This window comes from Haloplanus vescus (genome assembly GCF_900107665.1).
Classification (GTDB): Archaea; Halobacteriota; Halobacteria; order Halobacteriales; family Haloferacaceae; genus Haloplanus; species Haloplanus vescus.
In genome coordinates, this window is sequence record NZ_FNQT01000004.1 from 115,344 (window position 1) to 173,014 (window position 57,671).

49 protein-coding genes and 1 pseudogene (1 of these 50 only partly in view) are annotated in these 57,671 nt (G+C 57.5%); 14 read left to right on the forward strand and 36 right to left on the reverse strand.

What is annotated here, in order from left to right; all coding sequences use genetic code 11:
- Nucleotides 1-191 precede the first annotated feature (191 nt).
- The gene (locus tag BLU18_RS12370) at nt 192-1,220 is read left to right on the forward strand and encodes a Cdc6/Cdc18 family protein (RefSeq protein ID WP_092635360.1); all 1,029 of its coding nucleotides are present in this window, start codon (nt 192-194) and stop codon (nt 1,218-1,220) included.
- An 18-nt stretch (nt 1,221-1,238) separates the two neighbouring features.
- On the opposite strand, the gene BLU18_RS12375 is transcribed toward BLU18_RS12370, so the two are convergent.
- The gene (locus BLU18_RS12375) at nt 1,239-1,925 is read right to left on the reverse strand and encodes an SOS response-associated peptidase (protein WP_092635502.1); all 687 of its coding nucleotides are present in this window, start codon (nt 1,923-1,925) and stop codon (nt 1,239-1,241) included.
- Nucleotides 1,926-2,239: 314 nt separating this feature from the next.
- Nucleotides 2,240-3,556, reverse strand: coding sequence for an RNA-guided endonuclease InsQ/TnpB family protein (locus BLU18_RS12380; protein ID WP_176791240.1), 1,317 nt, complete (start codon nt 3,554-3,556; stop codon nt 2,240-2,242).
- A gap of 38 nt (nt 3,557-3,594) precedes the next feature.
- On the opposite strand from BLU18_RS12380, the gene BLU18_RS14945 reads away from it, so the two are divergent.
- The 5 genes from BLU18_RS14945 to BLU18_RS12400 all read left to right on the forward strand — a co-directional run bounded on the left by BLU18_RS14945 (nt 3,595) and on the right by BLU18_RS12400 (nt 9,849).
- Complete coding sequence (locus BLU18_RS14945; RefSeq protein WP_176791241.1) at nt 3,595-3,738, forward strand: hypothetical protein; 144 nt, start codon at nt 3,595-3,597, stop codon at nt 3,736-3,738.
- Between the two features lie 337 nt (nt 3,739-4,075).
- A complete protein-coding gene (locus BLU18_RS12385) occupies nt 4,076-4,912 on the forward strand; it encodes a hypothetical protein (protein WP_092635364.1) in 837 nt (278 codons plus the stop codon).
- 2 nt (nt 4,913-4,914) lie between these two features.
- A complete protein-coding gene (locus tag BLU18_RS12390) occupies nt 4,915-5,220 on the forward strand; it encodes a DUF8156 family protein (protein ID WP_092635366.1) in 306 nt (101 codons plus the stop codon).
- A 2-nt stretch (nt 5,221-5,222) separates the two neighbouring features.
- Complete coding sequence (locus BLU18_RS12395; protein WP_176791242.1) at nt 5,223-7,388, forward strand: type B DNA-directed DNA polymerase; 2,166 nt, start codon at nt 5,223-5,225, stop codon at nt 7,386-7,388.
- A gap of 1,183 nt (nt 7,389-8,571) precedes the next feature.
- Nucleotides 8,572-9,849: a Cdc6/Cdc18 family protein gene (locus BLU18_RS12400; RefSeq protein WP_092635370.1), complete on the forward strand. Its 1,278-nt coding sequence runs from the start codon at nt 8,572-8,574 to the stop codon at nt 9,847-9,849.
- 363 nt (nt 9,850-10,212) lie between these two features.
- Here the strand turns inward: BLU18_RS12400 and BLU18_RS12405 are convergent, their stop codons facing one another.
- A complete protein-coding gene (locus tag BLU18_RS12405; RefSeq protein ID WP_092635372.1) occupies nt 10,213-10,536 on the reverse strand; it encodes a DUF6788 family protein in 324 nt (107 codons plus the stop codon).
- Nucleotides 10,537-10,747: 211 nt separating this feature from the next.
- Between BLU18_RS12405 and BLU18_RS12410 the strand changes: the two genes are divergently transcribed.
- Complete coding sequence (locus BLU18_RS12410) at nt 10,748-13,900, forward strand: DEAD/DEAH box helicase (protein WP_218124098.1); 3,153 nt, start codon at nt 10,748-10,750, stop codon at nt 13,898-13,900.
- A 113-nt stretch (nt 13,901-14,013) separates the two neighbouring features.
- Nucleotides 14,014-14,895: a helix-hairpin-helix domain-containing protein gene (locus BLU18_RS12415; protein ID WP_176791243.1), complete on the forward strand. Its 882-nt coding sequence runs from the start codon at nt 14,014-14,016 to the stop codon at nt 14,893-14,895.
- A 345-nt stretch (nt 14,896-15,240) separates the two neighbouring features.
- Here BLU18_RS12415 and BLU18_RS12420 read toward each other — a convergent pair whose 3' ends face one another.
- The 10 genes from BLU18_RS12420 to BLU18_RS12465 all read right to left on the reverse strand — a co-directional run bounded on the left by BLU18_RS12420 (nt 15,241) and on the right by BLU18_RS12465 (nt 24,144).
- Entirely contained in the window at nt 15,241-15,654 is a 414-nt protein-coding gene (locus BLU18_RS12420) for a helix-turn-helix domain-containing protein (RefSeq protein WP_092635378.1), read from the reverse strand.
- 85 nt (nt 15,655-15,739) lie between these two features.
- Nucleotides 15,740-16,558: a hypothetical protein gene (locus tag BLU18_RS12425; protein ID WP_092635380.1), complete on the reverse strand. Its 819-nt coding sequence runs from the start codon at nt 16,556-16,558 to the stop codon at nt 15,740-15,742.
- Between the two features lie 149 nt (nt 16,559-16,707).
- Nucleotides 16,708-17,511, reverse strand: coding sequence for a nucleotidyl transferase AbiEii/AbiGii toxin family protein (locus BLU18_RS12430; protein ID WP_092635382.1), 804 nt, complete (start codon nt 17,509-17,511; stop codon nt 16,708-16,710).
- Between the two features lie 5 nt (nt 17,512-17,516).
- The gene (locus tag BLU18_RS12435; protein WP_092635384.1) at nt 17,517-18,347 is read right to left on the reverse strand and encodes a type IV toxin-antitoxin system AbiEi family antitoxin domain-containing protein; all 831 of its coding nucleotides are present in this window, start codon (nt 18,345-18,347) and stop codon (nt 17,517-17,519) included.
- 124 nt (nt 18,348-18,471) lie between these two features.
- On the reverse strand, nt 18,472-19,404 hold the full coding sequence (locus BLU18_RS12440) for an ArdC-like ssDNA-binding domain-containing protein (protein WP_092635386.1): 933 nt from the start codon (nt 19,402-19,404) through the stop codon (nt 18,472-18,474).
- A gap of 87 nt (nt 19,405-19,491) precedes the next feature.
- On the reverse strand, nt 19,492-19,839 hold the full coding sequence (locus BLU18_RS12445; protein ID WP_092635388.1) for a DUF8013 domain-containing protein: 348 nt from the start codon (nt 19,837-19,839) through the stop codon (nt 19,492-19,494).
- A 71-nt stretch (nt 19,840-19,910) separates the two neighbouring features.
- Nucleotides 19,911-20,912 (reverse strand): DUF6610 family protein, encoded by a 1,002-nt coding sequence (locus BLU18_RS12450; RefSeq protein WP_092635390.1) that lies wholly within the window; start codon nt 20,910-20,912, stop codon nt 19,911-19,913.
- Nucleotides 20,913-21,037: 125 nt separating this feature from the next.
- The gene (locus tag BLU18_RS12455) at nt 21,038-21,259 is read right to left on the reverse strand and encodes a DUF8129 domain-containing protein (RefSeq protein ID WP_092635392.1); all 222 of its coding nucleotides are present in this window, start codon (nt 21,257-21,259) and stop codon (nt 21,038-21,040) included.
- 66 nt (nt 21,260-21,325) lie between these two features.
- On the reverse strand, nt 21,326-22,486 hold the full coding sequence (locus tag BLU18_RS12460; RefSeq protein ID WP_394327340.1) for a hypothetical protein: 1,161 nt from the start codon (nt 22,484-22,486) through the stop codon (nt 21,326-21,328).
- 242 nt (nt 22,487-22,728) lie between these two features.
- The gene (locus tag BLU18_RS12465) at nt 22,729-24,144 is read right to left on the reverse strand and encodes a class I SAM-dependent methyltransferase (RefSeq protein ID WP_092635394.1); all 1,416 of its coding nucleotides are present in this window, start codon (nt 24,142-24,144) and stop codon (nt 22,729-22,731) included.
- Nucleotides 24,145-24,679: 535 nt separating this feature from the next.
- Here BLU18_RS12465 and BLU18_RS12475 point away from each other — a divergent pair.
- On the forward strand, nt 24,680-25,465 hold the full coding sequence (locus tag BLU18_RS12475; RefSeq protein ID WP_092635396.1) for a hypothetical protein: 786 nt from the start codon (nt 24,680-24,682) through the stop codon (nt 25,463-25,465).
- A 43-nt stretch (nt 25,466-25,508) separates the two neighbouring features.
- Here the strand turns inward: BLU18_RS12475 and BLU18_RS12480 are convergent, their stop codons facing one another.
- On the reverse strand, nt 25,509-25,955 hold the full coding sequence (locus BLU18_RS12480; RefSeq protein WP_092635398.1) for a hypothetical protein: 447 nt from the start codon (nt 25,953-25,955) through the stop codon (nt 25,509-25,511).
- A 134-nt stretch (nt 25,956-26,089) separates the two neighbouring features.
- Here BLU18_RS12480 and BLU18_RS12485 point away from each other — a divergent pair, with 134 nt between their 5' ends.
- Nucleotides 26,090-27,454: a restriction endonuclease gene (locus BLU18_RS12485; protein WP_092635400.1), complete on the forward strand. Its 1,365-nt coding sequence runs from the start codon at nt 26,090-26,092 to the stop codon at nt 27,452-27,454.
- Nucleotides 27,455-27,490: 36 nt separating this feature from the next.
- Here the strand turns inward: BLU18_RS12485 and BLU18_RS12490 are convergent, their stop codons facing one another.
- From BLU18_RS12490 to BLU18_RS12530, 9 genes are all read right to left on the reverse strand, one after another.
- Entirely contained in the window at nt 27,491-28,441 is a 951-nt protein-coding gene (locus tag BLU18_RS12490; RefSeq protein WP_092635402.1) for a MarR family winged helix-turn-helix transcriptional regulator, read from the reverse strand.
- Nucleotides 28,442-28,485: 44 nt separating this feature from the next.
- A complete protein-coding gene (locus BLU18_RS12495; RefSeq protein WP_092635404.1) occupies nt 28,486-29,070 on the reverse strand; it encodes a hypothetical protein in 585 nt (194 codons plus the stop codon).
- An 82-nt stretch (nt 29,071-29,152) separates the two neighbouring features.
- On the reverse strand, nt 29,153-29,548 hold the full coding sequence (locus BLU18_RS12500) for a DUF7567 family protein (protein WP_092635406.1): 396 nt from the start codon (nt 29,546-29,548) through the stop codon (nt 29,153-29,155).
- A gap of 72 nt (nt 29,549-29,620) precedes the next feature.
- On the reverse strand, nt 29,621-29,986 hold the full coding sequence (locus BLU18_RS12505) for a DUF7568 family protein (protein WP_092635408.1): 366 nt from the start codon (nt 29,984-29,986) through the stop codon (nt 29,621-29,623).
- 6 nt (nt 29,987-29,992) lie between these two features.
- Nucleotides 29,993-30,493, reverse strand: coding sequence for a DUF7995 family protein (locus BLU18_RS12510; RefSeq protein WP_092635410.1), 501 nt, complete (start codon nt 30,491-30,493; stop codon nt 29,993-29,995).
- Nucleotides 30,494-30,602: 109 nt separating this feature from the next.
- Nucleotides 30,603-31,025: a DUF8025 family protein gene (locus tag BLU18_RS12515; RefSeq protein ID WP_092635411.1), complete on the reverse strand. Its 423-nt coding sequence runs from the start codon at nt 31,023-31,025 to the stop codon at nt 30,603-30,605.
- A 74-nt stretch (nt 31,026-31,099) separates the two neighbouring features.
- Entirely contained in the window at nt 31,100-31,762 is a 663-nt protein-coding gene (locus BLU18_RS12520; protein ID WP_092635413.1) for a DUF6735 family protein, read from the reverse strand.
- Between the two features lie 69 nt (nt 31,763-31,831).
- The gene (locus tag BLU18_RS12525) at nt 31,832-32,212 is read right to left on the reverse strand and encodes a hypothetical protein (RefSeq protein WP_092635414.1); all 381 of its coding nucleotides are present in this window, start codon (nt 32,210-32,212) and stop codon (nt 31,832-31,834) included.
- Nucleotides 32,213-32,298: 86 nt separating this feature from the next.
- Complete coding sequence (locus tag BLU18_RS12530; protein ID WP_092635416.1) at nt 32,299-32,487, reverse strand: DUF8012 family protein; 189 nt, start codon at nt 32,485-32,487, stop codon at nt 32,299-32,301.
- 337 nt (nt 32,488-32,824) lie between these two features.
- Here BLU18_RS12530 and BLU18_RS12535 point away from each other — a divergent pair, with 337 nt between their 5' ends.
- On the forward strand, nt 32,825-33,376 hold the full coding sequence (locus BLU18_RS12535; RefSeq protein WP_092635506.1) for a DUF7342 family protein: 552 nt from the start codon (nt 32,825-32,827) through the stop codon (nt 33,374-33,376).
- A gap of 17 nt (nt 33,377-33,393) precedes the next feature.
- Nucleotides 33,394-33,882 (forward strand): hypothetical protein, encoded by a 489-nt coding sequence (locus BLU18_RS12540; protein ID WP_092635418.1) that lies wholly within the window; start codon nt 33,394-33,396, stop codon nt 33,880-33,882.
- A gap of 250 nt (nt 33,883-34,132) precedes the next feature.
- Here BLU18_RS12540 and BLU18_RS12545 read toward each other — a convergent pair whose 3' ends face one another.
- The 3 genes and pseudogenes from BLU18_RS12545 to BLU18_RS15275 all read right to left on the reverse strand — a co-directional run.
- Nucleotides 34,133-35,002 (reverse strand): biosurfactant protein 1, encoded by an 870-nt coding sequence (locus BLU18_RS12545; RefSeq protein WP_092635420.1) that lies wholly within the window; start codon nt 35,000-35,002, stop codon nt 34,133-34,135.
- A gap of 260 nt (nt 35,003-35,262) precedes the next feature.
- A complete protein-coding gene (locus BLU18_RS12550; RefSeq protein WP_394327341.1) occupies nt 35,263-35,862 on the reverse strand; it encodes a transcription initiation factor IIB in 600 nt (199 codons plus the stop codon).
- Between the two features lie 195 nt (nt 35,863-36,057).
- Nucleotides 36,058-36,183, reverse strand: a pseudogene (locus tag BLU18_RS15275) (transcription initiation factor IIB family protein); the annotation flags it as partial.
- A gap of 196 nt (nt 36,184-36,379) precedes the next feature.
- On the opposite strand from BLU18_RS15275, the gene BLU18_RS12555 reads away from it, so the two are divergent.
- Nucleotides 36,380-40,417, forward strand: coding sequence for a winged helix-turn-helix domain-containing protein (locus tag BLU18_RS12555; protein WP_143025267.1), 4,038 nt, complete (start codon nt 36,380-36,382; stop codon nt 40,415-40,417).
- Nucleotides 40,418-40,714: 297 nt separating this feature from the next.
- On the opposite strand, the gene BLU18_RS12560 is transcribed toward BLU18_RS12555, so the two are convergent.
- From BLU18_RS12560 to BLU18_RS12605, 8 genes are all read right to left on the reverse strand, one after another.
- Entirely contained in the window at nt 40,715-43,243 is a 2,529-nt protein-coding gene (locus BLU18_RS12560) for a hypothetical protein (protein WP_143025268.1), read from the reverse strand.
- 311 nt (nt 43,244-43,554) lie between these two features.
- Nucleotides 43,555-44,415 carry a DNA-binding protein gene (locus tag BLU18_RS12565; RefSeq protein ID WP_092635428.1) on the reverse strand — a complete coding sequence of 287 codons (861 nt, stop codon included), beginning with the start codon at nt 44,413-44,415 and terminating at the stop codon, nt 43,555-43,557.
- Between the two features lie 587 nt (nt 44,416-45,002).
- The gene (locus tag BLU18_RS12580; RefSeq protein WP_092635433.1) at nt 45,003-45,260 is read right to left on the reverse strand and encodes a HalOD1 output domain-containing protein; all 258 of its coding nucleotides are present in this window, start codon (nt 45,258-45,260) and stop codon (nt 45,003-45,005) included.
- Nucleotides 45,261-45,344: 84 nt separating this feature from the next.
- A complete protein-coding gene (locus BLU18_RS12585; RefSeq protein WP_092635435.1) occupies nt 45,345-45,674 on the reverse strand; it encodes a DUF8158 family protein in 330 nt (109 codons plus the stop codon).
- Nucleotides 45,675-45,680: 6 nt separating this feature from the next.
- Entirely contained in the window at nt 45,681-46,031 is a 351-nt protein-coding gene (locus BLU18_RS12590) for a DUF8105 family protein (RefSeq protein WP_092635437.1), read from the reverse strand.
- Nucleotides 46,032-46,186: 155 nt separating this feature from the next.
- Complete coding sequence (locus BLU18_RS12595) at nt 46,187-46,513, reverse strand: DUF7558 family protein (RefSeq protein WP_092635439.1); 327 nt, start codon at nt 46,511-46,513, stop codon at nt 46,187-46,189.
- Complete coding sequence (locus BLU18_RS12600) at nt 46,513-46,803, reverse strand: DUF8069 family protein (protein ID WP_092635441.1); 291 nt, start codon at nt 46,801-46,803, stop codon at nt 46,513-46,515. Before BLU18_RS12600 ends, BLU18_RS12595 begins: the two co-directional genes overlap by 1 nt.
- Nucleotides 46,804-47,332: 529 nt before the next feature.
- On the reverse strand, nt 47,333-53,848 hold the full coding sequence (locus BLU18_RS12605; RefSeq protein WP_143025269.1) for a sacsin N-terminal ATP-binding-like domain-containing protein: 6,516 nt from the start codon (nt 53,846-53,848) through the stop codon (nt 47,333-47,335).
- 283 nt (nt 53,849-54,131) lie between these two features.
- On the opposite strand from BLU18_RS12605, the gene BLU18_RS12610 reads away from it, so the two are divergent.
- The gene (locus BLU18_RS12610; protein WP_092635445.1) at nt 54,132-54,629 is read left to right on the forward strand and encodes a hypothetical protein; all 498 of its coding nucleotides are present in this window, start codon (nt 54,132-54,134) and stop codon (nt 54,627-54,629) included.
- Between the two features lie 123 nt (nt 54,630-54,752).
- On the opposite strand, the gene BLU18_RS12615 is transcribed toward BLU18_RS12610, so the two are convergent.
- Together BLU18_RS12615 and BLU18_RS12620 are read right to left on the reverse strand one after the other, a co-directional pair.
- The gene (locus tag BLU18_RS12615; protein ID WP_092635447.1) at nt 54,753-56,765 is read right to left on the reverse strand and encodes a cell division protein ZapB; all 2,013 of its coding nucleotides are present in this window, start codon (nt 56,763-56,765) and stop codon (nt 54,753-54,755) included.
- 39 nt (nt 56,766-56,804) lie between these two features.
- On the reverse strand, nt 56,805-57,671 hold the 3' portion of the coding sequence (locus BLU18_RS12620) for a primase-like DNA-binding domain-containing protein (RefSeq protein ID WP_092635449.1). Its footprint extends 3,498 nt past the window's final position; only the last 867 of its 4,365 coding nucleotides appear in the window; its start codon lies off the right edge, out of view; it ends in the stop codon at nt 56,805-56,807.

The window sequence follows — 57,671 nt, forward strand, 5'->3', positions numbered from 1 at the left end:
GACGTGGCATTGCCTTGCCAAACGCCACATTACGTTCGACCTCAGGTGTTTCCGGAAATGCTTGGTTTCCTCAAAACGAACCGCATCACAGCGTGGTCAAACTCGGATTGAACTGAGATTGAATAGTACTTTCCGGAAACACCCCGGTCACGTTTTTAGTACTAGCCAGAAAACCAGTCTATCAATCAAAGATGATCCGCGATGCTCGCGTTCTCCGCGCCGGGTTCGTCCCTCGGGAAGTTGAGCATCGCGACGCCGAAGTTAACCACCTCTCCAGCGTTCTTGAGCCCATCACGAACGGGGAACCCGCCGACACAGCCATCGTCACTGGACCCAGCGGCGCCGGCAAGACCTGCATCTCGCAGTTCGTCACCGAACGACTCCGGGAAGAGGTCCTCGACGTCGAGACCACCTACGTCAACTGCTGGCGCAACTACACGCGGTTCCGCACGCTCTACCAGATCCTCGACGACCTCGGCGCGACCATCGACATCCACCGACAATCGACGCCGCACGACGAACTCGTCGACCGCCTCCAGCAGCACGACGGCCCGCGAACCGTCGTCATTCTCGACGAGGTCGACCAACTGGAGGACCCCAGCGTCATCTACGACCTCCACAGCCTCCCGCAGTTTGCGATCATCTGCATCGCGAACAAGGAGGAGGAGCTGTTCAGCCGCGTCGACGACCGGCTCGTGAGTCGGCTCCGTTCGAGTGAACACGTCCGGATGGACAAGTACCACGACGAGCAGCTGTACGACATTCTGAGTGCGCGGGCGAAGTGGGGCCTCGATGAGGACGTCATCACCGACGACCAGCTCTACCGGATCGCCGACGCGGCCGCCGGCGACGCCCGCCTCGCAATCGGCATCCTCCGAACAGCCGCCGGCAAGGCCGATCGTGAGAACCACGAGCGCATCACCGACGATATTCTCCTGGACGCCGCCGAGGATGCTCGGGCCCAGATCAAGCAGAAGAGCCTCGACTCGCTCACGCCGCACCAGCGCGTCGTCTACGACATCGTTCGCGAGCACGGCCCGGTCGGGCCGAGCGAGATTCACGAGCGCTATACCGAGGACGTCGATGACCCACGGACGAAGCGGACTATCCGCACGTATCTCTCGAAGATGGAGCAGTACAACCTCCTCGAGGCGGAAGGCACGAGTCGGGATCGAGAGTACTCGCTCGTCGATTCGGCAGCTGCATCGCCGATGCAGTGACCGTGACGCCGTCAGCTATCAGGAACTGAACTCGCCGAGGCCCGATTGCTCGTGGTCCAGCGGCTCGATGACCTGGGGATCGTCGTTGCCAGGGTTGTTGACTCGCGTCGAGATCTCATAAGCGTCTAGGTCGTCCTTCGGGTACGGCTGGCACAGTTCCTTGCGGGTGTCCGGGTCTGCGGCGAGCCAGTCGGACTCGGCGTCCTGCGGGAGGACGACCGGCATCCGGTCGTGGATTGAGTTCATCAGGTCGTTCGGCTCCGTCGTGAGAATCGTGACGCACGAGATCGTCTCGTCGTCGCCCTCCCAGACGTCCCAGAGCCCAGCCATCGCGAATGCGGGGTCGTCCTCCCGGTAAATCCGGTAGGGCTGCTTCGACCCGCCGTTCGGCGATTTCCATTCGTAGAACCCTGACGAGGGGACGAGGCAGGGACGTGATTTCCACGCCCGCTCGAAGACGCGTTTCTCGTCGGCAGTCTCGGAGCGAGCGTTGATGATGCCCTCCTCGGGCTCGTCCGCCCAGAACGGAATCAACCCCCAGTGGTAGGCGTCAATCTCGTCGGAGGCCTCGTTCGTGATGATGTGGAGGTCGTCGCCAGGCGCGATGTTGTATCGGGGTGTGTACCCGCCGTCCGCGACGACCTCGGCATCGAAGCGGGCCTCGAGGTCTGCTTGGTCGATGAAGAGCGAGTTTCGGCCACACATACCGAGGAGTTCGGAGGGTAGCATCTTCAACGTAATCGCACAGGAACTTCGCGTCAGCGCCGATGTTCTTAACCAACAAACAGCCCCGGAAGATCCGGTGTGTTGGTTAACTGAGCAGCAGCGGAAATAGTCAATCGTCCGCAAAACACGACGACCGAGATTGGGCTGCCATCTATCTCGTGGCTTTCCTGAAACGCGGAAGCGCCACGGCGAAGCGTATCGGGACTGTGGACAACTAGTAAACTCGCCCAGATCGCGCCCATTGACATCCTCCCATCCTTAGGGGAATGGGATTCCTCCGGTGGGGATATTGGCTATGCCGCACCCACGGAGGCAAGTTTCCCCGTGCGAGTACTCCGGTTTGTGCGCTCCTCGTTGGGACTGGCCCTCTCGGGAGAGCGTGAGAACTCCGACCAAATGTGGTCGTCCCACTTGAGGCGCACAGGCCGTGCCATCGACCCGACGTCCAGATTTACGCCAGCCTGTCGTTCGAGGAATGTCCGTGACGCACCGAGGTCGGCGTGCCCCTCGTAGCCACACGAACAGCGGAACACGTTGCCGTCCCGCTCCGTCTTCTCTCGTTCGCCACACACTGGACACTCCGCCGTCGTGTATGCTTCTGAGCGGACTTCGACCGTGATACCGTACTCCTCGGCGGTCGTGGCGAGACGATCGATGAACGAGCGATACGCCCAGAACTGGTGGGTTTTCTCGTTCACTTCCGCGCTCCAGTAGTCCACCAGCACGTCCGTAAGGTCGCCGACGTACACCGTATCGACACCTTCGTCGTATAGTCGCTCGATCAAATTCCGCACGAGAGCGTCTTGGGCGTGGTCGCGGCGGCGCGTTCGCTTGCGGTACAGGGATCGAATCCGCTGACTGCTGTTTCGGCCCTCTTGGAGTTTCGATTGGAGCCTCGCGATTTCTTCGGTGGTTTCACGGAAGCGGGCGAACAGGTCGCGTCCCTCGTAGAGATACTGCTGGCCGGTGGTGGTGGTACAAGCGACGAGGTTGTTCGCGCCTACATCCAGAGCAGCCGATTCGTCGGCTAGTGGTGAATCCTGTCGAGAATCCGGGACAGTGACAGGCTGAATGGCTCTGAACGTGTCGTCGATCTCGTCGAAGTACAGTTCCAATCGGCCCTGTTCGCCGTCCCACTTGGGAGCGCCGCAGACTTCGAGCCGTAGGCGGTCGTAGTAGCCAAGTCCGTACTCATCTTTCAGGTCTTGGCCGACCGGGATTTCGAGGCGACTCCGTTCACCAGTTTCGATGGTGTAGGAGTCATTACGGATGTACGTCCGCAACTCTCTACCGGCCTCCTCGTTGCCCCAGTAACCGGGCGGGGCGGCGTCCTCGCCATCTTCGCAGGCGGCGAAGAACGACCGCCACGCCTCGCTGTTCTTACGGATGACTTGTTGGGCAGTAGCGGAGCCGAGGACACCGACGTACTGTTTTCGGTAGTCGGCAGTATCCCATACGGAGTCGCCGTCGAAGAAGTTCTGACGGCGCTCGTAGTTCAGTTCGTTCCACAGGCTGGCGGAGGCGTCCAACAACTCGCGGAGCAGTTGCTCATCCTGCTCGGAGAGCGGTCGCACCGCGAACGTATTGGTTCGCCTCACGACAACAGACATTTGTTTCTGAATGTCTAAATGTCTTTTGGACACAAACGATGCGACCGAACATCGACATCTCGCACACACTGAATGGGCGGGTGAAAGACTACGCCGAACAAGAGGACAAGCACCTCGAAGAAGCCTATCAAGAGATTATCGAAGCCGGTCTAGAGGCGGTGGAAAATCCAGACAAGCCGTAGCACCTGGATTGTGGGGCCGTGTTGTCGCTCAGACCCAGCCTGAAAGGATGGGCCCACTCGCTACGAACCATCCGAACCAAGGTCATTCTGGAAGCCTTCTCGGAAACCTTCGGACGGTCGCCAAAATCCAGCGCCTGAGTCCGATTTACCGCATTACTCAGTCATTCCTTGGAAATGCGGAAGCGACACGCCGCGGCTTATCTGGTACGTGGCCATCTATTGGAGTATGCCCGACCGCTCCACATCGACGTCGAACCGATTGGCGGTAGACCAGCCAACACGGAGCGCTGACCGCAACCAGAATCTGGCTAATCAAGCCGACCCCGCGACGGACGGAATGCTGCTTCCCTCCCTTGAGGACGGTATAACTCTCCTTGATGTCGAAGGTGATCGGGGTGTACCGATTCTTCAGTCATTGGTACTCGATCATCTCCTCTTACATGACGGGCCCGCTTTCTGGATTGACGCAAACGGCCATGCGACGACGGCCACGCTGACGCAGATAGCCCCCAGTCAACGGTTGCTCAACCGAATCCACGTGGCACGCGGATTTACCGCCTACCAGCACTACGGTGCCAGCTGTGATCTCCCGACGGCAGTGAACAAGTCGATCCAGATGTCCACCACCGACGCCGGCCCGGCCGGTCGACAACCGAGTCGCGACGAGGACACGTCGTCCCACACGCCCGCTCTCATCGTCGCGCCGGCCGTCGACGCCCAGTACCGCGCCGACGATACCCTCGGCGAGACTCACGCGAAAACCCTCCAGGCCCGAACCCTCGCCCGGCTAGTGACCTACGCCGAGGGGTATGACATCCCGGTGCTCGTTACGCGAAACGAACGAAACGAATTCACCGAATCAATCGCGACGGTCGCCGACCACCACCTGGAGTGCGAGCAAACCCGGATGGGGCCGCGGGTCGTCGGCGAGGACTTCGAGACGCTCGTCTATCCCGTCGACGACGGCGCGTACTACCAGACGACGTTCGCGTACTGGCGGCAGCTGCTCGCGGCACGCGCCACGCAGGTCGGCGTGGAACCGACGACGCCGGCGCCGTCGACGCCGACTCCCAAAGGCGTCGGGACGGGCGTCACAGCTGACGGTGAGACGGTGTCGGCTACCGCGAATCCCCTGCTCGATGCGTGGACCGCGACCGGAACAGGAGGTCGATAGCGATGGGGCGCACAAACCCGACGTACCGAGATGCGCTGCGGGCCATCGAAGAGCGCTGGACGGAGTTCCGCCGGGCACTGCGGCGTCGCGACCAGCCGCGCTTCGACCGACTATTCGAGTACGCCCGCGAGCACGCCGACGCGAGCGGGCTGTTGAACCACCAGAACCCGCTGCTGCCGGCGCTACTCAGCATCGATCTCGAACAGGAGGCCCGCCTCGACGACCACGAGGAACGCCTCGAGGAGCTCGAAGCCGCGGTCGCAGCACGCGATGACCAGGAGAGTGCCCCACCGGACGCGAACCCGTGACGATGTCGTTCAGTATCGACTTTCTGGACGACGGCCGCGTCCTGGAGTGGGAGGCAACTGCCGACAGCGCCGTGGCGACCGAGCGCCAAGACTACACCCCACGCTTCTACGTCGCCGCTCGCGACCCTGATGCCGACCTCGACCTCACGACACTCCAGTCGGTGTACGACCAGCACCCGGACGTCGTCGCGACCGAGATGGTTGCGCGACGCCCCGGCTTTCGACGAGACGAGGAGGCCGTTCTCGCAGTCGACGTTGCCCACATCGATCGCGTCACTCCACTCGCCCGGCAGGCACGCCAGCTGTCGGACTATCCAATCGGGGATCTCGCCTGTTTCAACGTCGACTTCTCGCGAGAGTTCCGGTACTGTCTGGAGACCGGCGCCGATCCGACGCCGGCGAGCGAGCTCTCGACGCTCCGTCTCAGCGTCCCGGTGACCGAAACGAGCAACGACGTCTATGGGGAACTGTCTGTCGCCGGCGACACCGTCACCGGCTCGCCGACGGATATCCTGACCGCCGTCCAGGAGGTGCTCGAAGCACACGATCCGGACGTCCTGGTCTGCTCAACCAGCGAGATCGTCCCGACGCTGTACAAGATGGCGACGGACGCCGGCGTCGGCGACTTCTCGCTGAGTCGGTGGCCGGACGTCGACTACCAGCAGCTTGCGAGCCGGTCGACGTACTCGAGCTACGGTCGCGTCGGTCACTCACCGGCGCGGTACAACGTGCCCGGACGGGCGATCATCGACGAGTCGAACACGTTCTTCTACGGGGAGACGAACCTCGAGGGCGTCATCGACCTCGTGTCGCGCTCGAAAAAGCCCGTCCAGGAGCTCGCGTGGGCGTCAATCGGGAACGTGCTGACGGCGATCCAGATCTGCGAGGCCCACGACCGCGGTGTCCTCGTCCCGTGGAACTCCTGGCGCCACGAGTTCTTCAAGCCGATGGGGACGCTCCACGACGCCGACCGTGGCGGCTTCATCTTCGCGCCCGAGGTCGGGCTTCACGAGAACGTCCACGAACTCGACTTCTCCTCGTTGTACCCGAACATCATCTGTACGCGGAACGTCTCACCGGACGTCATCCGGTGTGACTGCCACAGCGACCGCGACGACGTCCCCGGCCTCGGGTACTCGATCTGCGACGACCGGGGCTACCTTGTCGACGTGCTACAGCCGATCATCGACGCGCGCGACGAGATCAAGGCGGCCATTCGTCGCGAGAAGGAACGGAACAACCCCGACGAGGACCGGCTGGTGGAACTCGAGGGACGGTCGGGAGCGCTGAAGTGGATCCTCGTCGCCTGCTTCGGCTATCAGGGATTCAGCAACGCGAAGTTCGGCCGCATTGAGTGCCACGAGGCGATTAACGCATTCGCTCGCGAAATTCTGCTGACGGCAAAACAGCAACTGGAAGCCGGCGGCTGGCGGGTCGTCCACGGCATCGTTGACTCCATCTGGGTGACCCCGGACCCTGACGTCGACGACGAGAACCGCGAAGACCTCAAAGCACTCGCGACGGCAATCACGGAAGAGGTCGAGATCCGGCTCGAACACGAAGCCCACTACGACTGGGTGGCGTTCGTGCCGCAGCGCGAGAGCGACGCCGGCGCGTTGACGAAGTACTTCGGGAAGGTCGCCGGCGACGACGATTTCAAGATACGCGGTATCGAAGCCCGGCAGCGCTCAACCCCACCGTTCATCGAGGACGTCCAGCGGGACTGTCTCGAACGGCTCGGTGCGACTAAATCTCCGGACACCGTACTCGACTGTCTTCAGGACGCGATCAAGCGCCTCCACGCTGGAACGGTGCCGGTCGAGCAGCTCGTCGAACGGAATCGTGTCTCCAAGCCGCTGGAAGGGTACACGCAGAATACGCAGAACGTGGCGGCGCTGAAGCGGGCTCGGGACCAGGACCTCGCCATCCACCCAGGACAGGACATCGAGTACGTGGTCGTCGACGACGAGAAGAGCTCGCGAGAGCGGGTCGCGTTAGCCCACGAAGAGATAGAGTCGTACGATGCGTCGTACTACGAGACGCAACTCGTCAGAGCTGTCGAGAGTGTGCTGGCACCACTTGGCTGGGATCGGATGGAGATTCAACGCGAGATCGCGGAAACTCGGGAAACGGACTTGGACGCCTTCACCGAGATTGAGAGTGGTTAACCAACACTATCGAGGTATCGGGAGGTTTGTTGGTTAATACTGAGTGAAGACACGGAAGGGAGCTGGAGAGAATACCTCGCCCACACACCCCTCGTCCAGAGTGAAAACCAATCGGAGAGTGGGGTGAGGTCCACGGGAAACGGGGGTTCTTGTGGGGAGAAAGCAACAGGAATCGCGGAAAGACTGCTTGAGACGGGAGAACACGGAGGAAATGGAACAGCGAACACGAGCAGCGGTTCGAAACCACCCGGACGAATGCCGCCTTCGTCCTCCTTCTTGTGCTGAATGCACTTGGGGAGTGGTAGGAGGTAGGTAGTAATAAAACCTCTAGGTAATACTATGGAGATTGGTATGTTTAGAGGATCTTCGACTGTGTGACGACTGCTGTTCGAGGGATACTCGTCTCACGTCTTGTGATTTCGGTACTTTCCAGCCGACTCGTCGTGTGGTTTCCGCCGGGTCAACCGAGGGACTCTCGTAGCGTTTCACTCTGGACGAGGGGTGTGGGGGTTAGATTTCATCGTCCGCGTATTATGAGACGTTGAAGGAAAATCGTCATTCTGACTATTCGCCAACCAGCGAACCGGCATCAAAGCCGAAATCGGGATTGGTATCTCCCGATCTCCCTCATCACTCGGAATCAAGATACCCGATCCCGACAGTTCCGATTGTACCCTGCTTTGCTTCGGCTGGAGATCTGACCTGTGTCTTCACTCTTGATTGGGGGTGCCGACGAACGCTCGTCAGCATCACTCGAGGTTCACACTTCACTCCTGCTCGTCACACCTACGCTTTCACTCTGGACGAGGGGTGTCTGCCGTGCGTCAGACGTCCAGGGTCGATGTGTCCTCTCATAGAAATGATTGATTACCAGGTTCGGGAGATACACTCTGGACGGGGGGTGTCGTCTCAACCAAGTACGCTGCTCCCGTATGGAGGGCTATTCACTCTTGACCAGGGGTGTGTCAAACCCGCTCCAGTCTGGCGTTTTCACTCTGGATTGGGGGTGCCCGTCTGCGGCGGTAACTCTCGCTCCGAATCCGATTTCACTCGGGACCGACTCGACCCTTTGTGAGGATGATACGCCAGCGACAAAACATCAGAAGACGACCATAGCCCGATTTACACTCTGGTCGAGGTAGCCAAATCATTAAGTAGGTCCCATCCGCGATATCTGATATTGATGGCTGAGGAACCGTCCCAACTCTCTGACTTCGACGGCCGCTACGAGGATCCCGCTGACGATCCCCTCTTTGACTTTGATGAAGACGACCCCGACCGAGCCAACATTTTCGCTCGAAAGGAACTGCTGAAGGTTGGCCACGTCCCTGAAAGCGGCCGTATCGTCGGCCGAGATGGCGAGATCAAGGCCGTTGCTGCTGAACTCAGGCCGATCGTTCGTGGCGATCCGCCCAACAACGTGATTATTTACGGGAAAACGGGTACGGGGAAGTCGCTCGTTGCCCGTCACGTCACAGAACGAGCCCGCCGAGCCGCGGAGTCGAACGGTGTGTCCGTCGGCACGGTCTACGTCGACTGCGCGCAGCACAACACACAGACACGCGTCGCGAGGACGGTGACTCGTTCACTCAACGAAACGGACGAGACTGACTTCGATATTCCACGCGCAGGGATTGGCAGCGGGGAATACTACGACTATCTCTGGGAGATTCTGGATACTGCCTACGAGTCAGTCATCATCATTCTCGACGAGGTGGACCGACTCGATGACGATGATATTCTTATGCAGCTCTCGCGGGCTCGCGAATCGGGGAAAGCGGATTGCCACCTGGGCGTCATCGCAGTCAGCAACAAGATCGAGTATCGCGACCAGCTGAACGAACGCGTCAAGTCCAGTCTTCGCGAGGAGGAGTTCGTCTTCCAACCCTACGACGCGAATCAGCTGCGCGAGATTATGAAGCACCGACGGGACGCGTTCCACGATGGCGTTCTCTCTGATGATGTGATCCCGCTGACGGCGGCACTAGCTGCCCAAGAACACGGTGACGCCAGAAAGGCCATCGAAATTCTTCGTCACGCCGGCGAACTGGCCGAACGAGAAAACGTCGAGACGGTCGTCGAGGAACACGTTCGCGATGCCCAGGAGTGGGCTGAAATCGATCGCTTCGAGGAGCTGCTACGCGGGTCGACGACACAGGTCAAATTCATCCTCTATTCGCTCGCGCTGCTCACCGAAGAGAATCCGAACGAGGATGGATTCTCTACCAACCGAATTTACGAACGGTATCAAGCGACGACAGAGAAGGCCGATGCGAAGACTCTCAGCGAGCACCGCGTCTACGAGCTGTTGAAAGAGCAGGCGTTCCTCGGTGTCGTTGAATCTACTCGGACCGGGGGTGGCCGGGGTGAAGGCAGTTATCTCGAGCACCGGTTGGTTCAGGATACCGGCATCGTGCTGAAATCTGTCCTCCGGGATAGCCGGCTGGAAGACCTGGCCTAGCTCCCGTTTCGGTCGCTGACCACACCCCTGATCACGAGTGTATCTCTCGATACGTCGGAAACGTGGGGTGGGGGATCCGAGGTCGTCTTCTACTCCCAATAATCGACTTTGGCCGGGTGACGAAACGACGGAAACGTGGGGGGTGTGATCCCCTCGATCGTGGCTGCGTTCCCTCCACCGACCTCCAGTTACGACGGAAACGTGGGGTGGGTATTTTTTCTCCGAGTGTTACCTGTTTGGACTGACCGGACCCATTCACACTGAGGGGTGTGGGGTGGGTTGAACCCATTCACACTCTGGGGGGTGTCCTCTGCGACGCTACTAATTGCGCTTGACAAACCTCCGGCTACGGTTCACCACCGTCTACTCGTCGGGACTGACGGGGCCTTTATACTGGGAACGAACTTTTTCGCCTTCTCGCCACTGCCAGTAGTAGTAGCGGTTGTCGTTAATCTCCTTGATCGTGATCGTGGCCTTCGCCGGGACGTCGTCCGGCAGATCGTCGGGACGTTCTTCAATTTCGCTTTCATCTGAATCCTCTTCGAGACGTGCCTCGCCAGCTTTGTGCTCAGCTAGCTCTTCAGCGTAGCGGGCAACGCGCTGGAGCTGCTCAGAAGAGGACTCGTTGAGCGTATTGACGAGGTCTGTCGGGAGTTCCGCCGGCGGCGTCGGTGGCTCGTAGGACATCAGCGGTCGCCTCGTGTTAACCAACATAACCCGCTAATCCATAGTTTTGTTGGTTAAGTTGGTAATATCAGTCAGTCCTCGCTACCTGTAACATTACTCGCAACTTCTTTATGAATGAATTTATGACGCGAAGATGTACACCCTTAGCAATTATACTACGAGCTACTAAATCGCCACTAACCCACCAAACTTCACGGAACACATACGAGGGATGTTCATCTTACATGCGGTCACGGACGATTGCGGGAAAATATACCTCTGGGCAGAGGATTCGACACTTCCTCGTTTGCGAACAAAGGAACAGGACTCGAAAGGTGGAGAGAGGCATCCGTTTGCTGTTGACAAGCAGACTCTCAACGATATTCTGTCATATGCGGGGTATGGAAACGCAAATACGGAGATGATCACTCTCACAGTCTATTTGCCGTCAGGTCAAGATAATCCTCAGCCGTCCCCATCAATTCGGGAAGAGAACGCACAAGAGACTACCACATCACTCGCTCCGTGGCTCATCCCAGCAGTGGAAGTCGATCCAAGAGACGCTCCATTGATCCTCTCATATCTTTCGCAGCCATCTTCAACTGATAAGGAGACGATTAGTCACGGAGAAAACCTTATCAAATCGGGACGGACCGTCAAGTACTGGTCTTCTGTTTGCTCGGTAGCAGAGTCGTACGTTGAATCTGGGCGGGTTGTACCACACCTCGCAGAGAAGGACGGGTCCGTTACCGGTGTTTGGCGTGCGTACCCCTCTAGGGAAGCTGATATTGATCTGATTACGGAGCTGATGGAAGCGATGCCACCGCTCGCACGGACATCCGTAGGGATTGGATCGAAGCCTATCCTCAACCGAGGATCCCCTAATGATCCAATCGGTCGTTCCTCAAGGGATGTCTTGACGCGCGCACTAGACCAAGTGGTCAATGCGCTGTCGAAAGAGCGCTTATCCCCGACTGAGACGGACTTAGCCACGGACAAAGTGGAATCAGCCCATCAACAATGGATCCGCACGCTTCAAAGGACCGGGGAGCCGATCGATGCTGCTCCCGAGGCGATCGCTGAACTTCGAGACCAACTCGACGAGTGGACACGCCCTCCCGTGACAGGGGATGAGCAAGAAGTCAGGCTCTGTTTCCAGCTGAAAGAGCCTGAAGTGGAAACTGATATGCTGATTTCGGAGTCGGAGACGGAACCGGTTGTTCCTGACGGTTGGATGCTCGAATTGCTCCTGCAATCTGAGGACGACCCGAGCCTCGTCGTTGAGGCGAGCGAACTGTGGAACTCGGATCGCTCCACATCGAAAATACTCGCACGCCATCTCAACCAGCCCACTGAGATACTGAAAAACGAACTGGAGCGCGCATCCCCGCTATATCCACGACTCAAGGAAGAACTCGACCAATCGAAACCGACTGCGATAGAGTTATCGAACAGCGATGCCGCCGAATTCCTACAGGAATATGCAGAAGTTCTCCGGCAAGCAGGATTTGGAGTGATTCTTCCAAACTGGTGGGGAGAGCCGCCGCAACGACTGGGTGCTCGACTGGTCGTCTCTGACGCCGATGACGAGTTTGAGACTACTGGTAGCGGTCTGGGAATTGAACAGCTGTGTGAGTTCGACTGGGAGATCGTTCTCGGGGAAAACAGTCTCTCTGAAGACGAGTTGGAAGAACTATCCACACTCAAACAATCGCTCGTACACTTCCAGGGAAAGTGGGTCTCAGTACAGGACGATGACGCCAAATCGGCAAGAGACCTCCTCCATCGTGAAGAAGAACGTACTCTTGAGGAAGCGCTTCAAGCGGATACTGAGATTAGCGACGACGGAGTTAGCCTCCCGGTCGTCGAAAAGAGATTAGAGGGAACGTTCAAGAAGTTGTTTGAGCAGGATTTCGAGATATGGGCCGAGAAAATAGACACCCCGTCTGGGTTTGACGGGGAGTTGCGCTCGTATCAGAAAACGGGCCTAGGCTGGATTTCGTATCTGGAAGATCACGGCTTTGGTGGCTGTCTGGCGGACGATATGGGACTGGGGAAGACGATACAGATACTCGCCCGTCTCGTTCAAGAGCGTTCCGTTGATCCCTTGGTTGGTCCGACACTTGTAGTGTGTCCGTTGTCTGTGGTATACAACTGGAAAAGTGAGGCGAATAAGTTTACACCAGATCTGACGGTACATATTCACCACGGCCAAGGTCGAATGTCGGGGGGCGACCTTGCCAGCGCCATACAACACCACGACGTAATCATTACTACCTACGGGACGGCGAGGAGCGATATCGAACTACTGCGAGACATTCAGTTCCATAGGATCGTTCTTGATGAGGCACAGAAGATCAAAAACACATCAGCCAGTCGTACACAGGCGATAAGGTCACTGTCGGCTCATCATCGGTTGGCGTTAACTGGAACTCCCGTTGAGAACCGGTTGAGTGAACTTTGGTCCATTATGGAGTTCTGCAATCCCGGACTACTTGGCACCGAGAGCCAATTCAGAAACGCCTTTTCTCGGCCTATTGAGGAACAGGGAGATATTGAGAAGATGGAGCAGCTCAGACAACTCATACGTCCATTTGTGCTGCGACGTGAGAAAACTGACAACTCGATAATCGACGATCTTCCGGAGAAATTGGAAAAAAAGGAGTACTGTGGACTCACTGAGGAACAAGCAACCCTATACAAGGCAGTAGCCGATGAAATCTTTGAGCAAATTGAGCAGTCCCAGGATATCGAACGAAGGGGGCGAATTCTGAAGCTGATCGGCAATCTCAAATCGATTTGTAATCACCCACGTCAGTATCTTAACGACGATCAGCGTATCAGTGGTCGATCGGGCAAGCTTGACGTCCTTGATGACCTCGTCCAGAAGATAGGAGCTAATGACGAGAAGGGACTGATATTCACACAATACACCCAGATGGCGGAGCTGCTGTTAGAACACTTACGAGGTCAAGGCCACCGTGTGTTCTACCTCTATGGGGGGACAGCGAAGGAGGAGCGGGAAGAGATGATTGACGAATTTGAGAACACTGAGGGATCCTGTTTCTTCTTGTTATCACTGCATGCTGGTGGCACCGGGATCAATCTCACGCCGGCTAACTACGTTATCCACTATGACCGGTGGTGGAACCCTGCCGTCGAAAAGCAAGCAACTGACCGAGCGTATCGGATTGGGCAAGACAATAACGTACAGGTACACAAACTGATTTGTCGAGGAACGATCGAAGAATCGATCGACCAAATTATTGAGAGCAAGCGTGACCTAGCAGAACAGGTACTGGCCGATAGCGACGAGTGGATAACTGAACTATCGGATGAAGAACTTCGCAACCTCGTATCGTTATCAGCAGACTCTCTGGTATGACTTGGTCTAATAGACAACTCGTCAACAGTGAGGAGACCAACCAGGACTCACGAAAACCGAGTGCGACGTGGTGGAGACATCGATTTTCCGCAACAAATGCATCAGTTGAGGGTGTGAATGATTCGCTCGAAGAATCTCTTGACGAATTCTGGACTGGGCTACCTGAGGAGTATGAGATCCCTTCCGAAGATGCTGAAGAGGATGAACAGACGAAATTAGCATCACTCGGTGCTCCACCAGAGGGATTCAGTCGGGCTTTTGAGATGGCTAATCGGCTCCACGAGAAAATTCAAGAGCCACAGAGATATCAGACTCAACAAACTCAATTCACACCAGAAACGTCTATCAGAACCGTAGTGGACGAGATTCCACGTGCAGGACCGGTTATCGTAACGAATCTGGAAAACGAGGGTTACGAGACACTCGGTGATCTGGAGGGAGTTTCCAATCGCGAATTAATGAGAGTGAACCGAGTTGGAACGGAAACAGCAGAGCGGTTGATTGAGTTCACCCAGAATCAGATACCGGGAGATCGAGATTGGAATCGAGCGAGCGACCGATCAGCTATCTCGAACGATGTTGAGCTCCGCAAGATTTCGGAGCAGATCCCCGGTTTCGGAGATACCAGTCGAAAGAAGATCGAAAAAGAGGGATATGAGACTGTAGGAGACGTACGTGCTGCAACGGCTAATGAACTAACTGATATTAAACAGATTGGCGAAGGGACTGTTTCGAAACTTTTGGACTACATAGAAAATAATTCAGGAGAACCCAGTCCAATAGCAGATAAACAGATACCAGACGATACCTCGATAGAAGATTTCGCGGCAGATGTTCCGAGTGTGGGTCGGGTGTTGATCTCTAAATTGACTCAAGAGGGGTATGAGACGGTAGGTGATCTTCGTACTGCGACCATTGAGGACCTAACCAACGTCGAGCATATCGGTGAAAAGAAGGCAGAATCTCTTTTGGAACACGCTGGTTTGAGGATGTAGACAGTGAGTCCGGGTTTGAGGAATTTACAGTCCCACACGCTTGACCTGCCAACGGAGTCGAACCGGTACTTAGTGGCGGAGAACATAGCTTCGATCACCTAGTCCTATCCGTGGTGACTGCCATCCAACCGGTCGTTGCGAATACGTCAAGTTAGCGAATAGCTGGAGGTGAATGCGATCAGAGATTCAAACGACACTCGCGGTATGGAGGATTCGTAAAGCATCGGCTGCTCACATGTTAACCAACAAAGTGCGTACCGGTATAGATTTGTTGGTTAAACAGATATCGCCCCGTCACGGGCTGAAGAGTATGAATAGCAAACTATTCGGGAATAGAACGTTCCATTAGATGTCGTCGGGACGAAGCGCGTTCTCGTACTTGACCATCTTCTCGGATTTATCGCCGATGGTGTCGTAGATCTGTTGGAGCGTCTCTTCAGCGGCGAGCAGGTTGTGCTCCTCCAGGAACTCCTGACCCTCTTCGGTGAGACCGTAGAACTTCCAGGGGTAGCCCTGTCGGCGCTGGTCGTCGTCCAGGGCGACCTCCTTCACGATGCCCTCATCGATCAGCTTCTGGATGTGCTTGTAGACAGTGGCGTCACTCACGCTGGGGTTGAGCTCCTCGAGTTCGTACATCGAAGGAAGCTGCTCGGGGTGCTGGAGGATGTTGTTGATTAGGGCAAACCGCGTCTGCTGAGTGACGAAATGGATGAGTTCCCGTGGTGCCGTGTTCTCACCGTTCCCAAGGCCATCGTCCATATTGGTGTGTTCAATCGAGTACGCCAAAGTAGTTTACCCCAGAGTAAACTACCACGCAGAAGCGACTGAGAAGCAAGACAGGAGCTTACACCTGTGGTGGAAGCTGACCATCTGGACGTGGGACCTGCCCCTGTTTGATTTCGTGATCGACGCGACGCATATGTTTGCAGCCCCCGTCTGGAGCGCGCTGCTGCCAATCGGAACAGGTACAGGATTGCCCGATGATATCGACTTCGTATCGATTTCCGGACGCCGCTTCGACTTCGTAGCGACCACCCTTGGCGAGTAGGGAGACGGTCATCGCTTCCTCGACAGCGCGCTTTGTGCGGGGCTCGAGATCATCAGCTGAGGTGGAGCCGTCTGATACGAGCATTCGGTCGCGGACGTCTCCCGCCTGTCCGCCGTCTGGAGCGACAGCGCTTCCAATCTCCTGAATCCGGTTTTCCAAGAGTGCTTCCGCAAGGTTCCCCTCCGGCCAGAGAAAGTGGACTTCTCGTCGCTCTCGATGATCGTAGGAGCCACAGGTGGCGGCATTCCCTTCCCAGACTCGCCATGCCCTCAGCGCGGCCATCACGGTGAGGATGCCCCGAGGAACCGGTGTTTGGTCCTCAGGGTAGAACACTCGAAAGCGCGTACAGTCGTCCTGTGGCGGTACTGTGTCCCACCACTCGACGTCGGACCCCCAACTGTCGTACATCGCTTGATCTCGGCCGTATCCGACCGTCACGCCATCGACCTGCGGGACCTCCTCGGGGATCGCGTTGGCATCGCCTTCGAGGAGTCGGAGTACAGCGTACCGGAGATACTCGTGTGTAGGGGAGTTCGTGGTTTGGGCGATCTGGTCGTACTGCTCTGCGACTCGCTCCGCTTCTGCCAGAACGGCTCTGAGATGTCGCTCTGTCATAATTCGGTGAGGCTGGAATGCGCCTCCACCCCTCGGCGGGCGCTCAAAAAATTAACCAACGCACCAGCCAGATATCCCGACTTGTTGGTTAATCGCCAGAGCTCCGGATGCAGCACCCATCGGTCATCCACACCGACATCGGCCGTTGCCTACGGCGATCCCTGTTGGGAGATCACCGTGTCCAACTGCTCCCAGACCATTTCGAACGCCGGCGGATCACCGGTCAGGTCCGGCAGCGTGGTCTCCCACTGGTGGCGGATCGTTTCTTGTTGCTCGTCCGGGAGTCCGTCGCTCAGATCAACGGTGAGCCCATCGTGTTTGCACTTCGCGTCGAAGGCGGGCCCCACGTCGGCAAAGTTGATGGTGACCGAATCGGTTTCGAGCAGCTGATAGAGGTCGTAGTAGTCACGGGCGGCCCCGCGCTGGTAGATCGCTCGGAGCTTTTCAGCGAAGATCTCCTCGACGCTGTACGCCTGGAGGTCGAACTCGGGCACGTCTTCGTACGCGTGCGTGTGCTGAACAGGATCGAAAGCGACGTGCTCGTCGACCATCACGTCGATGCTGGTCGTGTTGGGGTGGTTGAGGACGCCGCGGTACTGAATGCTGATGTCGACGTAGTGGGTCGGGTAGTGGTCCTGCTGAGATTCGTGATGCTCTCGAATCTCGAATTCGATGCCAGAGCGGTCGGCAATCGTATCGAGGACCGTTCGGAGTTCCTGTTTGGACCCCTGGTACTCCCCTTCGACGCCAAAATCGAGGTCTTCTGAGAATCGCCACGATTGCGGGAAATACAGCTTGGACAGCGCGGTCCCGCCTTTGAACAGGAGGTTGTCGCCGTAGCCGCTCGTGAAGATGCCCCAGAGAAGCCACGAATTGACGTAGTTCTTCTCGGCGTACCCTTGCCGAACGCCCAGTTCGCGAGCGAGAATCCGGAGCCGGTCCTGACTGATCATCGCGATCAGGACTCCGTCGGCTCCAGCGTGGCTGGCTCGACGTTGATTCGGAGGCGATACGTACTGTCGGTCGATCCGGTGTCGGGTCGCGTCGGGTCCAGCAACGAGTAGCCACTCGTGAACGACGCGACGAGTTCCTCGCGGGCGGGGAGGCCGATGCCGAGCTGATCGGCGAGGTAGACGATCCGCTTGGTCGCCGCGCCGTTGTCGAGGCGTTCGAGGTACTCGCCGACGGTGTCCCAGTCGCAGCCCCGGTCGTCGGCGGTGCGCATCGCGGTTGCAAGTTCTCGAAGGCCACCACAGAACTCGGGGTGGTCCGCACAGTCGACCAGCGTCTTCTCCAGGTTGCTGACCTGAACGGTCGTGCCTTCGATGGATGTCGGCTCAAAGCCGAAGAACTTCCGCTCGGTGACTGTCGTGACGCGGTACGGGACACCGTGGATCTCTCGGCTTTGCGCTCGGGTCGGCGTGACGACGTACACCGTCCGGGGAACCTGTTCGGTCAGCCCGTGGTGGCTGAGGGCGCTGTAGTAGCCGATGTACATTGGCTCGGCGACGTGGGCGGCGATGAGGTACTCGTGGGTGGTGTACACGGCTTCCTCGCCGGCTGTGAGTGGAATGATGAGATACGTGCCCGAGAAGAGCCGGTCGAGCCAGCCCTTCTCGGTGAGTCGGGAGGCGATCTCGCGGGCGGTATTTGGGGGGACCTCCAGCGTCGTCTCGATGTCGTCGACGGAGATGATTTGGTGACCCGCGCCAGCGAGTTGTGCAAGGAGTCGACTTTCTCGAGTCGAGAGACCCTGGCGTATATTTTGTGTTTGCTCTATGGTACTCATACCTGCGTTTCTTACATAGAGTATAAACACGGGCCTGCTTTAGCCTTGCGACTGCCGCGGACGGCGGAGACAAGCAGACTTAACCAACAGAATCGGGGTGTGGAACCGTGCGTTGGTTAAGGATTCAAGCGCCGTCTTCGGCTACGTCGATGAGCTCTTCTGCTGTGGAACTGATCCGGTCGAGACGGTCGCGAACGATCTCGGGATCGTCCGACTCCCACGCGGCCAAGTAGAACGCCGACCCGCTGGTATCTAACCCACAGTACCGCCCGACGACGTACGCGACCGCCTCGGCTTCGACTTCGCGTTTCGACCGCTCGGTGTCGTCGTCGACGTCGAAGTGGAGCAGGGCGTGGGCGTACTCGTGGATCAACGTCCGCGCAAGGTCGGCATCGTTCTCCCGATCACGCACCTCGACACGCGGTTGCATACCGACGAGACTCAGCTGCTCGCAGATGCCTTTCGCCTCGCCGTGCGTCCACTCCGCTTCCGGAATAATCCGAACCGTCACGCCAAGTTCGTCGGCGGCTCCAGTCAGCCGACCGACGAGGTCGCCGGCGTCCCCGGTTGCTTCCGTGTCGAGATCAGGAAGCGGCTCGCCTTCGGTCTGAGAGACGTCAAACACCGGCGCGGGCTTGAACCCGACCAGGCCCTCGGACCACTCTTCAGGCGACGTCTCGTCGTAGTCACAGTCACTGTCCTCGTGGTAGCTCGGCGAGTTCTCGCACTCTGGACACTGCTTCGTGATGATCGGCGCCCAGATCCAGATGGCCGACTCCCCCTCCGTGACGTGGCGGTCGAACTCTTCCTGCCACGTCCGGTAGCCCGTCACCCGGGTCGCCTCGGGACACTGCCGCTTGATGAGGAGCGTGTTCCGGTAGGAGTAGTCGTGGAAACGACTCTGGACGTCGAGCCACTCCTGGAACTCTTCGCTGGCCTGCGCGTCGTCGACGCCGGCGACGAGGTCGTCGATCCACTGTTCGATGGTGCTGTTCATCTCGTCGGATCGTGTGTCGGTCTGCTCGAAGGAGACCGACGAGTCACTAGTCGTAGCCATTGTGTTCACCGAATCAAGGTCACGGCGACTGCGTCTGTTCAGACCGCGCCGCACCCCTCAGGGGCGTCCAAAAAACCGCTCTGTCGGTTAGCGGAGTTCGTGGCGTTCGTCAGCGAAGCCGACCGTGACGAGGTACTCGAGGAACTCGTCGAAGCGCTCGACGTCGCTGGGTGTGTCAGTCGCAAGGTGACGCGTCCACTCGATGGCCCACTGGAAGGCGGGATCTGTCCCGCCCTTGCCGTGTAGATACCACCACCGGGCCGCTTTGAGAACCACTATGGGATTCGTCGGCGGCTGCTCACCGGCGAGCCCACGGGTGATGGACTCGATTTCGTCGGGGACGTCGGCGGAATCGACCTCCGCTGATTGCGTGTTGTCGATATCGACCGGGATCTCGTCGACCGAGACGTTGTCGGGACTCTGTTGTTGACTCACTGGAAGTCACCTCTGAGGGCTCTCGAAGGAGCCCTCGCCCTCTCTGGGGGCACGAAAAACAGGTCGCGAAGTCACGCCGGCGGGAGGTAGACGCTCTGCTCGCCGGCGATCTCCTCCAGGTTGTTTCGGTGACGGTGGCTGAAGTAGCACTCGTAGCTGCAGTATCCACAGATTGCGCCGGTATCGTATTCGGCCACGTACGGGCCGCGGCGAGTTCGCCAGACGTTCGTCCCGCACTCGGTACAGACGGCGTCCTCGAGAACGGCAGGACTCGGTCCCTCGTACTCGACGTTGAGCCCCTCGTCTTCCGGTGTCGTTTCGGGCCAGATCCCGTGGCCCCTCCAAAACTCACGGACGCGAGCGAGGCTGTGGCGCACTGTTTTTCGGACGGTGACGTGGTCGGCGTCGCGACCGCTGTCGTCCCAGCCGTCGGCCGTCCAGAACTCACCGAACTGTGCGCCACGATGTAGCCCGTTCCAGTCGACGCCGACGATGTCGGCTGGTGGCTCGTCCGTGAGTGTCGGTCTGGTCAGCTGTCGAATGGCGTTGAGCTGCTTGGGCGGACTCCCGCCGAGGATATGGACGCGTCGTCCTCTCCAATCGGCTGGGTCGGAGAACTCGTGGGCCAGGCGGTCGGCGTATCCCCGTGAATATCCGAGGACGAGGGTCTCGGGTATCGCATCGATCACCGCCCGCGACTTCGGAACGACGATGAGCTCGGCCTCGGGGTAGCTCGCTTGGATCTCGCGAGCGGCAGCGATGTGGGCGTCGACGGCATCTGGTTCGTAGATGTCGCCGATGACACCGACCTGTGGCTCGTGCTCGAAGAAGCAATCGACGAATCGTTCCAGGTCGGGATTGCGGAAGTCGTTATCGAGCATCCCCACCGGAATCTCGAGGTTCTGGTACTGGTCTGCCTGATACCCACAGTCTTCTCGAAACCCGGGGAGAAACCCGAGGGCCAACGCATCAGCGACGAATGGGGCTCGATGCAGGAACGCTATCTGGTCTGCCTGTCTGGCAGCAGCGATGTCGCTAGCCGTGCTGGAGTCTGGACTCAAATCGAGGGACATGACTGAACTCGCGAGGCGGCTGCTGGGCGCCCCGCACCCATTCAGGGGGCTGAAAAAACGGGACACTCTCAACGTTAACCAACACGAGGTGGTAGCTGACTCCGGTTGTTGGTTAAGACCGATCGCTACGTCTCATCCTCACGCAACTCTTCGGCCTTCCACTGGAGCCGACGCAGAATCTGCGTCCGATTCTGGTTGGCGTTTTCGTAGGCAACACACTCACGGAGTGTCTCCATATCGGGGATCGTCGCGATCCCAGCCTTGATCAGTCGGTGGTTCGGTGCTTCGAGGCGCTTCTCGGGTGGGAATTCGTCGTCAGCCCCGCTGTTGTCCGCGGATTTCTCCATCTCTATCGCCCTCCACCCCTGAAGGGCGAGAAAGACAGAGCAGCCGACTACCCCATCATCGCAGCGTCAGGCCATCGCGTCCTGGAACCGCTCACGAAGCGCGTCCTCACGTTCCTCGAACTGGTCGACCTTCTCCTGTAGATCGTCGCTGACGCGCTCGATGCTCGCGAGTGCCCGCTCGCCGGCGAGCGACGCCTGCGACCCGTCGTCGCTGTCGGCCTCCAGCTGCTCCTCGTAGGCTCGCTCGACCCGCCCGATGGTGCCCTCCGGGTTGAACAGGATGTCGTTGGCCGTGCGGACGTAGCCGTCCAGTGACGCACCCTCCTTGCCCTGGAAGAAGTGAGTGAGCGCGTACGTGGCGCCGGAATGGAGCGTCCACATATCGATCTCGACGGGAGAGGCCGCGTTGGCCTCCGCATCACTCGCGGCACGCTCGGCCAGGTAGTCCGGGAAGCCCAGCAGGCTGTAGAACTCCGTGACGGTGAACGGCAGGTCTGAGAAGTCGAGGTCGATGTCCTGTGCGTCACGGATGAACTCGAAGAGGTCGTCGGCGACGAGTTCGACCTGTGCGAGGAGTTCCTCCCACCAGCTCCGGAAGTTCCGCACGTCGCCGACGTGTTTGATGACCTCCTTGTCGGTGAGCGAGCGCATCGTGTTGGAACAATAGCCGTCCTGAGCGAACCCCTCCACGTAGACGGCGTGCTCGCCGAAGAAGTCGTAGCCCGACGTGACGCCCATCGTGATCGGGTCCGACCGGCCGGGGAGGCGCACCTCGAGGCCGTCGAACATGATGTCCATATGGACCTCGCCGCCGCCCCGGTAGCGACGAATCTCGCCGAACATCACGTCACCCAGCGGCGTTCCGTCGATAGTCTCCTCCCGAAGGACCTCCTCTAGAGGGCCGTAGACGTCGACCGGGTTGATGATCGAGTACGAGTCGGTCGGAATATGGAACAAGGAATCCGTTTCGGCGTCCTCCTCACGGGCCTGCTCTCGAGCGCGACTCGGCTCGACGAGCGCGTTGAACCGCTCCGTCTCGACCCACTCGTCGGTGTACGGATTCTTGTAGGCCACGGTCGACTCGACGGCCTGCGGGAGGTCGCGGATCGCCTCAGCGAAGCTCACGGTGTGTTTGCCGCCGTGACGCTGACGATACCACTCGGGTAGTTCGGTGTCGGTACGTCCATCGACGCCAGCGAAGATGGTTCTCGACTCTGGGTCTTTCATCGTAGTCACCTCGACGCAGGAACGCTCATCGACGGCTGCCTGCATCGTCTCGCGCCCTGCGCCCCTCTGCCGGGCGCAACAACAACACCACGTTAACCAACATTGACCCAGGCAACAGCCGACTGTTGGTTAATAACCAACCGGCGGCGACACATCTTACTGTCGTTACTCAGTACTTGAGCGACGAAGTCGTACCTGCTACGGGTTCGGAATCCACGGATGTCTCTCCCAGGGGAGATGGCTCAATCCGATTCTACTATATCCCGCAAAAGCTTATGTCGGGCACGTAAATCTCCTGCTGTCCAATCGCTCTCCGTGTCGTTACTCATTGAGTGAACAAGCGGGTTATAGTGAGCAACAGCATCTCGAAGGTCTTTCACATCCCATATTGTTGCCCCATATGATTCTAGATCTACCGGTAGCTGCTGCATCTCATCGGCCTCAGACAGGATGTCAAGTAGTTTCCCTACGGTACCCCCGGCTAGCTTGTCAGGTGCGAGATCGCCGACATAGGTCGTGCGGATGTGAATGTCGGTCTCAGTTTCCCAGTCCGGGATGTGTTCACGGATGATCTTTCGTAGTCGAATTTCAAACTGAGCGAGAAGCACGTACAGATACTGGTAGACGGGAATCTTGTTCAGGTCGAATCGGGTCACGATTCCCTCCGGATCATTTGGCTGGCCGACGAAACAGAACCGTTCTCCGTCTCTTCCTAGTCGTTCAATTACCGTCCCGACTTCTTCTCCGGGAGCGACGCAATCTGAGTCCGTTAGCGGCAGTACGTGTTCGGTGACGGGCTCTTCACCTCGTATCTCCATCTCTGCTCTGGAGACGTAGCCACGAAGTCCCTCTAGTTGCTCCGGATCATCGAAGACGAATGCAGCGTCGTAGTCCTCATAGTAGAGATCTAAGTAGACGAAGGCAGCGTCATCCTCAGCACTATATACATCCAACTCCGGGAAACATGTCGCTGTATGGCGAGCAGGCTCGCTGATTGTCGGTGAGGTTGCACTCGCCATGAGTTGGGACTCAACTTCTGATGGGTCTGGTCGGATTGATGATACCGCTGGGTCGAACTCCTCTGACTCCGGACTATTGACTTTGAGGAGCATGTGGGGAATATCGGCCTCAAAATGGTCGCGATCAACCGATTCAACATCTGCAACTTTCGGAGCCAAGTAACTGCGGAAGGGGCCCTTTGTCTCTTCTGTTTTGAATCCTCTCGTAGTCAAGAATACACCGTTTCCGTCCTCTGTTAGGACGTGTAGCGACCGTTCGAGAAACAGCAGGCCGGTATGGATACGGGCTGTATCCGGAGATATCTGAGCAAAGGAGGTAGCATACTCGCGCTGCTTTTCCTCACTCAGATCAATCCACTGGACGGTTGGCGGATAGCTAAGCACGAACTCAAACGAGTCAAGGCGTGCGTCCGCACTCAGATAGTCTCCGTTCCGAACCTCTACTTGGTCAGTGTAGTTCTCTCGAACCGTCTCGACATACTCGTCCTCTGTATCGATCGCAACCCCAGATGGTGGGTCATGCACCGAGTCCTCGAAATATCGTTCCACAGCAGAAATTAATTCACCTTTCCCACATCCCGGATACAGGATTCGCTTCCCGTACGTGGAGCTGATATCCTCGAAGAGGAGTTCAGCCATCCGATCAGCAACCGTCTCAGGAACACGAAATGGAGGCATAATCTCCCGTTTCGCATCCAACCTAATGACGTTATGCCGGGAGAGAGTGGTTCACTCATCTGAGTCGGTGGTCTCTGATTGGACTGTTTCGTGAACATTCTCCAGTTCCTCTCGGCGAGCCGACGCTCTGGTGGACGCTGATGTCGTGCTTTTTACAGAGCATTCGTTTGACTGTGAAGGTCATCTCGTCAAAATCGGCCGTCGTGATGCCGATGTCCTCCGGTGATAGGGTCTCATCAGCCGTTGATGTCTCGAAAACAGGTATCGGCCGCGATGTCGCTAGTGGGGAGCCGTCACTCGTCGCCTTCGAACCCCTCACGCGCGCGCGAATTCGCGCACGCTATTCGCGCGTAATTGGCGTCCTCAAGCGCTCTAACACCAGATTTATGGATTATGGGTGTATCTGTCCTGATAGAATGTCATCAGATCACTCTCGACTCAGGCTTGCCACCATGTTTAGTCGATTTCAGAGCCAGCCAGAGGAGGGTCGTTGAATATGCCGACGATCAACGCATACAAACACGATCTTGGTTACTACATCCGCGCTTGGACAACCGACCTCGGAAACATCAATTACAAGCTTCGCTCCCGGGGTAACACGATCATCGAACGCTTCGGATTGGAAGATGGTGACGAGATTTCGTGGGATACAATCCACGCTTTGAAATCGATTGGAGAAATCTACACCGAGGGATCCGGAACGCTCGGTCGCGATGACTTCGCCCCTCTTGATGGTGATACGAAAACTCTGTCAGAAGAGGAAGCGAAAAGACTGCTCGATTCAATTTTGGACGAGAAGAATCCGTCCGAGCAACGGATCAAGGAGCTCTGTGACATCTTAGACATAGAGCGTCCCGAGTCGAACATTGAGCGACTGGAGCAGGAGTTAGCATCCCGAATCGCCGGCATCACCAGTCGCGAGAGTTTCCAAACGGAGGTGACATTGAATGGTCCCGCCGATCAGGCAAGCATCTCTGTCAATATAGAGCCCTCGGAAGAATCCACAGAGCCACCTCTGGATTCCAAGATCAATCTTCTGCTGTTGGGCGATACGTCCCTCGATGATCCCGGGATTGCTCGACATGATATCTATCTCTGCGAGGAACATGGTCTCGAAGGATGGTCGTTTGCTTATTCGGGTTCGTGGGAGACCCATGCGGAGATGGCACGTCAGAAGGCAGAACTCATGCCAATCGTGATTCAGTGGTTCGACGATCTGAATATTGACTACGGCATTCCGAAGGAGAGTTTCGGCGGCGCTCAACGAGATCTCCTTGGATAGCATCCGCCCACACAGCCTTCGTCGCGGTATGCTCGGCTAGCGGTTATTGGAACTCACCTTCCCGGTGTCCCAGGCCTCGTGGTCGTTCCGGGGGCTGGCGGGGAAAGGAATCCGACGGCCGACGGGCGGTGTCTGGACCGCGTCCGGCTTCTTGATTGCTCGCACTCGCGGTCCCGGTTGGTCGGGACCCGACGTACATCGGCTTTCGTGCTTGGCTCCGCTCCGTGACGACCTCGCGATGGAGCATCGTACAGAGCCCCATAACGCTCTCGGCGAGGTCGAACGCCGCTGCTCGCGACCGGAGGTCGTGCTGGCTGAAGAGGATCGTCCCATCGGCCCGATCGACCCGGACCAGCCAGTCCGAGGATTGCTGGACGTGGCAGAGGACGGATTTCGAGAACTCGTAGGCGAACACGAAATGGTCGTCGTCTGTTCGGCGATGCAACCACCAGTGGTCAGGGGCGCTCTCGCTGTTGCTCTCAGAACTCATCGGTTACCCGGGACGGATGTGTCGTCCCGCACCCCTTGCGGGACGAACAACAACAACGCTCATGTCGTCGCGACTTCGTCGCCACCGTCGGCAACGTATATAGTCATAGCAAGATACTGTCCAATTACATTCGGATGGCTGTACTGGACGACCTCTCGGGATTCGAGTTCGAGGACTTGATGGAGGACGTCTTCCGGAACCTCGGCTACGAGAACGTCCGTCAGGCCGAGCGGACGGCCGACGAGGGGCGCGACGTCATCATGGAGGAGGTCGTCGATGGGACGCGACGGGCGATCATCGTCGAGTGTAAGCACACTGGGACGGTCGGCCGGCCGGTTGTCCAGAAGCTCCACTCGGCGATCGCGACGTTCGACTTCGACGGCCCCAAACGCGGAATGGTCGTCACGACTGGCCGGTTCACGAATCCTGCTCAGGAGTACGCCGACCGCCTCCAGCAGAACGACGACCCTCATCCAATCGAGTTACTCGATGGCGAGGACCTCCGGGAGATCGCCGACGAAATCGGTCTCGATCTCTACAACGGGCGCATCGAGATCCTCTGTGACGAGACGCTCCGACCGTACGACCCGGCGGCGGATGTCGACGCACCTGTCCAGGAGGCGTTCCGCGACATTGAGAACATCGAGGCCGCGGATCTGCCGGTGCCGCACTCGCAAGTGACGTTCCGACCGGTGGTTGCGATCACCGCCGACACGAACGCTGTCTTCGAGACCTCAGTCGGTGTCATCCACCGGATCAACGACCGTACACAGTTCGTTGTCCACGCTGAGCGCGGCCATCCGAAGGTGGCCGACGACGAAGTCGCGACGCTGGTCACCGAGAATTTCCACGCGACGGTTCCCCTCGATACCGGGCAGCTTACCGAGGTATTCGACGATGTCGACGAACGACGGTTCGGCCAGACCCAAACGGAGTACAAGGAGTGGGCTGTTGACCGCATCCAGGATTACCACACGACGACGGTGACCTACACCGGCGACAATAACGTCACGTACAACAAGACGTGTGAGCCCAATCTCTCGGACATCTCAGTGCAATCGATTGAGCCGGTGTATCTACCTGAGGTTCGGCAGACGACAGAGATACTGGAGTACTCGTATCCGTACGAATACTATGCTGCTGGCCCCTCACGGGTCACTCTGGAGGACGGGATTCATCGCTGCGTCCACTGCAAAACGAGCGGCGTCGACGAGACGTACACCTACTGTCCGAACTGCGGGGCGATCGCCTGCGACACCCACATCAAGACCGAACGGCTCGAAGGGGAGCCGGTCTGTACCGGCTGTGCGGTGACCGAACGGTTCGCGCTGAAGAGGAAGTACTTCTACGACGAGGAGAATCTCGACGCGTTCCGAAAGGAGTACGCCGAGATGCCGATCCACGAGAAGGCGATGGAGAACAAGCTGCTGGCTGGCGGGAGCGTGGTTGCGACGCTGCTGCTCGTCGTCGGACTCCTCGTGATCGGCGGCATCATCTAACCAGTCGCAATTTTCCGCCAGGCTGCGGGGTTAGGGTTACGAGACTCCGTACTGCTCTTTTAGTGCCATATATTCGTCCTTCTTTGGGAGGATGACTGGCAGATCATCTGTCCTGTCGAAGTCGCCCCGAAGTGGCCGATACAACGCTTTCATAATGGATTCCAGGTCGTACCACCTTGCGGTCTCGACGAGTGTCTCCTGATCGATGTTCTCCGCCTCGATCAGTAGCATCGAATAGCTGACGCGCCGGGATCCGCTATCCAGAAGGAGCGTATGGCATACGACTTCAGCAGCCGTTAGCTCCTCGTCCGGAGCATACCAGAACGGAGGCTCGCCGGCGAGGAAAAACTGTAGACCATACGCTGCAAACCGGCCCAGTCCGGTCATCTCCCAGTCCGGAGCTGCTTGGAGTGCGTCCGTATCCTCGTCGGTCTGTAGGCGAACGAGTGCTCGCTTCGGATCGCACCACGCGATCGTGGCACTGGGAGCGATTTCCCGGACTCGGGCTCGATGTTCGTGTTCTACAGTAGCCCGGACGAACGCCAACAGCGGCGAGACCTCGTCCCGGAGGGCGTACTTCGAATCGGATTGGGAGAGTAACGCTCGGTGCTTGAGCGGCGATAACGCGCTATGGACACCTTGTCGGGTGATTCCGAGTCGGTCTGCGATATCAGCGATGTGTCGTGGTCTATCGAGATACCAACACACGCGGAGTGTGGCTGGGGAGAGCAGTTCCGTCCAGTCCACGTGGCTGAACTCCGACAGCAGCGTTCGATACGCTTCGGTAACTGGATGTTCCGCGATGCGGACACGACGCTGATTGCTGGACCCACGCGTTTCTGTGAGTAATCCCGCTGCGAGCAATTCGTCGAGTACGTCGTACAGATGGTCTCGTGAATATCCGGTTTCAGCCGCCAGTTCCTCCGGTGTTGCTTTACGGCCGGTACTCAGCGTGTCAAGCACGGCGAGTCCGGCCTTCGAAATCATCTGGGTCTTTCTAAACCCTAACTATATAAATACGATTTGGGATTTTACTTGACGACTGCTTCGTCCCGGACCAGTTCTGCGAGCGCGTCCTCGAGCGACCCGTGGAATTGCCAGCTCGCCTGCTCGAAGGCCTCGTCAGTCGGGCCGTCCCAGCGGGGGAACGCGGAGTGACCGCTCACTTTGACGGTCCACTCGGTCGGATCGTCGAACGGGTTCTCCGTCGGGAGTTCGACGACGTAGAGGTACTCCTCGTCGCCATGGATGCCGTCGGCCGGATTCTCGACGCCGTGGCCCAGCAGGAACAGCGGCTGGTCGAGATGCTCCATATTGGACGGCTCAAGGAGATCCGCTGGCTGAGCCGCGTCGATCGTTCGCTCTGGGTCGCCATCCAGGTAGAGGTCGACCGTCGAGAGCTTGTCGAGGAACACGAAGGTCGCCGCCGTGTAGCCCGGGCCACGCTCTGCGCGGGTCGCATCGAGAAGCTCTTTCAGTTGTGCGAGATCCCGGAGGACGCTCCCGGGGTACCCGTCCGAATGCCGGTACACCTGCGCGACGCGGTCGGCGCTGCCATCTGTCTCACCGGTCTGTTCGACTCGTTGGACGAATCGGAGTTGGCTCCGTGTCGACATCGGTACTCGCCGGCGCGTGTGCGCCGGCACCCATCGCCGGCGCTGAAACAACACCACACAGTCGTAGCGGGATTGCAATCCGCTAAGCGAGATGTGACACCTCGTCTGGTTCCTCCACGTCGTCGAATTCACCACGCTCGACCGGCTCCCAATCCTCCCCAGGTGCTGGACTCCACCAGTCGATCTCATAGGCACCCGGTGCACCGAGGATTTTTGCCCGTGCCGAGCCGTCAGGCAGGTCGCGACGGAGCTTCTCGTCGACGTGAAGGTTCCACGTCGAGTCGGTGTCGAAGCACGCGAGCACAGCCTCCTCGTAGCCACGGTTTTCTCGGGACTCTCGGAGGACGACCTGCGTGTTACAGTTCTTGCAGAACACTCCCTCGAAGGGAATGTGGGTGAACACGTCCTGCCCGCAGACGGGGCACCAGAGGAACTCAAACAGTGCCTCGCTGTGTCGGTCGAGTACTTCGAGACTCATTGTTGGACCGACCCGGTTCGACCGGGTCACTCTCTCCGCCCCGGCCGAAAAACACCCTGCGTGTGTACGTTCTCAGCGTTCAGGGCCGTAGACGATGCGCGAGGGGGCTTCGTACCCACAGTCCGGACAGTCGTACCAGCGCTGTACCTTCGCTCCATCAGCTGTCTTCTCACCGACGAGGACGTCGTCGTTTGGACACTCCGGACAGTTCAGTTCGGGCGCTGGCTGCTCCCGAAGCGCATTCCGGAACGTTGTCGCCTCCTTCGTCTCGAAGCCTCGCGACCAGATCGGGTAGCCGTCGACGAGGATCGCCCCGCGCCACTTGTACCGGTATGAATCCGGCGCCCGGTGTAGAACGGCTCGCGCTCCAGTCTCGGTGTTTCGATACGCGAGTGTTGGTGTACGACTCTCCCGGGACCAGTTGGTGATCCGTGGCATTGTCAGTCAGAAGTGGACGTCTGCGGGGACAATCCAGAGTGTCTGGCTGTCTTCCTCTTCCTCGAGGACACGATCGAGCTGATCGCGATGGCGAATCCCCATCGCGTGCTGGTCGTACATCGGGATTGATGGCCCCTCGTAGGCCCCGACCTGATGGAACGCGTGTCGGGCGAGGTCCTCGTCGCGCATGATCGCCTCGTCGCTGAGCTCGTCGAGCGCCTCCTTCACGCGGTCGAGATTCCGCTGGAACTCTTCCTTGGTGGCGTTCCAGGCTCGATCGAGCAGTTCACCGCCCTCCTCTGAATTGATGGGTGCTGCCGTCGGTAGGTCTCCCCAGCGAGCCTTCCCGGCGACCGTCGTATCCTCTTCATCGAAGGTGCAGTAGTAGTCGAACACGGCGCAGCCGTGGGGGTTCGCCCCGACGAGACGGTCGAAGACTGCTTTCCCTTCGACAAGGGCGTCGTGCTGTGTCGGTGCCTCGACCAACGCGTAGATGACCATATGCATCTTTGTTCACCTTGGAGCGCCGACTCACCGGGACCTGCTCCGCTTTGTCTGCTCGGTGCGCCGGCACCCTTCGCCGGCGTTCGAAAAAACTCGCTTCGCGAGATCGCGTTCAGGAGTCGCGTGTCCGCTCGACGGTGATCGTTAGGTCGCCCGACTCGTAGTCGGCCTCGAAGTCGACGCTGAACGCATCCGATTGGTAGGCGGCGTGGTAGGCACGGTGCAGTTCGAGCGACCCGGTCGCCTTGAAGTGGAAGAACGCAGCTGAGGTGTAGGGTTTGCTCTGGGTTTCGACCTGCGTCTCGACAGAGGCCGGGAGTGCGATTTGCGGCGTGTCCGTGTCGATGCTCGCAGCGAACGCCTTCGCTTCCTCGACGGTGGCCTGCGAATGTGCGGGCGTCTCACCGGTTAGCACGTTCACGGGCGTCTCCGTGTCGTCGGTGAACAGGACATCGTGAAAGGTGCGCGTCCCGAGGACTGCGTCGGGACCGAACTCACAATCGTGGAATGGATTGTCGTCTGGTTTCTCGGGCATCCAATCACGAGCCCACGGTGGGGCTCAGTCCTTTCTGCCCCAGAAAAACACCATCTGCTTCGACGCAAATCGGCCTATGAGCGGCTAAGTGTCGCGTCCTGAGACGGTGTTTCACCGCTCGGGATGCGCAACTCCTGCCGCTTCCCGACCCACTCGCCGAGTTTCTGCTTGAGGTACTGGCGAGCAGTCGACTGGGTGAACACACCCTTGTCGACCATATCGCCGACGACGTCCTTCAGCGCCCGGAACTGCCCCTTCAGATGGCCGTCGCCGACCGGATCGCCGTCGTGCCACCGAACGGTCGCGAGCGCCCCGTTCCCGACCGTCTCACCGTGGTCGATTGTCTCCGAATCGTACTGCAGGCCGAACCACAGCGTCCGGTAGGCGGTCACCTCGAAGGTCGGTGACACCACGTAGAACGCCTCGTGATGGAGGTAGTCGAGATGGTCAGCGATGATCTCCTCGAGGGTGAGGTCGGTGGCGTGGGGCTTCGGCTCGACGACCGTCGATGGCCGGTCTTCGCCGGTGAGGTAGCCGTCGACGGCATCTGCCTCGAGGCCATCGGCCAGTTCAGCCAGCAGCTGTTTCGCCCACTTTGAGTCGGTGTTGTCGCCACCGAACGGCGACTCAGCCGAGATTCGGTGCTTGAGCTTCAGGTTCGCAGCACCCCAATGAGAGTAGTGGAGCGTGTACTGTCCGTCTGTCCGTTCGTACGCAACAAGTGCGCGGTGACCCATTTGAACACTCACCTCGCAGGGCGACCCACGACTGGATCGTCCCGCACCCCTCCCGGGGGATGAACAACGCTACTCGTCGATCGGTTCGGGGGAACTGAGGTCCGCGTAGAGAACTTCGCCGTCGCGAACGACGTACCGCTTCGCCAGCACTGGGAAGCGGCACTTCGTAAACCCCGCTGTCTGGATGTCGAGTTCCTCGTCAGCTTCGAGGTGGTCGGCGAGTTCTCGCAAGAATTCGTGGGTCACGATGCCGCCTTCGTAGTCCGGGAGGCCGTTCTCGCGCGTCTCGTACACTTCGAAATCGTCGAATCCCCAGATGGTGAGTTCGCCTTCGTCGGTGACCTCCCAGCTGAGCGTTCCGAAGCAGTAGCTCTCACAGAGTTCGCGAACTGCCTGTGGATCCGATACGATTGCGCCGGTTGACGTCGTCGCAGCTTGTAGTGTCGCCATCTCTGGGCTCGCGGGAAGCCCCGCACCCCTCTTGGGGGGTGACAAACCGACACTGGAAGTGCCCCTGGCGTCGACGGCGATGACGATCAGTCGTCTGTTGGGGCGTCTGGTCCGCTCCCGTCCTCTGGTTGCGTGAGTAGGCTCACTTCTTCCAGGAGGTCTCTTGCAGTCTCGACTCGCTCTCGATCCGCGTCGTCCAACCGCTCGACGTCGAGGCGGCTGAGATTGCTGAGTACACGATGCATCCGGTAGCCCTGTTCGACTTGCTGATTCATCGGTAGCGCCTCACCACTCGCCGGCGCGGATAGACACTCCACGTGACTGTCATCGGCGCATCAGCGTCGCCACTAGTGCTCATCGCGACGCGTTGCCGCTAGGAGGTCACTCTCACACCCGTCGTCCAGCCTACTGTCCGGGATGTGGGATGCCTCGCCGGTCGGCCGTAGTTCCTCAAAGTCAGAATATCGGTCGTACATCGGTTGGCTCACAACTTCTGTCGGTATCGCATTTCAACGTCCGGACGCCTTCGCTCGCATCGTTCTCTTGATTATGCGAGACTGTACAAACATATATGGGAGCAGGGCGCGAACACTGTCCCAAGAGGTGCCAACCATGACCGAATCCTCGCGAGATGGGGTCCAATCGTGGACTGAGTCGATGAGCGCCCGCGACCGCATTCGGGCGGTCGCCGAGTCACTTCGGGAACCCCGCTCAGTTAACTGGATCAGCGAGCAGGCCGACGCTGCCTGGAGCACGACCAACGAGGAACTTCAGGATCTCGTCGACCAGGGCCAGTTGCGTCGCGTTGAGGCTGGCGAGACCACGCGCTACCAGCCAGACTACACGCGACTGCTCTTCGAGGAGATCCGCACGCTCATCGAGGAAAACACCCGCGAGGAGCTGCGGAGCGAATTGGCTGCGATAACCGAGGAGATCGAGGAGTGGCAGGCAACCTACGACGTCGAGACGTGGGAGGAACTTGAACAGTCGCTCGCCGACGGCGATCTCGCAAGTGCCGAGCTCCGCGAGCGCCGCGATGTCATCGCGTTCTGGCGTGAGAACGAGGAGGATCGTCGCCTCATCAAGCACGCACTGGAACTCTACTCCGACGTCGAAGCCGCCCGCGAGCAGCTGACCGACGTGGCTGACCGCGCCACGAGCTAATCCTCCTCTCTCACAGAATGATCTTTCTTGCCGGTCGCGACCGCTATACACAGCGGACCCTCCTCCGCGACGTTCACGACCGATTGACGAACCAGCCAGGGTGTGAAGAGGTCCGCTATCGCCCGTCTCGACGCCGACCCCGGTACGTCATCGCGGATGTCGATCCGACGACGTTCCTGAGTAACTCGTACGACGCGGCGACAGCACGACTGGAGATTCGTTTCTGGTACCCCGCTGGCGTCGACCACGAATACTACCGCATCAACTGGATCGAACCGGACCGAAATCTGATGCTCGGCTTCCACCAGGACGCCGACCATCCGGACCTTGGGCCCTGTCACATCCAACTCAATCACGAAGACACGTCTGTCAACCGGCATAGCGCGACGTTTCTCGATGCGCATCCACTCGCCGTCCTCGATGACCGACTCCAGCAGTTCCCGCCCGCGCTAGCTGCGATTCACTGGAAGAATGGAGCACCCTCGCTCCCTACCTGGCCCGTCTAGACAGCGAGTTCATCGAACCTCTGGTGATGCGTCCAGGCCATGGTCGGCGTGACGTTTCCGGACTTGGCGATGTCACGGTGCGTTACCTACTCCCCCTGTTCCCGCCCCGCTTTGTAGAGACAGGCCGCTGCGAACCTGTCGAATGAACGCCCGCCGTGACTGACCTCGGACTTGCGGGTACTCACCGTGTTAACCAACAGAAGCCATCTCTATCGGAGACTGTTGGTTAACCGGTGAGATTCCTACTGCCCTATTCGGGAGCAGGCCCGTAGCGACCTGTGCCACACACTTGGCACTCCCAGATTGGTTGGCCCGTCCAGGTCTCGTCAGGGAGCGACTCGCGTGTCCTGAACCGATGTTCTGTTTCTTTCGTACAGTGATGGCACTCGAGGGCTGTTACGGTCGGGATTTCGGCTCCGGTACTGGTGGATTCCGTTTCGCGGGGTACTCTTTCCACAGCGATTGCTGGGACGATCCACAGCTGATCGCTGTCGTCGAGCGTGTGCTCGAGGGACGACTCATCGCGAATTCCCTGGCCACGCTCGTCATAGACGCGTGGAATCTCCGTCTGAGAACGATCGCTCCTCTCGTCCCACGCTGTCCGCTCACGGGCCGCTGTTAGTAACGCGTCGCCAGCCGCTGAGGTCACCTCAGTAGCAGCGGGGAGCGTAGGCCAGCGCTCGGTTAGCTGGGGTGCGGGCTCGTCGTCGAGATCGTAGATGAGCGTACAGTCGTCGATCGGCTCGTCGTGACCTGACGTGAGGAGTTTCGCTGCAGCTGCTCCCTTTGCCACGGCGCCGTAGAACGTCGACGACTTGACGAGGAACTGGATCACACCACGGAGTGTTTGCTCGGAACTCGCAGCACCCGACGCTGACGCGGCGTCGAGTTCGTGTTCGAGACAGAACCGGCATTTTCGTTGCGACGCCGGGATCGATGCGCCACAGGAGATACAGGCTCGGTCCGTGTCGGTAGTTCCATCCGGATACCCACCCGAATGCGAGGCCTCACGCTGGCGGGTGGGCTGGCTGTCTGCTGGCTGATCCAGCGCTGGGTCCGGCACCAGAGCGCCCTCCCCGACAGGTTGGAACGCCTCTCGGTCTGAGTTATGGTCAGTCATCGATTCGCTCCGCGTTTCCCCCGGTTTGGTATTTAAACTCAGGGGTGAGGAAATGCGGGGACGGATTCGGCGCCGACGAAATAAATCCGGGCCGAGACGGAGTCAGTCACGGAGCTCAGCGACCGCTCGACCGACCTCGCGAACGTGCTCACTCCGCTCGATATCAAGTTCTGTCGACAGATACTCGACAGTCTCTTCCAGATCCATACCCCCTGGTAGACTCTCTGCCGGTATGTAGGTACTCCTCCACCGGATGCGTCTCACATCGCTTGGAGTTCGTCTCGCCGGCTTCGGAGCGTCACGACTGACACCTCTGCTGCCGACGCGACGGTGGATTGGGTAATCAACGCGCCCTGCTCTTGGGCAGCCAGATAGACGCAAGCGGCCGCGACGCCCGATGGCTGACAGCCGTTCGTGAGGGCTGTTCCCTCGGCGCGTTCTGCGAGTTCGTTCGCGTGTCGGCGAATGTCGTGGTCTAACTCCAGCGCCGAGATCAGCCGCGGAACGAACGACGTCGGGCGCATTGGTGGTGCTGGGAGCTCTAATTCGCGATTCAGTGTTCGGTAGGCGTTGGTGACACGAGTGGACTCGACTCTGGCGGCGTCGACGACATCCTCGAGGAGGAGCGGGTGTTGGTTACATCGGCAGGTACCGTAGATGCTCGCTGCACCGATGGCTTCGATGGATCTGCCACGAAGCAGATCCTCGCTCTGAGCGCTCCGGAAGAGCTGACAGGCTTGGTCACGAATCGACTCGGAGAGTTCGAGCGTACTCGCCAGCCGGCGTACCTCGCCCAACCCGTGTGCGAGATTCCGTTCCGCTTTGGACCGCCACCGGCCACGGGTCTGCTCACGTCGCATCCGGGCCAGCCGCCGGCGTTTCTGCCCAGAGAGTACGTTCCCGTGTGCATCGGTTCCGTGGCCGATCTCGGTCGAGAGGCCTCGATCGTGACGGGCCGCAGTCAGGGGTGCGCCTGTTCGCTCGCATTTGTCCTCATCGTACGATCGCCACTCTGGCCCGTGATCGATACGTTGTTCATCGATAACGAGCCCACAGTCCTCGCAGACCGTTTCCTTGACGTTGGTAGTGACGTGTCCGTCGCACTCGGGACATCGGTTTGCGCTCGACTCCGTTTGGACGTCTTCGTCGAAACCAGTTTCATAGATGTCTCTCGTTGCCATCGTTCTCACCAAGGTCAGGAACTCGCCAGTACAGCGAGCCCTCACCTATTAAGCGGCGAAGAGAAACCACTCATATCCCGATATTCACAATAGGTGAGTGGTTCTAAACTGTGCGAAGTTAATGAGAATGAATATGTTATGTAGGGTGATGGTCCGGGATAAATATTGAAAAGGGTGCTTTGAGAACCCTTGTGTAATGACAGAGGACAGTGTTTTTCTTGCAGATTCTATATCTCGGCCGGAGGAGGAAATCATAGTCCAATATATCCAAGAGAGGGAGAGTCCGATTCATATCTTTGGTGAGCCAGGCGTTGGGAAAACAACAATTCTTGAACGGGTAATAACCGATGGTATAGCCGATCTTGATGTAAATAAGCGAAATATACGGGCAAACCATAGTCTCAATGATCTATTTCGTGAGGTCTGCCACGCACTCTTTGCGGCTCTCCCTGAAGACAAGAAAGAGGAGGGACGACAGTTTGCCGGACTCAGTGTCAGTTCACCAGTTGGTGGAGCCGGTGTCTCATTCGAAAGCGTGGAAGCCGAAGCATCACGAGCACAGTTTGGGTATCGGGATTCCCTACTGGGCCTCAGCGAATTATTCCCCGAGGATCAGCGTCTGCTCATCTGCATTGACGACGTACATGAACTGAGTGATGACGAACGTGCGATTCGAGATGCGATTCAAGAAGCTGATGATACCCTTCCATCAGAGGTGGTTCTCATCACGGCCGGTCGACTTGTATGGGATGACCTTGAGACAGCTGTATCGCTCTCGATGTTTGCCGAAGAACAGACCGTAACCTTTCTTCAAGATGTTTTCCCAGAGATTTCTGCCGAACGGGCACGTACGATTCATGACCAGTTAGGCGGCCACCCATTGTACATCGGGTTGTTGGCCGAGTCGGACGTTGACCAAGAGCTTCCCGACATCCCAGAACGAGAAGTACAACAAGAGATCGAACAACGGTATTTTGGCTTCTTAGAGCCTGATGAACGCCGCCTTCTCTTGGCAACAGCACCGTTAGATGAGCTCAATGAGGAACTCTGCACACAGGTTGTTTCAGAGGAATATGGATTTGACCGCATCACCGTCGGAGACATCCTTGATTCCCTAAGTACCCGTACCGTCGTACAGACAATCGGTCGGAATGCTGACGGCCTCCAAACGTTCAAAATCCATGATGTCTTCCGCGAATTCTTGCAAGAGCGCTCCGACCACATTGAGATCGCCCGCAGAGGCGCATGTATCTATTACGCTGAGAAATTAATCCAACTTGTCGATGAGGATCGGACTTTCGAGACCGAAATCGATTACGTCACATCGTGGTCAACCCATCTCTCAGACCACGTTATCAATGAAGAATCACATCTCATCGCGCAACTTATCGAAGAGACCGTAGCTGATGATGGCCTCCGATTCTATCCCCTGTCATTGCTTATTAGGGAGTTCAAAAAACGAGATGCAACTGCACTCCCGGACGAGATCGTTGAGTCGGTTCTCGACAGCGTTGATGCAAGCTGTTCAATGGCGAATGATTTCTACGATACCGACTTGGATCACTCCTGGGCCGAGTTACTGTTTCAGGACGGAGCATTCACCAACCCAGATAGTAATCTCATTAGTTATCTAGGACGGACCACAGAGACACAACCAACGTTTATTCGACGCGTGGCTGAAGAAATCGACACCGAAGATAACCGAACACTCCGATTCCTTATCTCCATTGGCCGCGACCTCCCCATCAATGATGCCGCTCTAATCGGGCAACAAGCAGCGATCTGGATCCAAGACGACGAAGCATACGGATACCTTGCCAGCCACACACTGCGACTAGCCTCATATCTGGCTGAAAACGGCGAATACGATGTTCCACTTGAAATACTCGAAGCCGTCCTGGAACCCCGAGATGGGGACCAGTTAGACATTGACCAGGGGATGGTACGCTACAATCTCACAACAATGCTTGACGAGAACTTTGACGCCTTAATCAGCGAGCGAGGTGAAAAACTGATTAGGGTGTTCGCCTCGAAACTCACCGCGGCTCTCGATCAATACGCTGACAGAGCAAGACTGGTTGCGGCACGTACCTCTTTCGCTGATTTACAGTATGTCGAGGACAATAGAGGTAGCCTCGAAGAGATTCTTCTGGAATATTTTATACGGGCGGTTACTGACTGGGTGGCTGAGAATACATCAGGAAACGAGCAAAACGAATTGGTTGAGCAACTTCTGTCTCGACCTACCCTTCTTCGACGTGTTGGCTTCTATGTCCTCAGCGAGCACCCGGACTCCTTTGAGGAAACCATTCAAAATGAACTGACGACGTCGGAGAATTATCGCGAGCACCAATCACAGTACGAATTTTATCTGGTCCTCAGTTCAGGTTTCGAATACTTGGATGACGCTGCTCAAGCCCAAGTGTGTGAGATTATTGAAGATGGGCCATATACCGATTCAGTAGAGGATCAAGCGGCACGGATGGCTGAACGAGGTGAAGAATCAGCAAGCTACTTCGAACAACGGATTCGCGAGACATGGCGGCGAGACAGGTTGTATATGATCCGCGAGCATTTGAAGGGAGAGTATTCTGATCAGCTTGATGAATTGGTAGAAAAATATGGTGAGCCGGATCAACTACCGTCGCGAACCCCTCAGCCAACGGTGAGTGGAGGGATGGTTCGCGAACGAGGCCCCGTCGAAACCGAGGAACTCCGTGAACAGTCTGCCGAGGAAGTATTGACGACCGCGGTTGAATGGGAACCGCCAGAATCTGACCTTTGGGATACCCTGGAAGACGATCAACTCGAGGAACAGAATTATCTAGGGTTCTCTCGCCAGCTTCGAGAGCTGATTATGGAGGATCCGCAGCGGTATGCGCGTGAAATCTCGGTGTTGGAAGACGCGAACCCACGATATGCTGAAGCCGCATTTCGGGCCTTCAGCGAGCTCGTTGACGATGGAGAAACCTTTCCCTGGGAGTCTATCATTGAACTCGGCCAAGTGATTACCGCATCGCCGACCTCATGGAGTGGTCAGGTTCGAACAAACTTGGCCAAGCTGATAAACAAAGGGATTGCAGCGGATGCAATTGAATTCCCAGCCGGTACTGAGTCAGCCGTTGAATCGATTCTACGAACCTTACTAACTGACTCGGACCCAGATGCCGATAGAGACCAGCCTTCGGAGGGGATGGCTGGATATGGTGACCCAGTTCAAGTAGCGATCAACAGTGTTCGACCAATGGCTGTGAACGCATACATCACTTACCTTAGTTGGCAGGATGGCCACACCGAGGACGCCCTTTCCCAGGATATCTTCGACCCAATCCGCGACCGCATCCGTGAGGATCCCTCACTTGCGGTTCGATCCGTGATTGGGCGACGATTTGGACGTCTATATTCTCTTGATCCAGATTTGATTGAAGAGCATCTTACAGATATTTTCCCACGCGACACTGACCTGGATGGTCGACAACGGTTTATTGCCGCGTGGAACTCCTACACAGCAAGTAATCGATACTGGGATGATGACTCTTTCCGCCCATACTACCGACACGCACTCAACCTCCTAGATACAGACGAGGATCAGGCGTATCAAATCGCAATACGCTCGACAACCGCACACGTCGTTTCCATCTATCTGTTCGAAGATGAAGACATCGCCGATGAGGACAGTCTCATGCGACAGTTCTACGACGTAGTAGATCGCGATGGAGCAAAGGAATTAGCATCAACAATGTCTTCGTCAATGGGAAATGACAATGTTGAAGAACAGTGGAAGAAGATTCGAGAACTTTGGTCATGGCGGTTAGATACTCTTGATCCCGACGATGAGGCGAATGGTGCAGAAGTCTATCAGTTCCTTGATTGCGTAAGGAATTCGACTAAAACGACACTAGAAGAGGAGAATATACTCATTGGCCGATCTCTTCCCTTCGTCGCCCACCAAAATCACCATTGGCGACGTATTGAAGAGTGGCTCGCTGAACAGTCTACATCCTATCCAGTGGTTGCAATTAATCTCTATGACGAATTAGTAGAAGCTGTCCCCTGCGAAGACTGGTCAGCTATAGCACGCAATAGCGAAGAAGAGAACCGGTCTCAATTGTACGAAAGTGCTGAAGCAGCAGGAAGTGATCCACTTCAAACAGCATTAGATATAGCGGATCAGTTCGCAGCAGAAAACAACCAAATGGATAGAGAGTTTTTGGAACAACACCTAACTCCGTAGTTACAGTCTGACTCAACTTGGGCGAAAAGGATCCTGATCGGGTTTAGTAGGGATTTGCGGATACTCTCTACCCCTGCCGTGAGGAGATCACCGGTTCTGTGGTCGACAAGCTAGTGACGTTCAATATCCTTGTACTGTCGAATTGATTCCACAGTGGTTTGTTTGACCAAGGGGGGCCCCAATCTGGTCTCCGAAGTGATGAAAATAGTACCGAGTTTGCCGGTTTTCTTGTTCCGTAATTACCTCGCTTGTCAAACGATACCCAACTGGCAACGTGACCTAAAGCACAGAGTAAGACTATACGGGGAGGATATCTTTCTCTAAAAATTCTCGAAGCTCAGTAATATCTAAGCCACTAACGGAAGCCTCATTTCTAAAGTTCTCAAAGAAAACCTTGGCATCTTCTCTGGTCAAGTGGACATAGTATTCTCTATCAATATTCTGATGGTATAATTTCCCGTCGTTGAGGGTCAAATAGAGCTGTTCATAGAAGTCATGGATGTTGTCCTTGATTAGTTCCATATTTTCGTTGTAGCCGATGTAGAGTCCAAGCAGGAAATCAGAGTGCATTAACACGGGGATACCATTCCATTTCCTCATTCCATTGAGCTTCTTCGCACCAACTGAACCGAAGTTCCCCGGCCTTGCGTTCGTGATGACGATAAAATTCTGGAACTTTGAGTCCGAACTCTTGACTTCATCACTCTTGTAGATTTTAAGCGCATACGTCCGAAGCATTTCAGCTTCTTTTGAAGACATATTGATCTCATCCTTCGTAGTGAATTTCCCGTCGTAGGCGAACGAACGAAAGTATTCGTTGTCATTTCGATAGAAGAATAGTTCTCCGAAGCCATCTGGTTGGTTCCCCCGTCTCTTTTCTCCCCACTGCTCCGTGCTTACTATAGCCTGTTTGATAATGTGGAAAGCGTCCTGCTCAAACTCACCACCACTGTAATCTTCAGGCTCGGTTACTAACTTCCCGAGCTGTTTGAACGCATCATGGGCGTTATCAGAAATCCTCTTTTCAGTCGTTCTTGCAACACTGTGGAGACGCTTAGAAATATAGTTATCCGGTAGTTCGTCATCTATGTCTTTTTCGATAAGGTCACCCAGATCAATAACTTCGGACGTGATTTCTTCGATCAAATTCTCGTCTATTACTGTACCCGGATTAAGAACAAGAACTGGATGGATACTCTTTCGGAGGTACTTCGCACTTCCCGGTGTCAGGTTACCCCCTTCTACGTTTAGGAGGACACGGATGATCTCGCCCTTATCTCCAATCTGGTAGAATTCGAATTCGCGCCCGTAGATACCTTCTCTCTTCTGTCCGTAGTAGGTGAGACCCTCGTCTTTGACTAATTTCTCGAAATACCGACGGGTACCGGATTTACTCAGCTCAAGCTCGAATGAGTTGTAGAAGACTTCAAGATTCCCTCCGCATTTTTGGCACATATCATAGTCTCTGAGATAGATATTCCCACAGCCTTCACATTGTTTATGTTCCACGTCATCCTTGTCCAGAACACCCAAATCATCGGTGAGCGTCTTAACCAGATCGTCATCTCGGATGTATCGGGCTTCATAAGCGGAGACACCTTTGAGCATCTGCGAAATCAAACGCTCTCGGGTTTTCGCCACAAGGTGAAGGGGGATTTTCTCGTTCAGTGGAATACCGAAATCCTCGTGAAAAGTCTCAGAGACTTGGTCTTGACGAGTCTCTGATCGTGTCTTGATATCAGCGTTGAGTCTTAAGAAATTATTCTCAATATTCTCTTCAATCTTCACGCGGGCGTTGGTTCCGAGATGGCTAAACCAGAATTTCCGTATATTTTGGAGATTGATATCTGCAATCTCATCTGAGAACTTGGCGAGAACTGGTCGGATATCGCGTTCCTCCGATTGCTTGGAGAGAGCAATTGGAATGGATGGTTGGGTATTTGTTTGCCGGAGCTGAGCCGAGAGAATTGAGTTGTCATCATCTTCAATATCGGTCTTTGTGAATTCATCGGCAAACCGTGACGCCGTTAACTCGTCATCATCCTCGATCCAGTCTGCCTCAACTGTCAATATTGAAAATACTTCTTCAATCTTGGTTTTGAGCGTCTCTCTAATCGCAGAACTTGAAGTATCAATTCTAATCGTATCCTCGTTATGATTCACCTCAAGAAATACTGTTTTCACGTCCCGTCTCCGTTGTGATCCGCTCGCCATATCGCGGGCTTCTGTGTCAGAAGCCTGTCGATCGATACTAAAGATGGTAGAGTCCTCAAACTCCATTCTATTCCGGCTGTTATATCTGAAGTTCCTGGCACGAGTTTTTCGAGAAAGAGTCATTTGGATACCTCTGCTATTTTCCTCAAATCGGGATCTGTAATCGTCAGGGAGTTGATTTTGAACTCGATATTTGATTTTATCAGAACTGTCGAGCCACTCATTGTACAGGAATATATGATATACGAGATTCTCATCACCATCGAGTAGCTGTTCCAAGACATACTCGATTTCCTCTCCTTGACGAACAGAGTGTTCTCTCTTTGACGCGAGGTCTCGAATAGATAGTCGTTTGTCGTCAAGGAATTTGTATAGAGAGAATACAAAAACTGTTTCTTCGGACTGCCTGAGAAGTTTCTCGAAAATACTCCCCTCCGATGCGTCAATACCCGCAAATTCCAATGTTAGGTCAAGAAAATCTGACGTTGTACTATCCAATATATCACTGAATTGACCTCGATATGTGCCACTCCAATTATCTTGATAGACAGAATATTCGAGAGGGACGAGTTCGGTAGTTTGCGAGATAATGTCGCCAACATTACCAGACATACAACCATCGTACCGTCAGAGTTACTTAATATTGACCCCCCACTCGAACAGTCCACCTCAGGTTCCAAGGGGCGGTTAATCACTTAATGTCTCCTGGATACTTCGGGGGTTTGTGCGGCTGCACCTCGCAAGGCCAGACAACTCACTCTGGTCTTACACCGACCCCTAAGATTCACGGATAAGAGCTAAATCCGTATCCGGGGTTGTGGCTGCGCGCGCAGCGACCGGAGGGAGCGAGCACGGAGCGGTGGGCGGGGCGGCGGGGCTTGGGTCGGTCCGGCACTCACCAGAAAAAGAAGGGGCGTCGGCCCCTACTCTTCCCACCAGCGGTCGTCGCGCTCTGGGAAGACGATCATACTGTCGTAGGTGACTGCGAGGGAACAGCGCCCTTGGTACCAGTTCTTCTTGAGCGCGCGCATCCGCACCCGTTCACCTTCTCGGACGAATTTTGGCTCTGAAGCCGTCCAGGATGTGAACTTGATTTTCCCGGTGTCGTCTGCGATGAGACCGACTTGTGCTATGGCTGAATCGCTCGGAGGCCAGAGTTTCACGATCTCGCCTTCGATGCTCACCTCGTCGGTCTGCACGTCCGGGACGTCCTCGATCGGGCAGATGGCGCCGGGGGCCGCCTTGAGCGCGTCCATCGTGTCGAACACTGCTTCGGTGATGTCCTGCCCCTTGGCGACCCGCTTTGCGAGCGCCCGCGAGACAGCGGCCCGACTGTGACCGGTGCGAAGCCGCTGTGCCATCCGGTCTGCTTCCTGGTTCACCTTCGCCAGCTCCATCCGGGAGAGGCGTTCACGCGGATCCGTCCGCTCAGGGGTGCGTTCCTCCCGCTTGCGCTGCCGCCGTTCGGTGACGACCTCGCGGGTCCGCTTCGCCCGCCCATCTTGGGTGCCGAGTTCTGCCTGGGCGCTGATGTGGTCCAGTTCGGCCTCCCGGGCGCGAATCTTCTCTTCCTGCGCGAGGGGCAGGTGCGAGAAGTCCTGGACGATGCCGTCTGGGTGGTTGGAATCCACCTTTGCCTGCGTTTCCTGCTGGACCGTCGCCCGGAACTTCGGCTGGTCGTCGACGACCTCGAAGCCGTCCTCGTCGACGCCGGCGTCTTCAGTTCGTTCGAATGCCTGTTCATCCACCGTAACGACCTTGCGACTCGAGTTGTTACTTGACATTGGTATCCTCCAGATACCACTGAAGGCGCTCGCGCGCCGCCACCGCGATGCCCCAAACATCGCGGTTTTCCGACGATGTCGACGTCCGATAGCACCGACTGCGCGCTCTCGCTCGCGCCTTCGCGAGCGCCCTGCCGGGCGCGAGCGAGAGCGCGCCCAAGTGCGGCGACCCCAACCAGCACCGCGCGCCGACCCGCCCGGAGCGAGCGGCCAGCGGAGAAAGCGTGGGGGGTGAGCAGCGACGCCGCGCAACCCCCCGCGCTTTCCCGCTGGCGTCGAGGGCACATTCACTTTAGCCCGGCAGCCCGCCCGCTACTGCAGGCAGGCAGCCCGGAATGGTCGGTCGCGAGCGACGCGGAGGGCGGCAGCGGCGAGCGGGGCGGGCCGGTACGCACACACCTGTCCAGCCGGCCGCGACACTCGGCGACCCAGCTACCGTCCTGGCGGACTCAGAAAGGGCGAGGCCGTCTCGGTCGTCCCCCGACCCCGCAAGCACCGCAGGGACGAGGAGCGCAGCGGTGGTCGCGGGATGCCGAGCGGCCGAGGGCTTTCAGGGAACGTCGCCGTCGACGAATTCGATCGCGCTACTAATCCGGTGCCCCGGCTGGCTCGTCGAGAAGGACATCGACGCCGTCGTGGGTAACAGCGAGCTGAATCCCTTCCACAGTGAACCGGACCTCGACGTCGCCGGTTGAAGATGCGAGAAGCTGTTCGAGTGCCCCGACGTCAACGGCGTCGTGGAGCTGATACGAATCACTCGCCAACCCGTGGGCTTCCAGTGTCTCGACGATTTCAACGAGTAGATCAGGGGATGTATCTGAGTCTCGGGGGGTGGAGGGAGCCATTGTGGCCTCGGCGGGTACATAGGACGAATAGGAGTTAAAAATGGGGACTCGACGGACCGTCGCTACGGGCTTTCAACCGGTCCCTCAGCCGTCGTCCTGGGCGTTTAGCTCCTCGAGGAACCAGCTGGCGTCGGTCCCGATCCGAACGCCGTCGACGTTGCGCATCTCGAGGCCGTTCGTGGCGGTCCGAAACGGCTCCTCGTCGACGAGGATGCGGTGGATGACTGTCCGGACCGACTCCGTTCCGTACCTGTCGACGAGAGCCGCGACCGCCGTATCGAAATGCGCATCCTCGTGCTCGGCTCGCGGGTTCTGCGCCCGGTGGATCACGAGGTCGACCACATCGTCGACCGATGCGTGCTCGGGATTCCCGGTTTGCTCACGAACGTTATAGAGGGGCTCAGCATCAGACATTATGGATCACTCCGTCTCGTCGTCCGTATCGGTCCTCGCCGGGTCGATTTCTCGTTGCCGGCAGATCGCAGCCAGCGTCTCCTCAAGCGTGTCCACACTCCCGGTCGCCGCGAGCTCGTCGGTAATCTCGTCGATGAGTGCGGCTCGCTTGACGGCAGTCTCGTCGCCGGCGGTCGTGTCGATTGATGCGACGCGAAGCGCCCGCGTTTCGTGCCAGCCACAGTTCCAACAGTCTCGGGTCACCTCGATCTGCTCGTCCTCTTCCGCTGCGAGGACGGCGTCGGACACCGACGTCGAAAGCGGCCGGTCCGGTCCGACCTCAAGGGTGACTGGGGACCCGCACGCGGGGCAGTCCATAGTCATCCCGAGGAGCGCCCTTCTGTTGAAGATAGCGGAGCGACGGGACAGCGACACAACCAACGCTGCAGGGGCGTGGGGTGGGACAGCTACGGACAACTGTGACCCTCCCGGAGTGGTCGCCGTTCCACTCACCTTGACGACCGCTCGGCGGATCAGTCAGAGACGATGTGCGTGTCGAGGTCGCGCGTCCAGTACGTTGCCGGCCCACCGGGACTACACCGTGCACAGACCTGTATCGGGCCTTCGAGATGGCCGAGTTCGATCCGAAACCGGGTGAGCGCTGCGAGCGCGTCGACGACAAGGCCACAGCTGTCACAGGCGTAGTGATCACGCTCGTCGGGATTTGCCGTCTCCTGAATCGCACAGTCGACGCAAATCGGGTGACTGACCTGCTCCTCTTTCCCCCACGTGTAGGCGATCCCGGTCTCTGTCCCGGGTGGCGCCTCGCAGAAGGCACAGCCGGCCAGCGTCTGCTGCATCATTCGTCCGCCTCGCCGGCGTCGTGGGCGGCCATCCAGCCCGTGTGGAAGACGGCGAGCTGCTGCATCGATTCGAACGCTGTGTCGCTGGGCTCGTGAACGAGGAGCCGCTGGTCGACGACCGGTGTGACCGTCCCGGCATCGAGTAGCTCTCGAATCAGCTGGCGGGCCGTCTCGTCGTCGAGATCCGCCGTCGACGGTGACCGGGCATCCCGATCCTGAGCGAGCAATTCTGCTTCGAACCATTCGTGATCGTCTGCCGTATCGTCGTATCTATCCGGACCAGACATACGAATCAGGGGCAGCGCACGAACCGCCCCGCACCCATTCTGGGGCACAATAAACAGTCACCACTGGCGCTTAGTCTCAGCCACGACGGCGATGTGGTCCTCTCTCCTCCACGCCTCCCGCCATCGTCCGGGTGGCAATCCCGCTCACGTGGCCTGCGGCCTGGCACCTCGGCCCTGTTGGCCGCGAACATAACTTTGGGCCGCCACCCCCACCATATATCGGTTGATTTTCCTGCTGTCTGGTGGCGGAATTCGGCCCTAAATCGCAAGACAGCGATACCTGACACCAAATTTCGTTGGCTGTCCGGGAACTCTCTGATTAGTGAGTCTGGTGTCTAGTGCTGCTATCTTGCGATTTATGCACTCCACACGAGTCCATTCATATCTGGTGTCTAGGAAAGACTAGGGGTGGTGTCAGGCTGTCTATTCGGGCGGTATAGGTGAATAGATTCTGTTGAAACGCTACACAAGTGATAGAAATAGCGAACTACGATCGCCGCTCCCGCAGAACTCTCGGAGTTCGCCGTTCCTATCCCTCAGTATAGAAGCTGATGTAGAACGACCCACCACGAAGCTTTTCTAGAATCTCCCGCTCCTCTCGCTCGATACCGACGAACTCGTCGACGTTGTCTATATCTAAGAGATTTACAGTGCGGTCATTGTCACTTCGCCAGTCGGTTGAGAAACCGACGAGTCGGATTATGTAACGGAATGCGCGCACTTGGTCCGTGTTTGCGTCGTCTGGGGACAACGGTCCGGGACGGAGCGCCATACGTAGCTCGTTCCCGGTTAATTTGATTCGGCCGCTTCGCATCCGTTCCGCTGCGACGGCTTTCGACTCGACCCGATACATCCACTCCGGTGTCCAAGACACGACGGACTCGGTTTCTGGCATTGCCGCGAAGGGATCTATCAAGTCAAACCCTGGCCCTCGTTCCGCAGACGTATCGAACAGGGCGTGGAACGCCATCCTTGTATCGCTCGTCTCAGCCAGGTTCTTTGTCCGGAGCACATCGGCAGGGCTGGTGGCCTCCACTGCGCCGCTACTGGTCCACGATGTTGCAATCTCGTCGACTGACTTCAGTCTCCACCTGTCGTGTCCACGCCACGTTTCCAAGCGATCTAAAATCGACGAACGGACGCTGACTGGTGCGGCTTGGAATCGCTGCCACGCACGATTCAAGCAAATTAATTCTCCCTCTCGGCCTCTTGCATCGATTCCGACGTTGGGTTGTCCGTACTCACCCCCCGAGGAATCGCCGATGGTTGGGGAACCTCCTCCGGAAGCGGAGCCGTCGGCTGAGATCTGTGATGCGAGCGAATCGAGCGACTCATCTCGCCCCTGAAGCCACTCATTCGTGAGATCTTCCCTCGTTCGGCCCTCATCGGTTGCGTAGTCACTCGTTGTGCCGTAGAACTTCGCGAGCGCGGTTTCAAAGGCTTTGTCACCGCCATTGGGAGTCGTCGCCGCTTCGATGAGTGACTCCATCCGCTCTTCGATGGTCTGGTCGGTATAGATTACATCCGACTGTTTCAGGTCTTCCCACTCTGTGCGACCCCATTTCCTGACGGCGCCTCTGAGATGTTCCAGCGGTTCTGGCGTTGACTTGAGGTAGGGCAACGCGCCGAGCCGGACCTCGCAAATGTCGGATGGAAGCGTTTCTGCGTGCGGAACGAATTGCGCGACGCGTCTATTTGGCTTTGGAGCCGGTGTAGCCTCTCGCGCATCTTTGGCTGCGCGTTCGAGGGTCGCCTCGCCCTCATCTTCGTACCTACCGACTGCATTCCAGAACCGACGAAATCGTTGTATAGTCGTGCTGTATGACTCCACCGGAGCGGTACCCTTTGCCGACGGCCACGTTTCGAGAGTTTGCCACCGATACCCGGCCTTGACGAGTGCGTCGATGTCGATACTGTTAACGGACTGATCGAGTTGGTAGGTGATCCGGTGTCGCACCGCCTCATCGTCGGTGGCTGCGGCACGTATACATTCGATAGCGACCTCATTGTCGAATCCACACTTCTCAGTCAGCGTGTTGAGCCACGACTGGAGCAACGTGCTCTTAGTAACCGCGGCTGGGTCATCTTCGAGTCTGTGTAACTCATTCAGCGTTACGCGCGCGTTGACAGTGAGTTCATCCCCTTCAGTTAGGGATACGGTGGGTGCAATCGTCGAAACGAGGCCCTGAAGAGTGTGGTGGATAACTTCAAGACGCTGTGTACGGAGCTCGTTGATCTCCGCTCGAACTTCCTCCAATGCCGAGCGATACTCTGTCTCCAGTGCCGACTCTCCTTTGAACAAGACGTTCTCGAAGGTATCTGCGAGGTCGAACTGTTCGAGTACTTGGACGATACCATCTGCTGTGAGGTACGGCGGTATCGCGTCACCATCGACACGCTTCACTGCGTCTTCGAAAAGGGCGATATGTAGTCCTCCATCCTTGGCTCCGTCAGCCGGTTCCCATTGTGCCGAATTACGCTGCGTATCGTCATCGTCGTCACGTGCGACGATCGCGATTCGGTTCTCGACGACAGCAGACAATTGATCGTGCTTTTCTTCGAGGTCTGGAGCTGTTGCCTGTTCGAGATATGCTGCCAACAGGTACTGTTGACGCTGCCGAAGCGTCTCCCGAAGGGTGTCGAGGCGATCCGTCCCCGATTCGACCTCACCACCACTGACTGGTCGAGGAGACGGTGGTTCGCTCTCTATGATTATCCCGAATGTTACTGTCGTCGCCTCTTCGTCGGCAGAGCTTTCGGTCCCAAGAAGGCGGGCAACTTCTGTCGAGTCGGAAGGCCGTTCGACGAACGGCCGTGCGTCCCGAACCAACCGATCACGTGAAAACGAGGAGAGTGGTTGTGTGAAAATAACCGGCTGCTGTGCTATTGACGGCGCCCCCGGTGCGGGCGCTTCCGCACCAATCTTAAGCGCTTTCGAGTTGCGGCCTTCTGTAATTCGAACCGTCGTTCCGAGGCGCCAAATATCGCGCCGAATCCAGCGCCGAATCTCTGGTCGTTCGTCGAGTCGATCTGCGAGTGTCTGTCCGGAAGCGAGCCGGCGCATCAGGGCGTCGATGGGCACAGAAAGCGCCCGTGCGGACCAGCTCGCCGATATATCGAAGGGGTTCTGACCTGGTGTCTTCTCCACTGCGAACTGCCCAATGAACCAGTTGAGTCGCTGAGCTGCCATCGGTGGGGTCAAATTATCGATTTCTCGAATACCGAGGATCCTGAGAGCTGACGAAATATCCACTGCCTCTGACCCCGATGTGGGAGCTAACCTCTGTTCGAGTTTGGAACTGTCGACTCGCGGCAAATACTGAGCAGCCCCTCTGACTTGTTCTGCATCGTCGAAGATCAATTTCTCTGCCGAAGCTGTCGTCCCATCCTCGACTGTAAGCCGGTCATTCCCGCCCTCATCTTCGAATTGGCTGTCGACAGGCCAGAGCTCTGCTTGAGCTAATTGCACGGTTCCGAGGCTGGGGATAGCAGCCCCGTCTGGGCTTTCGCTGAACGAGTGCCAGTTGCTACAGAGCCACGCGCTGTTAGCGACTGTTTCGGCAAGGTCTGGCCATAGGAGCAAGATTGCGTCCCGATACTTCTCGCGAGCTCGACCATCAGATATCTGAGGTAGATCGGGGAAGTACCACCAGACCGGCATAAGTGCCTCTTGCGAATCGTTTGCAGCCCATGTTTCCTCGTCGCATTCCAGCCAGTTGTTTCCACAGCCCGTTGAGTGGGTGGCGGTGAATGCAGGATGATTGTCTGACCGCCACATGACGTCGGTATAGGTATCTAAAACCTCGTCTGGCACGTCGAATCCGTCGTCTTCGTTGAGGGGTTCTCCGCGAGCGAGATTCTGGGCATCGGCAACGCTAATTGTACCTGCCTCACGATCGTCGTCTCCTCTGGTCGGCAACACCCATCGCCAATCGATTCGAGGGCCGATCTGTACGCCCAGATGAATCAGGAAGTCCAGACGCAAGACCCGCTGGAGCCCCTCGCTACTTGACCAACTTCCAAACACCCGTTGCCAATAGTCGCTTTCTGGTTCCGCGAGTGTCGGTGTCTCGGACGGTGTTACGCTGGACGCCTTCTCGATGACCGCTGCCCATCGCCGAAACGTAGTTGCTCGGGACTCTTCGTGTGACCCTGCGTCGAAGAATCGATCTGAACTCGAATCGATTCCTTCTAGAATATCTGCAGCTGCTTCGAACTCGCTTACCCATTCGGTCCCGAATACGATTTGTTCGGCAGGAAGCGTTTCGTCCTGCCCGTCCTGGTGTCCGATTGGCAATTCAACCTGCTGGGTGTAGCGCCGCTCAAGATAGTCATCGTAGTCGGAAGGCAATTTGTTCGTCTTGGCACCAGTTAATGTGGCCTCTACCTCGTCGAATCGACGATTCCGATTGGGGATTGGATGAAGCCACTTCGCTATCTGTCCACGTGTTACCGTCTCGTAGAGTGTCGAGAGATAACCGATAACGCTAGAATCGGAAGTTCTCTCCCCCGAATATCCTCCAGCCTCTGCAGCAACCCGTCGGTAGAATTCTGCAGGGCTATCCAGATTTCTGGTCCCCCAGTCCCGGTTGAAACTCTCGAGTGGCCCGATCCATTCCGTTCGGAACGGGACCACGAACACGGGGAGTGTCGTCGGTGGGGATGGAAGTTCTGAGATAATTGACTCAGACGTCTGACTACTCCCGGTTCGGCGAAAGACAATACGCTCGCTCCGTTGTGCTCCGTGTCCCTGCCGCGTGTCTCCGCGAGAGCGAGCACGAACGAGATGTGTGACACCATTAGAGGCATCAGTGTCGTTAGCCTGGTGTGCTTCGGCGGGTATGAGGGGGACTCTTTTTTCCCCGAGCCGACCCGCTGCTCGCTTCACGTCTGAATCGTCGTCTAAGTCGAGTTCATCACCTTCAGAGGCTGATGTGAGGATCGAACAGATCGTCTCGAAGTACGCCTCCGCGTGTTCAACCCGTTCAACTGGTACCGCCCACCTACCAGAGGAAACAGCGCTTCCACTGAGCCCCCAGTACTCACACAGAATATCGATGCAGCCTCGGGCATTACCGGTGTCATCGTCGAAAAGACGCTCCAGAACCTCGGTCAGGCCCAGCCTCCTCGCACACTGGCGAAATGTATGCTCGGTGTCGCCCTGTAATGTAGAGACACGTTGACTCCAGGTGTCTCCCGACTCAATGACTGTCTCGGCTGGTAACGGTGCTTCGGGCGCGTCTCGACGAAGGGTCTCGAACCCTCGAATGCGCTCGGGATCAAGCAGGGTATCCCGAGGGCATTGTGCGTCCGTGTCATCGGTCGGAACAATCGGAGAATCCTGAAGCAACGTGACCGCCTCCTGTACGCTCTCGGTTAGAGGCGTCCCGGAACCCGAACTGGGTTCCCCGCGTAACGGCATCGTCATCCAAGGCATCCACTGCCTGAATCCATCCCTGCTTGCTCCTCTCTCGTCGCCCCTCGCCAAGTCTGTCCCGGCGTCAGCAATTAAGTCTGGAAGCCGGTCAAGGATCTGTAGATTTTGTTGGTCGTCAGCGAGCGACTGCCTATCGAACTCGACCCGGAATGGTGCGTGGACGACGAACGGGAACGGGGTCGTAGCCTTCTCTATCGGGTAGTGGAGGTAGAGTGGCTTTGGCGATGGGTTCCAGTCATCCGTCGATTCGGGGGGCCGTTCGAACAGTAGGTGGATCTCGTCCCGTTCGTCTTGGTCGTCATTCGGAACAATCTCGTCATATGTTCGAGTGTAGCGTCTATACTGACGAGTCTGCGAGGTACCGTCGGCGGTCTGGACCGTATAATCGACTGACCTGCGAGTCGTATTGGAGTGTTCGTCTATTGAGCGTTGATCAGCCTGGTCTATGCAAACCTGATGCCGATCTATAATCTGAAGCTGTCCTGTCTCGTCGTGCGTCACCTGAATCAGGTCGAGCTCTTCGATCTCTTCAAGGAGAATCAGCGTTTCAGGTGAGATATCAGTGCACTCTTCCCAGAATTCGCGCCGACGTCGTTCGCAGAATGCAGCGCGATCCACGGGTTCTGACGAACGCCGGTTTGTGAATGTTGCCGCTCCTTCTTTGTCAGATGTCGTGAGGACCGACTCAATATGATCCAATAGATCACGCCACTGGTCATCCAAGTACTCGAGTTCGACTACCGTTGAGAAATCACCCCGATACTCGTCTAGCCAGTCAGCTAACTGAGGATCCACTCGCTTGGAGAGGTTCGCGCTCGATACATTATCCCGAATGAGATGTGTCTGGAGTGGCGTTGAGTCCGCTTGAGTATCGTTCTGTAGGAACGGATAACGGAACAGGGAGATCCGGGGAATGTCTGTGAGAATATCTACAGGGGTCGGCGGCGGTTGTCTCGGCTCATTGAGGAGTTGATCCACCAGTTCGTCTATATCGATACTATCCGGGACGACACTTTGATCGGAGAATGAAAAGCGGCCTGTGTCTAAGAAATCCGACTGGGTCTCGGTGACTCCGAGACGGTCGACGAAAGAATCGGTATCGAGTAATCTTTCATACATCGAGAGAACCATTTGCGCACTCTTCGCCCGAGAGAACGTAGCCGAGAAATCCTCACCGTCCACGCTTGAGTGAATGCTGAATGCTTCACTCAGCTGTAAAATCGATTTTAGTCCGACTCCCTTCTCCCCGATCGAATCCCGTTCCTTTGCTTTGGCAGAACGTCCCAGAGATGTGACTGCCTCGAACACGTCATCGTCGTCTAAATGAAATGGCTCACCGGAGTTGGCAATTAGTAGTGATTCTGGCCCCACAATAACTGCGACTCGTCCATTGGTCTCTTCCTCACTCTCGACAATCGCGTCTCGAGCATTTTGAATTAGCTCCAGAATAGTGCGGTTGTCGTGTGCGGCAGACACGACTTGGTTCCCGTACCCAAGATCGCCTTCTCGATTCCAGGCGGTTCGGTTATTGAGCCCACTCAGAAGTTCGATGTATTCCTCGTGGCAGAGCTGAGATATACGACTGGTGACACCTGCCTGCGTGTCCATCATGAAGTAGGTTGTACATGATGCCGGTAGCTATTCTGATAAATGTACTCTTCGAGAGGCGTGTGCTCAAGGTACAGTTCTACGGTAGATGCCCTCCATCACTCGGGAATTCGCTTAGGAAGTAATGATCCGACTAGTCCGACTATTGTAAACTAGTGAAACTAGCCTCCTAGCCTACTAGCGAAATAACGGCCTAGACGGCCTGAAACGCCAATTCTACAGAAACTCTTTATGCCTGAACCCGATAGTGAGCGCTACGGTGTGAGAGGCCTGTTCGAATACTATGACCGACTACAAGAGAGCGAAAATCCAGTTCCTCGAATGGCTGCAAGGACAAGGAGAGCACCGGGGATACAGCCCCGAGGTCAACTACGATGCGAAAGTTATCTTGGAACGTCCACGTCTACTAGCCCGGTCCCGAGCCTCTGTTGAGCAACGAAGATACCTGAATTTCAAAGTCAACGACGAGATTGAATACAAGAACGACGAGTTCGAGAAGGTGTACTCTATCATCTTGGATCTGCACGACGGCAGTAACTGGGATGCAGAGCTGGATACGTTCTATCCGTTGCCTCTGAGATTAATCAACAATCTCGCTAACAAGGATATCAACGAGGACCATCCGGTTACGATTGACTTGTCTCACCCTGGTGTGGAGCGTCAGAAGAACCGATTACAGACCCTGTTCCCGATCGAGGAAGAGGAAGATCAGGAACCACCGGCGGAGCGAATCACCGACAACCGGACCAAGGAGCTCAATGACATCGCGAAGAATCTGTAACACTATTTCTCCTGATTTGGAGGTCATTCACGTACGCTTTCGTGTGACCGATGCGCGCGCTGTATACACACGGCCTAAACAGACTATCAGCAACTGAGAATTTCACCGGGGATTGTGGTAAATCTATTCACCGAACGAAAGAACCCGCCTTGCCTTGTCAAGAGGCGACTGTTCCTCCCGGCCTTCTTGACTCGGCTCCTGACCGAACCCGCGCTCTTTGAGTACGGCCTCCAGACGGTCGCGTTCGAAGCGGACGGTCGTGAGTTCCGTTCGGAGTTGGTCGACCTCCGTCTCTAATTCCTCGATTCGCTCTGATTTCCCCTCCAGTTTAGCTTCGAGACGTTCAACCTTCGCTGCCAACAGCCGGTTCTTTTCGCGAAGATGAGCTTGATCTAGGTCACCAGATCGCTCGTCGCTCGCAGAGGCAGTACTGGCTGGCTCCGATTCATCGCCAGCCGCGTTCTCATCAGGGGTAACTCGCTCTCGACCGTGTTTCAGCCCTGCTGTTTCGATGGCTTCCAGCGTCTCGTTGTATGTTTCGTAGCCGGGGAATCCCTCGTAGGTTCCATTCTCTCCCTCACGATCGACGAACGCGTCCTCGGGACAAACCTCGAGCGCGACAGCTGCTTTCCGAACGGCCCAGAAGGGCATCTGGTCGTAGGACCCGCCGTCGACACGGTCTGATCCAGCCTCCGGGATCCACACCGGGATGTCATAGCCGACGCTCCGGAGTTCGTCGACGGCAGCCCAGTAGTCTTCGCCATCCAGGTTCGCATCGGCGTCGGCAACGATCCCCGTCGCGAGCGCCATCAGTTTCGCCGGCCCACCCCCACCGTTCACCTTTGAATCGCCGAAGGTGTTGGCCTGCTCGTCGACGAAACAGGACTGACCACTCTCACTGTGGCGCCAGCACGGATCGAACTGCGGCCGCGGCTGGTTTGGATCCGTATCGTAGGCATCGCTCGCGTAGTGACGGGCAATCTCGGTGATATCGATGTTCTCGACAGCCTCGTAGACGTCCTCTTTGAACGGCGAAATGGGCCGGCCTTCGAGGGTACCGTCGAGTTCTGCCAACCGCTCCTCACGTCGCTGGAGCGCCGCCTCACGTTGTCGCTGACGTTCACGTTCCCGCTCACGCTCCGCTTCGACCCACGCCTTCAGCGTTGCCCGCCACCCGTCGTGGTCCTCGTACAGATCCGGCCAGAGTGTCGCGACCAGCGAGTCGACACAATCCGTGTGCTCGACTCGCGTGAGATCATCAGCCCAGCTGACCGCCTGCTCGATAAGGGTGTCATCGACGGTCTCGAACGGACGGAGCTCGTAGCGGACGTCGTCGGTCGCGATGGGCGTGACGACGGCATCGTGATCGGCGTGGATCGAGAGTGGCGGCTTGTACTGGCGGTTCTTGTTGTTCACCCAGTCGGGCTGGATGACGTCGCCGGCGCCGTCGACGCGTTCGTTCACGCGGGCCTCTGCCTCCTGGAGCCATACGTTCGAGCGGTCGAGGAACTCGTCGTACACTCGTTCGAGCGCATCCGGATCCTCGCTGAAGTGGTCCGCAATCGGGAGCGTGGCCTCCGGTGCCCCGAAGACGTACGCGCCCCCAACGGAGTCCAACGCATACACCGCGTCCCGCGTGCCGTAGAGCGTCGCATACTCGTCGACGTAGGCGTCGAGCGTTCGCTCGACGAGCGCCTGTGTCTCGGCATTGAGGTCGCCTCGCTGGGGCTTGATGTCGTCGGCGAGGTCGATATCGCCCCAGGCGGGAACCGCCCGGAGGTCGGCATACCCGGGGGTCGGGGGCTCATCCTGCCAGACAGTCGTCTCCTCGGACTCGTCGTAGCGACAGGGTTCCCACTGCTGGAAGGCGGACGGTGTCTTGTAGGTGGTGACGGCGTAGAGCGTCCGTTCGAGGCGGTCGTGGATCTCGTCGTAGTCACGATCGAGGCGGGCAACCCGCCCGCGCTGCGGATACCCGGCCTTGATCGCCTCGACGTCGTCGTGGTCGCGTTTGATGTACCATCCGACGAAGTCGTTCAGCCCGATGGTCGGGTAGTCCTTGACGGTCGCCAGTGCCTCGTAGACGGGGTTGGCACGACGGTAGTACTCGCGGATAGCTGATTCGGAGAGCGTCATCTCGTGTGCTCCTGCACCTCCTGACCGGGCGCGAAACGACTACGCACTGGCATCGCTTGGTCCCTCCTGGTCGCCGGCGTCGGACAACTCGATTCCGACGTAACACCGCCGCGTCTGGCCGTCCAACCACTTCTTGTCACGCTCGAACTGAGCGTGGTCGCGAAGCGTCTGTGTGAATCGGTTTTTCGGCTTCACCTCGTATCCCCCGGCCGCCGCATACTGCTCGTAGGCATCGTAGACCTCAGCAACCGCGACAACCCCGTCGTCGGATTCAGTGAGCCGGTCCTGGACGAATGCCTGAATGCCGTACGGGTCCACCTCGTTGTCTTCTTGCGCGTCGGAATCGATCGAGTCATCCGGGGGTTCCCCTGCTGGATGGAGCGTCCTGTCCTGGATCGCGTCCACGAGTGCCGGAACGGCGGTGGCCGTCTCCGTGTCTGGCGTGTAGATGTCGAGCGTCTGGTCGCTCTCGGTGGTCGCAATCGCATACGTGCGCTCCGTGTAGTCAGGGATCGGGAGGTCGGTACTGGGCACGAACGGGCGCTTGACAGGCACCCACTCCGCTTCGAATGCCTCGCGAGACTCGTAGGACTCGGGGAGCTCTCCCGGCCTGAAGACGGTGTATGTCTCGCTATCGGCGTCGTAGCTGTACGTCGCAGGGAACTGGTCTTTCGACACGGCGTCGAAGGAGTCTATCCGTGCGTGCTGGTCCCCGGCACTATCCTCGAGGACGAACGCCCCATCCCGCTTGAACCAGCGGGTGTGGCGACTGCCGCCAGTGGCCGGTCGGACGGCTGTCACCCCATCCGCGGCTCGCGCACCGCCGTTGAATGTGACGTTGTGGTTCATCGTATACAGCCGCGTCTCACCGGATGAAAGCTGATTTCGCGGCTCGCTGAGGATTTT

What these genes read in the sequence shown, in the direction of transcription:
- BLU18_RS12370 (WP_092635360.1), top strand. Translation starts at nt 192, where the DNA reads ATGATCCGCGATGCTCGCGTTCTCCGCGCCGGGTTCGTCCCTCGGGAA.
- BLU18_RS12375 (WP_092635502.1), bottom strand. Translation starts at nt 1,925, where the DNA reads ATGTGTGGCCGAAACTCGCTCTTCATCGACCAAGCAGACCTCGAGGCC.
- BLU18_RS12380 (WP_176791240.1), bottom strand. Translation starts at nt 3,556, where the DNA reads ATGTCTGTTGTCGTGAGGCGAACCAATACGTTCGCGGTGCGACCGCTC.
- BLU18_RS14945 (WP_176791241.1), top strand. Translation starts at nt 3,595, where the DNA reads ATGCGACCGAACATCGACATCTCGCACACACTGAATGGGCGGGTGAAA.
- BLU18_RS12385 (WP_092635364.1), top strand. Translation starts at nt 4,076, where the DNA reads ATGCTGCTTCCCTCCCTTGAGGACGGTATAACTCTCCTTGATGTCGAA.
- BLU18_RS12390 (WP_092635366.1), top strand. Translation starts at nt 4,915, where the DNA reads ATGGGGCGCACAAACCCGACGTACCGAGATGCGCTGCGGGCCATCGAA.
- BLU18_RS12395 (WP_176791242.1), top strand. Translation starts at nt 5,223, where the DNA reads ATGTCGTTCAGTATCGACTTTCTGGACGACGGCCGCGTCCTGGAGTGG.
- BLU18_RS12400 (WP_092635370.1), top strand. Translation starts at nt 8,572, where the DNA reads ATGGCTGAGGAACCGTCCCAACTCTCTGACTTCGACGGCCGCTACGAG.
- BLU18_RS12405 (WP_092635372.1), bottom strand. Translation starts at nt 10,536, where the DNA reads ATGTCCTACGAGCCACCGACGCCGCCGGCGGAACTCCCGACAGACCTC.
- BLU18_RS12410 (WP_218124098.1), top strand. Translation starts at nt 10,748, where the DNA reads ATGTTCATCTTACATGCGGTCACGGACGATTGCGGGAAAATATACCTC.
- BLU18_RS12420 (WP_092635378.1), bottom strand. Translation starts at nt 15,654, where the DNA reads ATGGACGATGGCCTTGGGAACGGTGAGAACACGGCACCACGGGAACTC.
- BLU18_RS12425 (WP_092635380.1), bottom strand. Translation starts at nt 16,558, where the DNA reads ATGACAGAGCGACATCTCAGAGCCGTTCTGGCAGAAGCGGAGCGAGTC.
- BLU18_RS12430 (WP_092635382.1), bottom strand. Translation starts at nt 17,511, where the DNA reads ATGATCAGTCAGGACCGGCTCCGGATTCTCGCTCGCGAACTGGGCGTT.
- BLU18_RS12435 (WP_092635384.1), bottom strand. Translation starts at nt 18,347, where the DNA reads ATGAGTACCATAGAGCAAACACAAAATATACGCCAGGGTCTCTCGACT.
- BLU18_RS12440 (WP_092635386.1), bottom strand. Translation starts at nt 19,404, where the DNA reads ATGGCTACGACTAGTGACTCGTCGGTCTCCTTCGAGCAGACCGACACA.
- BLU18_RS12450 (WP_092635390.1), bottom strand. Translation starts at nt 20,912, where the DNA reads ATGTCCCTCGATTTGAGTCCAGACTCCAGCACGGCTAGCGACATCGCT.
- BLU18_RS12455 (WP_092635392.1), bottom strand. Translation starts at nt 21,259, where the DNA reads ATGGAGAAATCCGCGGACAACAGCGGGGCTGACGACGAATTCCCACCC.
- BLU18_RS12460 (WP_394327340.1), bottom strand. Translation starts at nt 22,486, where the DNA reads ATGAAAGACCCAGAGTCGAGAACCATCTTCGCTGGCGTCGATGGACGT.
- BLU18_RS12465 (WP_092635394.1), bottom strand. Translation starts at nt 24,144, where the DNA reads ATGGCTGAACTCCTCTTCGAGGATATCAGCTCCACGTACGGGAAGCGA.
- BLU18_RS12475 (WP_092635396.1), top strand. Translation starts at nt 24,680, where the DNA reads ATGCCGACGATCAACGCATACAAACACGATCTTGGTTACTACATCCGC.
- BLU18_RS12480 (WP_092635398.1), bottom strand. Translation starts at nt 25,955, where the DNA reads ATGAGTTCTGAGAGCAACAGCGAGAGCGCCCCTGACCACTGGTGGTTG.
- BLU18_RS12485 (WP_092635400.1), top strand. Translation starts at nt 26,090, where the DNA reads ATGGCTGTACTGGACGACCTCTCGGGATTCGAGTTCGAGGACTTGATG.
- BLU18_RS12490 (WP_092635402.1), bottom strand. Translation starts at nt 28,441, where the DNA reads ATGATTTCGAAGGCCGGACTCGCCGTGCTTGACACGCTGAGTACCGGC.
- BLU18_RS12495 (WP_092635404.1), bottom strand. Translation starts at nt 29,070, where the DNA reads ATGTCGACACGGAGCCAACTCCGATTCGTCCAACGAGTCGAACAGACC.
- BLU18_RS12500 (WP_092635406.1), bottom strand. Translation starts at nt 29,548, where the DNA reads ATGAGTCTCGAAGTACTCGACCGACACAGCGAGGCACTGTTTGAGTTC.
- BLU18_RS12505 (WP_092635408.1), bottom strand. Translation starts at nt 29,986, where the DNA reads ATGCCACGGATCACCAACTGGTCCCGGGAGAGTCGTACACCAACACTC.
- BLU18_RS12510 (WP_092635410.1), bottom strand. Translation starts at nt 30,493, where the DNA reads ATGCATATGGTCATCTACGCGTTGGTCGAGGCACCGACACAGCACGAC.
- BLU18_RS12515 (WP_092635411.1), bottom strand. Translation starts at nt 31,025, where the DNA reads ATGCCCGAGAAACCAGACGACAATCCATTCCACGATTGTGAGTTCGGT.
- BLU18_RS12520 (WP_092635413.1), bottom strand. Translation starts at nt 31,762, where the DNA reads ATGGGTCACCGCGCACTTGTTGCGTACGAACGGACAGACGGACAGTAC.
- BLU18_RS12525 (WP_092635414.1), bottom strand. Translation starts at nt 32,212, where the DNA reads ATGGCGACACTACAAGCTGCGACGACGTCAACCGGCGCAATCGTATCG.
- BLU18_RS12530 (WP_092635416.1), bottom strand. Translation starts at nt 32,487, where the DNA reads ATGAATCAGCAAGTCGAACAGGGCTACCGGATGCATCGTGTACTCAGC.
- BLU18_RS12535 (WP_092635506.1), top strand. Translation starts at nt 32,825, where the DNA reads ATGACCGAATCCTCGCGAGATGGGGTCCAATCGTGGACTGAGTCGATG.
- BLU18_RS12540 (WP_092635418.1), top strand. Translation starts at nt 33,394, where the DNA reads ATGATCTTTCTTGCCGGTCGCGACCGCTATACACAGCGGACCCTCCTC.
- BLU18_RS12545 (WP_092635420.1), bottom strand. Translation starts at nt 35,002, where the DNA reads ATGACTGACCATAACTCAGACCGAGAGGCGTTCCAACCTGTCGGGGAG.
- BLU18_RS12550 (WP_394327341.1), bottom strand. Translation starts at nt 35,862, where the DNA reads ATGCGACGTGAGCAGACCCGTGGCCGGTGGCGGTCCAAAGCGGAACGG.
- BLU18_RS12555 (WP_143025267.1), top strand. Translation starts at nt 36,380, where the DNA reads ATGACAGAGGACAGTGTTTTTCTTGCAGATTCTATATCTCGGCCGGAG.
- BLU18_RS12560 (WP_143025268.1), bottom strand. Translation starts at nt 43,243, where the DNA reads ATGTCTGGTAATGTTGGCGACATTATCTCGCAAACTACCGAACTCGTC.
- BLU18_RS12565 (WP_092635428.1), bottom strand. Translation starts at nt 44,415, where the DNA reads ATGTCAAGTAACAACTCGAGTCGCAAGGTCGTTACGGTGGATGAACAG.
- BLU18_RS12580 (WP_092635433.1), bottom strand. Translation starts at nt 45,260, where the DNA reads ATGGCTCCCTCCACCCCCCGAGACTCAGATACATCCCCTGATCTACTC.
- BLU18_RS12585 (WP_092635435.1), bottom strand. Translation starts at nt 45,674, where the DNA reads ATGTCTGATGCTGAGCCCCTCTATAACGTTCGTGAGCAAACCGGGAAT.
- BLU18_RS12590 (WP_092635437.1), bottom strand. Translation starts at nt 46,031, where the DNA reads ATGGACTGCCCCGCGTGCGGGTCCCCAGTCACCCTTGAGGTCGGACCG.
- BLU18_RS12595 (WP_092635439.1), bottom strand. Translation starts at nt 46,513, where the DNA reads ATGCAGCAGACGCTGGCCGGCTGTGCCTTCTGCGAGGCGCCACCCGGG.
- BLU18_RS12600 (WP_092635441.1), bottom strand. Translation starts at nt 46,803, where the DNA reads ATGTCTGGTCCGGATAGATACGACGATACGGCAGACGATCACGAATGG.
- BLU18_RS12605 (WP_143025269.1), bottom strand. Translation starts at nt 53,848, where the DNA reads ATGGACACGCAGGCAGGTGTCACCAGTCGTATATCTCAGCTCTGCCAC.
- BLU18_RS12610 (WP_092635445.1), top strand. Translation starts at nt 54,132, where the DNA reads ATGACCGACTACAAGAGAGCGAAAATCCAGTTCCTCGAATGGCTGCAA.
- BLU18_RS12615 (WP_092635447.1), bottom strand. Translation starts at nt 56,765, where the DNA reads ATGACGCTCTCCGAATCAGCTATCCGCGAGTACTACCGTCGTGCCAAC.